Source organism: Campylobacter sp. CNRCH_2007_0968H (assembly GCF_025773245.1).
GTDB lineage: Bacteria > Campylobacterota > Campylobacteria > Campylobacterales > Campylobacteraceae > Campylobacter_D > Campylobacter_D lari_D.
Map to the genome: position 1 here is coordinate 112,999 of NZ_JAKMTQ010000003.1, position 47,694 is coordinate 160,692.

Annotated in this window: 47 protein-coding genes and 1 tRNA gene (1 of these 48 only partly in view); 19 read left to right on the forward strand and 29 right to left on the reverse strand. The window is 28.1% G+C overall.

The features are described from left to right. From L8Y18_RS02765 to L8Y18_RS02775, 3 genes are all read right to left on the reverse strand, one after another. Positions 1–221: the start of a lytic transglycosylase domain-containing protein gene (locus tag L8Y18_RS02765; protein ID WP_220566962.1), read on the reverse strand. The gene continues 358 nt to the left of window position 1, outside the view; 221 of the gene's 579 nt are visible here — the first part of the coding sequence; it begins with the start codon at positions 219–221; its stop codon lies off the left edge, out of view. Positions 222–289: 68 nt separating this feature from the next. Then, the gene (gene recJ, locus L8Y18_RS02770; protein WP_263659219.1) at positions 290–1,861 is read right to left on the reverse strand and encodes a single-stranded-DNA-specific exonuclease RecJ; all 1,572 of its coding nucleotides are present in this window, start codon (positions 1,859–1,861) and stop codon (positions 290–292) included. Next, positions 1,851–3,488: a CTP synthase gene (locus L8Y18_RS02775; protein ID WP_263662721.1), complete on the reverse strand. Its 1,638-nt coding sequence runs from the start codon at positions 3,486–3,488 to the stop codon at positions 1,851–1,853. Before L8Y18_RS02775 ends, recJ begins: the two co-directional genes overlap by 11 nt. 100 nt (positions 3,489–3,588) lie before the next feature. Between L8Y18_RS02775 and thyX the strand changes: the two genes are divergently transcribed. Beyond that, positions 3,589–4,221, forward strand: a complete 633-nt coding sequence (gene thyX / locus L8Y18_RS02780) for an FAD-dependent thymidylate synthase (protein ID WP_039617054.1) — start codon at positions 3,589–3,591, stop codon at positions 4,219–4,221. 14 nt (positions 4,222–4,235) lie between these two features. On the opposite strand, the gene L8Y18_RS02785 is transcribed toward thyX, so the two are convergent. The 12 genes from L8Y18_RS02785 to dnaA all read right to left on the reverse strand — a co-directional run bounded on the left by L8Y18_RS02785 (position 4,236) and on the right by dnaA (position 15,829). Then, entirely contained in the window at positions 4,236–4,445 is a 210-nt protein-coding gene (locus L8Y18_RS02785) for an alkylphosphonate utilization protein (protein ID WP_039617052.1), read from the reverse strand. Positions 4,446–4,454: 9 nt separating this feature from the next. After that, positions 4,455–5,099 carry a porin family protein gene (locus tag L8Y18_RS02790; RefSeq protein ID WP_263661396.1) on the reverse strand — a complete coding sequence of 215 codons (645 nt, stop codon included), beginning with the start codon at positions 5,097–5,099 and terminating at the stop codon, positions 4,455–4,457. Positions 5,100–5,151: 52 nt separating this feature from the next. Continuing rightward, positions 5,152–5,538 (reverse strand): preQ(1) synthase, encoded by a 387-nt coding sequence (gene queF / locus L8Y18_RS02795; RefSeq protein ID WP_039617048.1) that lies wholly within the window; start codon positions 5,536–5,538, stop codon positions 5,152–5,154. 46 nt (positions 5,539–5,584) lie between these two features. Then, the gene (locus tag L8Y18_RS02800) at positions 5,585–6,337 is read right to left on the reverse strand and encodes an urease accessory protein UreD (protein ID WP_220566958.1); all 753 of its coding nucleotides are present in this window, start codon (positions 6,335–6,337) and stop codon (positions 5,585–5,587) included. 1 nt (position 6,338) lies between these two features. Next, positions 6,339–6,938 (reverse strand): urease accessory protein UreG, encoded by a 600-nt coding sequence (gene ureG, locus L8Y18_RS02805; protein WP_039617044.1) that lies wholly within the window; start codon positions 6,936–6,938, stop codon positions 6,339–6,341. Between the two features lie 10 nt (positions 6,939–6,948). Next, a complete protein-coding gene (locus L8Y18_RS02810) occupies positions 6,949–7,617 on the reverse strand; it encodes an urease accessory protein UreF (protein ID WP_263662723.1) in 669 nt (222 codons plus the stop codon). A gap of 2 nt (positions 7,618–7,619) precedes the next feature. Further along, a complete protein-coding gene (locus tag L8Y18_RS02815; RefSeq protein WP_263662724.1) occupies positions 7,620–8,087 on the reverse strand; it encodes an urease accessory protein UreE in 468 nt (155 codons plus the stop codon). Continuing rightward, a complete protein-coding gene (gene ureC / locus L8Y18_RS02820; RefSeq protein ID WP_263662725.1) occupies positions 8,087–9,784 on the reverse strand; it encodes an urease subunit alpha in 1,698 nt (565 codons plus the stop codon). Before ureC ends, L8Y18_RS02815 begins: the two co-directional genes overlap by 1 nt. Further along, the gene (ureB, locus tag L8Y18_RS02825; protein ID WP_263662726.1) at positions 9,781–10,452 is read right to left on the reverse strand and encodes an urease subunit beta; all 672 of its coding nucleotides are present in this window, start codon (positions 10,450–10,452) and stop codon (positions 9,781–9,783) included. The genes ureC and ureB overlap by 4 nt, the downstream gene beginning before the upstream one ends. Before the next feature lie 520 nt (positions 10,453–10,972). Further along, positions 10,973–13,291, reverse strand: a complete 2,319-nt coding sequence (gene gyrB, locus L8Y18_RS02830; protein ID WP_263664526.1) for a DNA topoisomerase (ATP-hydrolyzing) subunit B — start codon at positions 13,289–13,291, stop codon at positions 10,973–10,975. A 9-nt stretch (positions 13,292–13,300) separates the two neighbouring features. After that, positions 13,301–14,368 (reverse strand): DNA polymerase III subunit beta, encoded by a 1,068-nt coding sequence (gene dnaN / locus L8Y18_RS02835; RefSeq protein WP_263664527.1) that lies wholly within the window; start codon positions 14,366–14,368, stop codon positions 13,301–13,303. A 132-nt stretch (positions 14,369–14,500) separates the two neighbouring features. Beyond that, positions 14,501–15,829 carry a chromosomal replication initiator protein DnaA gene (gene dnaA, locus L8Y18_RS02840; protein WP_220566951.1) on the reverse strand — a complete coding sequence of 443 codons (1,329 nt, stop codon included), beginning with the start codon at positions 15,827–15,829 and terminating at the stop codon, positions 14,501–14,503. 122 nt (positions 15,830–15,951) lie between these two features. On the opposite strand from dnaA, the gene ruvC reads away from it, so the two are divergent. Further along, positions 15,952–16,428 (forward strand): crossover junction endodeoxyribonuclease RuvC, encoded by a 477-nt coding sequence (gene ruvC / locus L8Y18_RS02845; RefSeq protein ID WP_263660419.1) that lies wholly within the window; start codon positions 15,952–15,954, stop codon positions 16,426–16,428. Positions 16,429–16,430: 2 nt separating this feature from the next. On the opposite strand, the gene L8Y18_RS02850 is transcribed toward ruvC, so the two are convergent. After that, positions 16,431–17,063 (reverse strand): hypothetical protein, encoded by a 633-nt coding sequence (locus tag L8Y18_RS02850; protein WP_133319079.1) that lies wholly within the window; start codon positions 17,061–17,063, stop codon positions 16,431–16,433. Positions 17,064–17,185: 122 nt separating this feature from the next. Between L8Y18_RS02850 and L8Y18_RS02855 the strand changes: the two genes are divergently transcribed. Further along, positions 17,186–17,806, forward strand: a complete 621-nt coding sequence (locus L8Y18_RS02855; RefSeq protein ID WP_263664528.1) for a DUF305 domain-containing protein — start codon at positions 17,186–17,188, stop codon at positions 17,804–17,806. A gap of 504 nt (positions 17,807–18,310) precedes the next feature. On the opposite strand, the gene L8Y18_RS02860 is transcribed toward L8Y18_RS02855, so the two are convergent. Continuing rightward, positions 18,311–18,772, reverse strand: a complete 462-nt coding sequence (locus tag L8Y18_RS02860; RefSeq protein WP_039668992.1) for a hypothetical protein — start codon at positions 18,770–18,772, stop codon at positions 18,311–18,313. A gap of 343 nt (positions 18,773–19,115) precedes the next feature. Here L8Y18_RS02860 and L8Y18_RS02865 point away from each other — a divergent pair, with 343 nt between their 5' ends. Together L8Y18_RS02865 and L8Y18_RS02870 are read left to right on the forward strand one after the other, a co-directional pair. Beyond that, positions 19,116–20,675 (forward strand): site-specific DNA-methyltransferase, encoded by a 1,560-nt coding sequence (locus tag L8Y18_RS02865; protein ID WP_412175788.1) that lies wholly within the window; start codon positions 19,116–19,118, stop codon positions 20,673–20,675. Beyond that, complete coding sequence (locus L8Y18_RS02870; RefSeq protein WP_263676201.1) at positions 20,675–22,708, forward strand: DEAD/DEAH box helicase; 2,034 nt, start codon at positions 20,675–20,677, stop codon at positions 22,706–22,708. Before L8Y18_RS02865 ends, L8Y18_RS02870 begins: the two co-directional genes overlap by 1 nt. Positions 22,709–22,781: 73 nt before the next feature. On the opposite strand, the gene L8Y18_RS02875 is transcribed toward L8Y18_RS02870, so the two are convergent. Next, positions 22,782–23,765 (reverse strand): helicase RepA family protein, encoded by a 984-nt coding sequence (locus L8Y18_RS02875; RefSeq protein ID WP_263676202.1) that lies wholly within the window; start codon positions 23,763–23,765, stop codon positions 22,782–22,784. Continuing rightward, on the reverse strand, positions 23,762–23,980 hold the full coding sequence (locus L8Y18_RS02880) for a helix-turn-helix domain-containing protein (RefSeq protein ID WP_002871904.1): 219 nt from the start codon (positions 23,978–23,980) through the stop codon (positions 23,762–23,764). The genes L8Y18_RS02875 and L8Y18_RS02880 overlap by 4 nt, the downstream gene beginning before the upstream one ends. Positions 23,981–24,092: 112 nt before the next feature. Between L8Y18_RS02880 and L8Y18_RS02885 the strand changes: the two genes are divergently transcribed. Beyond that, the gene (locus tag L8Y18_RS02885) at positions 24,093–24,752 is read left to right on the forward strand and encodes a helix-turn-helix domain-containing protein (protein WP_002871903.1); all 660 of its coding nucleotides are present in this window, start codon (positions 24,093–24,095) and stop codon (positions 24,750–24,752) included. A 268-nt stretch (positions 24,753–25,020) separates the two neighbouring features. Here the strand turns inward: L8Y18_RS02885 and L8Y18_RS02890 are convergent, their stop codons facing one another. The 4 genes from L8Y18_RS02890 to L8Y18_RS02905 all read right to left on the reverse strand — a co-directional run bounded on the left by L8Y18_RS02890 (position 25,021) and on the right by L8Y18_RS02905 (position 28,947). Beyond that, positions 25,021–26,286: a tyrosine-type recombinase/integrase gene (locus tag L8Y18_RS02890; RefSeq protein WP_039668989.1), complete on the reverse strand. Its 1,266-nt coding sequence runs from the start codon at positions 26,284–26,286 to the stop codon at positions 25,021–25,023. A gap of 175 nt (positions 26,287–26,461) precedes the next feature. Next, positions 26,462–26,537: transfer RNA gene (locus L8Y18_RS02895), tRNA-Val, on the reverse strand. A 47-nt stretch (positions 26,538–26,584) separates the two neighbouring features. After that, positions 26,585–27,775: a replication-associated recombination protein A gene (locus tag L8Y18_RS02900; protein WP_263676203.1), complete on the reverse strand. Its 1,191-nt coding sequence runs from the start codon at positions 27,773–27,775 to the stop codon at positions 26,585–26,587. Beyond that, on the reverse strand, positions 27,772–28,947 hold the full coding sequence (locus L8Y18_RS02905) for a DUF945 family protein (RefSeq protein ID WP_133319072.1): 1,176 nt from the start codon (positions 28,945–28,947) through the stop codon (positions 27,772–27,774). Before L8Y18_RS02905 ends, L8Y18_RS02900 begins: the two co-directional genes overlap by 4 nt. Positions 28,948–29,079: 132 nt before the next feature. Between L8Y18_RS02905 and glmM the strand changes: the two genes are divergently transcribed. Genes glmM through hemJ form a run of 3 tightly spaced genes read left to right on the forward strand, consistent with a single transcriptional unit; the run spans position 29,080 to position 31,308 of the window. Continuing rightward, a complete protein-coding gene (gene glmM, locus L8Y18_RS02910) occupies positions 29,080–30,417 on the forward strand; it encodes a phosphoglucosamine mutase (RefSeq protein ID WP_039629248.1) in 1,338 nt (445 codons plus the stop codon). Next, complete coding sequence (gene lspA, locus L8Y18_RS02915) at positions 30,410–30,865, forward strand: signal peptidase II (RefSeq protein WP_220555579.1); 456 nt, start codon at positions 30,410–30,412, stop codon at positions 30,863–30,865. Before glmM ends, lspA begins: the two co-directional genes overlap by 8 nt. Continuing rightward, positions 30,859–31,308, forward strand: a complete 450-nt coding sequence (gene hemJ / locus L8Y18_RS02920; RefSeq protein WP_039629243.1) for a protoporphyrinogen oxidase HemJ — start codon at positions 30,859–30,861, stop codon at positions 31,306–31,308. Before lspA ends, hemJ begins: the two co-directional genes overlap by 7 nt. Before the next feature lie 21 nt (positions 31,309–31,329). On the opposite strand, the gene L8Y18_RS02925 is transcribed toward hemJ, so the two are convergent. After that, on the reverse strand, positions 31,330–32,667 hold the full coding sequence (locus L8Y18_RS02925) for a coproporphyrinogen III oxidase family protein (RefSeq protein WP_263664530.1): 1,338 nt from the start codon (positions 32,665–32,667) through the stop codon (positions 31,330–31,332). 75 nt (positions 32,668–32,742) lie between these two features. Between L8Y18_RS02925 and L8Y18_RS02930 the strand changes: the two genes are divergently transcribed. Beyond that, positions 32,743–32,934, forward strand: a complete 192-nt coding sequence (locus L8Y18_RS02930; protein WP_263659238.1) for a mini-MOMP protein — start codon at positions 32,743–32,745, stop codon at positions 32,932–32,934. Positions 32,935–32,951: 17 nt separating this feature from the next. Here L8Y18_RS02930 and L8Y18_RS02935 read toward each other — a convergent pair whose 3' ends face one another. From L8Y18_RS02935 to ccoG, 5 genes are all read right to left on the reverse strand, one after another. Next, the gene (locus L8Y18_RS02935; protein WP_263664531.1) at positions 32,952–34,394 is read right to left on the reverse strand and encodes an efflux transporter outer membrane subunit; all 1,443 of its coding nucleotides are present in this window, start codon (positions 34,392–34,394) and stop codon (positions 32,952–32,954) included. After that, positions 34,387–37,509 (reverse strand): efflux RND transporter permease subunit, encoded by a 3,123-nt coding sequence (locus tag L8Y18_RS02940; protein ID WP_263676205.1) that lies wholly within the window; start codon positions 37,507–37,509, stop codon positions 34,387–34,389. Before L8Y18_RS02940 ends, L8Y18_RS02935 begins: the two co-directional genes overlap by 8 nt. Next, positions 37,509–38,606: an efflux RND transporter periplasmic adaptor subunit gene (locus tag L8Y18_RS02945; protein ID WP_263676206.1), complete on the reverse strand. Its 1,098-nt coding sequence runs from the start codon at positions 38,604–38,606 to the stop codon at positions 37,509–37,511. The genes L8Y18_RS02940 and L8Y18_RS02945 overlap by 1 nt, the downstream gene beginning before the upstream one ends. Positions 38,607–38,689: 83 nt before the next feature. After that, positions 38,690–39,313: a TetR/AcrR family transcriptional regulator gene (locus L8Y18_RS02950; RefSeq protein ID WP_133319065.1), complete on the reverse strand. Its 624-nt coding sequence runs from the start codon at positions 39,311–39,313 to the stop codon at positions 38,690–38,692. A gap of 1 nt (position 39,314) precedes the next feature. After that, positions 39,315–40,688, reverse strand: coding sequence for a cytochrome c oxidase accessory protein CcoG (gene ccoG, locus L8Y18_RS02955; protein WP_263676207.1), 1,374 nt, complete (start codon positions 40,686–40,688; stop codon positions 39,315–39,317). 185 nt (positions 40,689–40,873) lie between these two features. Here ccoG and rpsU point away from each other — a divergent pair, with 185 nt between their 5' ends. The 9 genes from rpsU to L8Y18_RS03000 form a co-directional block, all read left to right on the forward strand. Next, complete coding sequence (rpsU, locus tag L8Y18_RS02960) at positions 40,874–41,086, forward strand: 30S ribosomal protein S21 (RefSeq protein ID WP_002780697.1); 213 nt, start codon at positions 40,874–40,876, stop codon at positions 41,084–41,086. 43 nt (positions 41,087–41,129) lie between these two features. Then, the gene (locus L8Y18_RS02965; RefSeq protein WP_133319063.1) at positions 41,130–41,735 is read left to right on the forward strand and encodes a LysE family transporter; all 606 of its coding nucleotides are present in this window, start codon (positions 41,130–41,132) and stop codon (positions 41,733–41,735) included. Between the two features lie 76 nt (positions 41,736–41,811). Further along, complete coding sequence (locus L8Y18_RS02970; RefSeq protein WP_263676208.1) at positions 41,812–42,432, forward strand: UPF0323 family lipoprotein; 621 nt, start codon at positions 41,812–41,814, stop codon at positions 42,430–42,432. A gap of 11 nt (positions 42,433–42,443) precedes the next feature. After that, complete coding sequence (locus L8Y18_RS02975; protein WP_258107722.1) at positions 42,444–43,616, forward strand: glutathionylspermidine synthase family protein; 1,173 nt, start codon at positions 42,444–42,446, stop codon at positions 43,614–43,616. 3 nt (positions 43,617–43,619) lie between these two features. Beyond that, the gene (locus L8Y18_RS02980) at positions 43,620–44,552 is read left to right on the forward strand and encodes a D-2-hydroxyacid dehydrogenase (protein WP_263676209.1); all 933 of its coding nucleotides are present in this window, start codon (positions 43,620–43,622) and stop codon (positions 44,550–44,552) included. Further along, positions 44,542–45,033, forward strand: coding sequence for a YajQ family cyclic di-GMP-binding protein (locus L8Y18_RS02985; protein WP_133319059.1), 492 nt, complete (start codon positions 44,542–44,544; stop codon positions 45,031–45,033). The genes L8Y18_RS02980 and L8Y18_RS02985 overlap by 11 nt, the downstream gene beginning before the upstream one ends. Then, positions 45,030–45,509 (forward strand): hypothetical protein, encoded by a 480-nt coding sequence (locus tag L8Y18_RS02990; protein WP_263676210.1) that lies wholly within the window; start codon positions 45,030–45,032, stop codon positions 45,507–45,509. The genes L8Y18_RS02985 and L8Y18_RS02990 overlap by 4 nt, the downstream gene beginning before the upstream one ends. Positions 45,510–45,517: 8 nt before the next feature. Next, positions 45,518–47,230, forward strand: a complete 1,713-nt coding sequence (locus tag L8Y18_RS02995; RefSeq protein WP_263676211.1) for an ATP-binding protein — start codon at positions 45,518–45,520, stop codon at positions 47,228–47,230. 60 nt (positions 47,231–47,290) lie between these two features. Then, positions 47,291–47,694: PepSY-like domain-containing protein (locus L8Y18_RS03000; protein WP_263666513.1), on the forward strand; the 404-nt coding region annotated here is incomplete at its 3' end.

The window sequence follows — 47,694 nt, forward strand, 5'->3', positions numbered from 1 at the left end:
TTATTTCTACCAATGATATTATGTTCATAAGCTGCATTCTCTGTCAAAGCTATGGCTTTAAGTAATGCCATGGGTATGTTATACTTTCTAGCTGCGATTTTAAAATCTTTATCATATTTATAAAAATTTTCAGGTATATAAGTATCACCTATAAAAATTTTTGTATCAAAAGCAAAAGTAAAATTAAAAAATATTGCTAATAATAAAATCCTTTTTAACATTTTACTCCTTTATAGTACTTATGCTATAGCAAATTTATAAATAAAAATTATGCAAATAAGTTAATAAATTATCTAAGAATTTCTTTTATAGTAAGTTGAGGGGTGATTAATCCTCTAAAATTATTTTTAGAAATACTAGCTATAAAATCAATATTTTCACCAATTTCTGGCTCATAATCAAAGTTAAAAAATAAAGCTTCTAAAGTCTTATTTCCTTGTGTTAAAATAAGTTTTATATGATTTTCATCTTTACCAAGTCTTTTTTTGTTTTTTACAAAAAGCTTATCAAATTTAAAATATGGTCTTGGGTTTTTATGCCCAAAAGGTTCAAAAAATTCCAATATCTCTAAAAGTTCAAAATCAACTTCATTTGGATCAATACTACCTAAAACCTCATCAGTATTGTAAAAATCATCTTTAGGGATATTTTGACAAATTTCATAAAGCTTATTTTTAAAAATACCAAATTTTTCAAGCTCGACTAAAACTCCAGCTGCACCTTTATGTCCACCATAGCTTAAAACAAATTCTTTAGCTTGTTCTATAACATTTAAAATATCTATCCTACCCACGCTTCTAACGCTAGCTTTAGCCTTTTGCTCACATTCTGAAAAAACAAAGGCAGGCTTGTTAAAATGCTTTGCTAAACGACTTGCAACTATACCCAAAACACCCTCATGCCAATTTTGGCCATTGACAATAATCACAGGATCATTTTCATCAACTTGTTCTAAACATTGTTTAAAAAGCTCGCGCTCTTCATCTTTACGGCTATTATTATAAGTAATGATTTGTTCTAAATAACCCATAACCTCATTAATATTTTTAGAATGCAAAAATTTATAAGAAATAATCGCATCATCCATTCTACCTGCACTATTAATCAAAGGTGCAATTAAAAAACTAATATTATCAAGTTCAAATTTATCCTTACCAAAATACTGTTTGATAGCTTTAAATGCAACTCGTTTTGAATCATTAATACACTCTATGCCTTTTCTAACTAAGGCTCTATTTAAATCTCTAAGCTCCATCATATCTGCGATAATTGCGATAGATAAAAGCTCTATAAATTTACACATATTATAATTAATCTTACATACTTCTTTTATAGCAGCAACTAAATACCAAGCCACTTGAGCACCACAAATTTCAATATCAGGAAATTCACAATCTTGTTGTTTAGGATTAATGATCGCATAAGCTTTTGGTAAAGTAGCTGGAGGCATATGATGATCGGTAATAATTAAATCAATTCCTTTTTGCAAACAAAGCTCTGCTGCATCAAAAGCTGCTATACCATTATCTACAGTGATGATTAAATCTACCCCATTAAGTTCATTGATGATTTCTTCATTTAGACCATATCCATCTTTAAAACGATTTGGAATTTTTACCACATAGTCATATCCGATATCATCAAAAAATTCAGATAAAATCACACAAGAAATCACCCCATCTACATCATAATCTCCAACAATAGCAAGCTTTTGATTTTTTTCAATCGCTTCTTTAATACGTAAAGCACCCTTATAGACATCTTTTAAACAAGATGGCATAGGTAAATCACAAAGCTTTACATGTGTATCATTGATAAAACGCTGGTGTAAAATTTCTTTTATTTTGGCTTTATTTAGCATGATTTGTTAAAGATGCCTTGATAAAAGAAAAAATAGCCGGATTAACCCTAACTAAGCGTGAAGTAAATTCAGGGTGAAACTGCACTGCTAAGAAAAATGGATGATCTTTAAGCTCTACAGCCTCAACTAAACCTTCATTTTCCCCACTTATAATAAGCCCATTTTTTTCAAACATTTCTTTATATTTTGGATTAGCTTCATAGCGGTGGCGGTGACGTTCTTTTACGCTTTTTTGATTATCATAAACCTTACTTAAAAGTGTATTTGGCTTGATATGACACTCATAAGCTCCAAGACGCATAGTTCCACCAAGTGGAGTTTTACTTGTTCTAATTTGCTTTTCTCCACTTGCGTCAATAAATTCATCAATCAAAAAGATGATAGGATTTTTACAATTTGGATTGAATTCATGAGAATTTGGATCTTCTAGTTTTAAAACATTGCGTGCAAATTCCACTAAAGAAAGCTGCATACCCAAACAAATTCCTAAAAATGGAATTTTATTTTCTCTTGCATATTGTATGGCTTTGATTTTTCCTTCTACTCCACGGTAACCAAAACCACCTGCTACTAAAATCCCATTTACATCTTTAAAGCTTTCTTCGACATTTACATTTTCTAATTTTTCACTATCGATCCATTTTAAATTTACTCTTGCATCAAGTGCTGCGCCTGCATGGATAATGGCTTCTGTTAAGCTTTTATAGCTTTCTTTTAAATCTACATATTTTCCTACAAAAGCAATACTAAGTTCATTACTTGGAGCGATGACTCTTTTTACTAAAGAATCCCATTCGTTCATACTTGGCTTTAAATTTTGAAGATCTAATAAACTTGCAATAGAATTTAAAATATCTTGTTTTAAAAAATTTAGTGGAATTTGATAAATACTAGCTGCATCCACACTTTCTATAACGCAGTTTTTTTCAACTCCGCATGAAATTGCGATTTTGTCTTTTAACTCTCTATCTAAAGATTTTTCACTTCTGCAAATGATCATATCAGGGCTTATACCTATACGGCGTAATTCTCCCACACTATGTTGAGTTGGTTTTGTTTTAAGTTCTCCTGCTGCTTTGATAAATGGCACTAAAGTCAAGTGAATATTAATAGCATTGTATTTACCCACTTCAAGTTTTAAAGCTCTAATAGCTTCTAAAAATGGTAAGCCTTCTATATCTCCTACCGTGCCACCTATTTCAACAATTAAAATATCTTTATCAACTCCAGCCTTTTTAATACGATCTTTTATCTCATCAACTATATGAGGGATTACTTGTATAGTTTTTCCTAAGTAATCTCCTCTTCTTTCTTTTTCTATAACACTTTGATAAACTCTTCCTGTGGTAAAGTTATTATCCTGAGTTAAATTCTCATTTAAAAATCTCTCATAATGTCCTAAGTCTAAATCTGTCTCAGCTCCATCTTCAGTTACAAAAACTTCCCCATGCTCCAAAGGACTCATCGTGCCAGGATCTACATTAATATAAGGATCTGCTTTTAAAATACTTACTTTTAAACCTGAATTTTTTAAAATCGTAGCTATAGAAGCTGCTGCTATACCTTTTCCTAATGAGCTTAAAACACCACCGGTTACAAAAATATACTTAGTTTGTTTTAATTTCATAAAATAACCTTAATTTCTTTTTTTGAAATTATAACGAATAAAAAATTTTATTTTTATAAACATTTGTGTAAAATTCAATTATTTTTGAAGGAAATTTTCGATGAAAATCACATTATTAAATCATACTCCACTTTCTGTATGCTCTCATGCAACAAGAACATGTTGGCAAAGTTTTGACAAAGGTGATTGTGGTGGTGAGAAAGACAAAGAATTAATCGATCGAGTGGGAAATAAATTCAAACATGCTTCAACCTTAGAGCATTTAAACTATACTTTTTATATACAAGGTATTTCAAGAGCATGCTTACAAGAAGTTGCAAGACACCGCCACACTAGTCCTAGTGTAAAAAGCACAAGATATACTTTAAAAGAACTAAGAAATGAAAGCGAATTTAAAGAAAATGACTTTGAAAATGCTAAAAGATACTTAGTATTAACCGGAAATGAAGTAGTGGATAATGCAAGCATCAAAGCTTTAGAAAATCTGCGTTTGATTTTGCAAAATAGCATTAGTTTAGACATAGCAAAATACTGCTTACCAGAAAGCTATAAAACAGAATTAACTTTAACAATTAATGCAAGAAGTTTGCAAAATTTTATCACTCTAAGAAGCTCAAAATCAGCCCTTTGGGAGATAAGACAACTCGCAAATGCCTTATTTGAAAACTTGCCTGAGGAACATCAATTTATTTTTAAACATTGTGTTTATCAAGAAGAAAATTCCCAAGATTAATTGGGAATTTTTACTTATATTTTTTTAAGAAATTCAGTTTTTAAAACAATCACACCAAATTTATCTACCTTAGCTTCAATTTCAGTGTCTTTGTTTGTAAGCTTAATATTTTTTATAGTCGTGCCACGCTTTAAAGTAGTGCTTGCACCTTTTACTTTCAAATCTTTCACAACACTTACACTATCACCTGCATTAAGCTCAGTTCCATTTGCATCTTTTGGCATATATTCTCCTTAGAATTTATAAGTATATCCTAGATATAAACCATAATTTGTTTGTTTAGGATCGTAAAAGTTTGAACCTACCTTGCTTTGGTAGAAATTTCTTGTATTATAATGAGTTTGCTCGGCTTTAAAACCAAACTCAATTTCATTTGCTTGATTTAACTCATATAAAGCACCGATTTTTGCTCCATAAGTATAACCATCAAAATCTTGAGATAATGATAAAAAGCTTGTTTTTAAAGTAATATCCGTTCTTGCATAGCCACCATATACACCTAAAACAGCTCTTGTTTTTTCAAAGATTTTTGGAGTAAAATCATAACCAAGCAAAAACTTATGTGTAGTAAATTCTCCATCAATTTTTAATCTTGTGGTATTGATTACATCACTAAATTCGCTTGAATAATTATAAGCACCATAAATTCTATGATTTTCACTAAAACGATAACCAACTCTTAAACCAAAAACAGGAACATTTCCTTCTAAATCACCATTAAATTTTTTATTATTTTTAGTATGATCAAGATCAGATTTTACCTTAGTATGAAACCAACCAGCATCAATACCTAATAATATTCCTGAATTTTCATCAGCTAAAGCTAAATTTGAAACCAAAGCAACACTTGCAACTAAACTAAATAATTTTAATTTCATATTTTCCTCCTTTAAATAAGATATAATATATCCTTTTATTTTTAATAAAAATTTAATTTTGTGGTACCACTAAATCAGATCTACACTCAATCACGGTATGAACATTACCACGAGGGTTAAAATCACCTACTACTTTTATCCATTTTGGATCAAGTTTTTCTTTTAAAGTATTATAAATTTCATTAATACTTGCTTCATGTGAAACATTTCTATACATAAAGGTATTAATATAAAGTTTGATTGCTTTAAGTTCTACTACTAATTTATTTGGAATGTATTCTAAGTAAATTGTAGCAAAATCAGGATACCCACTACGCGGACAACAACACATAAATTCAGGTAAAGTGATTTTAATCACATAATCATTTTTGGCATCATTTGGCCAAACTTCCATATTTTCTACACTAAATTCTTTGATTTCTTTTTCACCATATCGCATTTATAATCCTTAGTTTGTTTTTAAAACTTTATAATACCACAATATTTTATATTTTATTTTGACAAAATTTAAAAAGCTTATCTTGAAGTGAAAGTAATTTTTCACTTTCATTACTAAGAATTTTTATACACAAACCCTCATAAAAAAGTTGATTTATATCGTCAAATGAAGCTTTTAATTCTTCATAAAACTCATCATATCCAAAAAGATAAATACTCAAATAATGCGTATGATTTGCAAAAAAATTTAAATCATTTTCTTTCATATAAGAAGGATTGATTTTAATTTTATCATTTAAAATTAAAGTATCATTTCTATAAATTTGAGTTAAACTCTCATAATTTTTAAAAGCAAATTTTTCATCCATAGCCACTCTACCAAAAATGACAAAATCAACATAAACTAATCTTGAAAAAGAAGCTAGATTAATCTTTGTGTTTTGTATAAAATTTGCATTTTCTTGAAGCAAAAGTGGCTTTGGCATATAAAAAAAGCTTGCATTTTCTTCAAGAGTAAAATCAATATTTTTACTCGCAAAAGAATCTTTAGTATCATATACCTTTTCATAACTTTGTGTGAGTATAGCGGTGTTTGTACTTTTCTTACATATGATTTCAAAACTTAAATGATCCTCTTTAAAAATTCCGGCACTAGAATTTAAAACATATATACTAGTTAATTTTTTATCATAAAAATTCCTCATAAGTTTAAAAGGAGGAGTAAAAAAAGAATTTTTTATGATAGTTTTTTCATTGATAGTATCTAATGTAAGTTTAAAAACACTCTTTTGAGCAAACAAATCAATCCTTTAAAAGTGTGTATTTTTTAATCCAAGTAATGATTTCTTCTAAACCTTCTTTAGTTTGAAGATTACTCATGATAAAAGGTCTATCTCCACGCATTTTTAAAGTATCTTCTTGCATGATTTTTAAAGAAGCATTTACATAAGGAGCTAAGTCTATTTTATTGATAATCATTAAATCAGACCTACAAATAGCAGGACCACCTTTGCGTGGAATTTTTTCTCCTTGAGCAACATCTATAACAAAGATAAAAAAATCCACAAGTTCAGGTGAAAAAGTCATTGATAAATTATCTCCACCACTTTCTATAAAAATAAGATCTAAATCACTAAAACGCTCTTGTAAAAGTTCAACAGCTTCAAGATTACAAGAAGCATCTTCTCTAATGGCTGTATGAGGACAACCTCCAGTTTGCACTCCAATGATTCTTTCTTTTTCAAGAACGCCTTGTTTGATTAAAAAATTTGCATCTTCATTTGTATAAATATCATTTGTAATTACAGCCAAAGAAAGCTCATCTTTTAAAGCTTGACATAAATTTAATACTAAAGCTGTTTTACCACTACCTACAGGACCACCTATGCCTATTTTAACCATTATAACCCTTTTAAGAAATATAAATTTTAAATGCTAAATTTTGGTGTTTTATACCCAAATAATCATTTAAGACATTATGATTTTCACACCAATCTTTTAAAGTTAAATTTTGTAATTTAGAAAGAACCTTTTGAAAATCTTGCTGTAATTGAAAAAGTAAAATCTGCCCTTCATTTTGTGATAAAGGCACGATTTTCACAAGAATATTAATAAAATTACTCATTAAAGCAAATAAAAAACTTTCATACATAAAATCAAGTTCATTATCTTTACAAAATAAAGCATACACAAAAGGATAAATAGGAGTTTGATTTTCTTTAATGTATTGATTTAATAAAGGATTTGATAATCCATAAAGACTTACATTTTTTACAAAGCGTTTAGCTAGAAAAACATAAGCTTGACTTTGTTCTTTTGCAACTATACTTGATAAAAACTTTCTTTGATAAATTAGTAAATTTTTTACATCATTTGCATTTTCATAAGCTATTTTCAAAGCTAAAAGCTCAAAATATAAAATATTAGAATAAAGCTGAGTTTTTAAAACTTTTTTTGCATCTTCTATATTTTTTATATAAGCAAAATTCACATAAGATTCTAAACCAAAAGAATGTGAAAAAGCTCCTATAGGAAAAGAAGAATCACTAATTTGTAAAAGTAAAAAATTTAATTTATTCATCTTTATTCTTTAATAAGTTTAAAATTTGGATCAACTTGGATAAAACTTGGCATATCAAGCATATATTTTGGCTCTAAAATTTCTTCACATTTTTCGTATTTTATATTAAATTTTTCTAAAAACCTTATGATAGAATTTTGCTCTAAAGTAATGAGTTTATGATCTTTATAAAATAAATTTAAATGCATATTGCCCACTTGATAACTTATTAAAGCAAGGTTGTATTCATTTTCTATGTGAATTTTTAAAACCTTTTCAGGTTTAATCTTCACTAAAATCAAAAAATCCTCATCATATAAACAATCATTATGATTTAAACCTTTATTACCAGGCATTTTTATAGCGACATCTAGTCCTTTTAAAGTCGTTGTTCTTAATATCTTTTTAAAAGTATCAAACCAACTAAGCTCTAAAAAATCGCATTCTTTGTTTAAATCATAATGCGTTATTTTATTTTGAAGTAAAATCATTAAATCATAAAATATTTTCTAGCTAAAGCTAAAGAATCAACACTCTTAGAGCTAATAAGCTCACCATTTATTTTTACTTCATAAGTTTGTGGATTTACTTCTATATCTTGAACTTTATCATTAAATTTCAAGTCTTTTTTAGTAATATTTCTACAATTTTTTACTGCAACACATTTTCTTTTTAAGCTTAATTTTTCAGGCATATTAGCTTCTAAAGAAGCTTTAGAAACAAAATGTAAAGCATTTTCATTTAAATTTGCTCCAAACATTTTTTCATAGATAATAGGCTCAGGTGTTGGGATAGAAGCATTAGCATCGCCTATTTTTGCACCTACTATCAAGCCACCTTTTAAAATAAGCTTTGGTTTTACTCCAAAAAATTTAGGTTGCCAAAGCACTAAATCAGCAAATTTTCCTACTTCAATAGAACCAACATAACTATCAATCCCATGTGCAATAGCAGGATTTATAGTGTATTTTGCTATATAGCGTTTAATACGGAAATTATCATCTAAATCATTATCTTCCTTCAAGGCACCAAATTCTTTTTTACATTTATCAGCACTTTGCCATGTTCTTAAAATTACCTCACCTACGCGTCCCATAGCTTGAGAATCACTACTCATAATGCTAAAAACACCCATATCATGAAGTTTATCTTCTGCTGCTATAGTTTCAGGACGAATTCTACTATCTGCAAATTCAACATCTTCTTTGATTTTATTATCTAAATGATGACAAACCATAAGCATATCTAAATGCTCATCAATGGTATTTTTAGTAAAAGGCATAGTAGGATTAGTACTTGCAGGTAAAACATTTTCAAAACCTGCCATTTTAATAATATCAGGAGCATGGCCACCACCTGCACCTTCAGTGTGAAAAGTATGGATAACTCTACCATTAATAGCTTTAATCGTATCTTCTACAAAACCTGCTTCATTTAAAGTATCTGTATGGATAGCTATTTGTATATCCATTTCATCAGCTATATTTAAACTAGTATCAATCACACTAGAAGTAGCACCCCAATCTTCATGAATTTTTAAGCCGCATGCACCAGCTATGATTTGCTCTTTTAAAGCATTTTTATTACTTGAATTTCCTTTACCTAAAAAGCCAAAATTCATAGGGTAATTTTGCGTAGCTTTTAACATAGAATGTATATGATAAGCCCCACTTGTGCAAGTTGTAGCATTTGTTCCCTCACTTGGTCCTATGCCACCTCCTATCATAGTAGTAACACCACTATATAAGGCACATTCAATTTGAGTTGGGGAGATAAAATGTATATGAGTATCAATACCACCTGCAGTTACTATTAAACCTTCTGCACCGATAATATCTGTACTTGTGCCTATAACTAAGCTAGGATCAACTCCATCTTGTATATCAGGATTGCCTGCTTTTCCTATACCTACTATATAGCCATTTTTTATCCCAATATCTGCTTTATAAATACCGGTATAATCAACAATCAAAGCATTAGTTAAAACTAAATCCGGAAATTCTCCCTCACTTACACTTTGAGCCATACCATCTCTAATATTTTTACCACCACCAAATTTAACTTCTTCGCCATATAAAGTATAATCTTTTTCTACTCTTAAAATCAAATCTGTATCTGCTAATCTTACTCTATCATTAGTTGTTGGACCATACATATTCACATAGTCTTTTTTGCTAATCTTAATCAAAGAAATCCTTTCTCTTTTGCTTTTGATAAAGCTTTAGTTTTATTTTCATCATTGATAAAATCATCACAAAGATTATTAAAACCTAAAACCTTTTTTAAACCACCAAATTCTATCAAACTTACTGTTTTTTCTTCACCTGGTTCAAATCTCACACTTGTTCCTGAAGCGATATTTAACCTTTTACCATAAGCCTTTTCTCTATCAAAAGACAAAAAGCAATTAACTTCAAAGAAATGAAAATGCGAACCAACTTGTATAGGACGATCACCTTTATTGCTTACTTTAATTTCTATAGAAGTTTTATTTTCATTAAGCACAATAAATTCTGATGATAAAAATATCTCTCCAGCTTTTATTTTATCATCATTTGCTATAGGCTCATGTATAGTAACTAATTTTGTGCCATCTTCAAAAGGAAGTTCTATTTGAATTTCTTCAAGCATACTTGCAACACCATCAATCACATCTTCACTTGTAAGTAAAGTTTTCCCTATGCTCATCAATTCACTCACACTTAAATTTTTTCTTGCAAGTTCCATTAATTCATAACATATATAAGCTAAAGCTTCATTATAATTTAATTTTATTTTTTGCTCTTTTCTATCTTTAGCGATTTTCCCTGCATAATGAAGCATTAATCGTTGCAATTGCTGCTGAGTAAAATGCATTTTAATCCTTATAAATTTTTTAGATATTATATAACTATTTGCTTGCTTTTAAGCAAAAAATTCTATTACATTTTTTAATTCTATTTTATAGTCTTTTTGAATTTCTATAAAAGGAAGATTTAAATTTTCACATTGAGCTTTAAATTTTTGATGATTTAAAATAAGAGTGTTTATTTCTTCTTTTTCACTAAATAAACGCTTTTCTATGACATTTTCATTTTAATAGATTAATTCATAATTTTGCAAAATATATTTTTTTGAAAAAAGAATAAAAAGTATTTTAATATCAGAATGATTTTGAAATTTTTGTAACTTTTTTGGAGTAAGATAAAATCCTTCAATGATTAAATTTTGTTTATTTTCTATACAAATTTAAATCATACCATCTACAATAGGAAATAAAAATCAGTTATTTTTTCATCCTCATCTACTCTAAAAGGACAATTTTTCAAGAAGTCTTTGAGCAAGCAAGGTCTTTCCACTATGACCTTGCCCTCCAATTAAAAAAATCATTTAAAAATTAAACATCCAAATGTTTAACATCTTTAGCATGAGCTTGTATATACTCACGGCGTGGTTCTACATCATCACCCATGAAAAGGTTGAAAGTATCATTTGCTCTTTGAGCATCTTCTATGGTGATTTTTAACAAACGACGATTACTTGGATCCATAGTTGTTTCCCAAAGTTGTTCAGGATTCATCTCACCAAGACCTTTATAGCGTTGTATATAAGCACCTTTTTTAGCATTTTTTTCAACTTCATCTAAAATTTCTAAAATATCTTTATCAAATTTTAAATCTCTATCTTTAATTTTTTGATAAATATAATTTGCCTCTTCATATAAAGGATTAACAAATAAATCATCATTGATGATAAGTTCTTCTAAACCATTTTCAGTTTGTACATAAACACGAATTTCATTTTCATTGATATATGAATTTAAGATATTGTGATTTTGTTTTTCTAAAAATTCTTTTATGACTTTAAATAATTCTTCATTAGAAGCTTTTATCAAATCAGGATTTTCTATCAAATACCTAATCACTGAAATTACATTAAATCTTTTTTCTAATTCTTTTAAAACACTTCTATAAGCTGCAACGATTTTTAGAAAATCTTTTAAATCGTTTAATCCTATACCCTCATAAGTAGAACTTTCTATACCTGTTTCGATCAAATAATCATTTAAAGCTTTTTCATCTTTTAGATAAATTTCTTTTTTTTGACCTTTTTTATAGCGATATAAAGGTGGTTGAGCTAAATAAATATGTCCATTTGCTACAAGATCATTCATAAAGCGGAAGAAAAATGTTAAAAGTAAAGTTTGTATGTGAGAACCATCTACATCAGCATCTGTCATAATGATGATTTTATGATATCTTAGTTTTTCTATATCAAACTCATCACCGATCCCACAACCAAAAGCTGTGATCATATTTTGAATTTGTTCACTTTTTAAAATTTTATCTAGTCTTGCTTTTTCAACATTGAGTATTTTACCTCTTAAAGGTAAAATCGCTTGGAAAGTTCTTTCTCTACCTTGTTTTGCAGAACCTCCCGCACTATCACCCTCAACTAAATAAATTTCGCTTTCACTCGGATCTTTACTTTGACAATCAGCTAATTTTCCTGGTAAAGTCCCTACACTTGAACTTTCTTTTTTACGGGTTAATTCTCTAGCTTTTTTAGCTGCTTCTCTACCACGAGCTGCCATTAAAGCTTTATTCATGATAGCTTTTGCTTCGATAGGATTTTCTTCAAAGTATTTTGTCAAATACTCAAAAGAAGCCTTAGAAACTATAGGTCTAACATAGCTTGAACCTAATTTTCCTTTAGTTTGTCCTTCAAATTGTGGCTCAGGTACTTTAACACTTACAACTGCTATTAAACCTTCTCTTACATCATCACCTGTGATTTTAGAGTCTTTCTCTCTAGCACTAGCATTTGCTTCAATGTAATTGCTAATAACACGAGTTAAGCCCATTCTAAAACCTGCTTCGTGCGTTCCACCATCTGGAGTTTTTATATTATTAACAAAAGAAAGTAAATTTTCACTATAACTATCATTATAAAGCAATGCTACTTCAACATTTACATCTTCTTCATCTACATTGAAAAATATTGCCTTAGTTAGAGCTTGTTTTTTATTTAAATCTGTAACAAATTGACTTATACCACCTTCAAAATGAAAGCTTTCTGCTTTTCCTACACGATTATCTTTAAAATTTATAGTAATTTTTGGATTTAAATATGCAAGTTCACGAAATCTTTTAGCTAAAATTTCATAATCAAAATCAGTCACTTCAAAAATTTGATCATCTGGCCAAAATTCTATGATTGTTCCTGTTTTTTTACTTTTACCTATGGTTTCAAAATTACTTGTAACTTTACCTTCTGAAAATTCTTGGCGATAAATTTCTCCATCTCTATGCACTGTAGCAACTAATTTTCTTGATAAAGCATTTACAACGCTTACACCAACCCCGTGTAAACCACCTGAAACTTTATAAGTATCTTTATCAAATTTTCCACCTGCATGAAGCACGGTTAAAACTACAGTTAAAGTAGGGATATTTTCAGTAGGGTGAATTCCCACAGGAATTCCTCTACCATTATCACTTACTATACAAGAGCCTTCTGTAGTAATTTCTACATTAATCGTATCACAAAAACCTGCCATAGCTTCATCAATAGAATTATCCACTACTTCATAAATCATATGATGAAGACCGCCTATGTTAGTATCACCTATGTACATACCAGGGCGTTTTCTAACAGCTTCTAAGCCTTTTAAAACTTTAATATTTCCTGCGCCATAATTTTGATTTTCTTGCATTTATTTTCCTTATAAAATAACTGGCATAATTACAGTTTGTAATTCTTCACTTGAAACTAAGAATGCCATATGAGGTTCATTTATGCTAAGTTTGAATGTTTCACTTTCAATAGAATTTAAAAAGTCAGTGATGAATTTATTTTTAATGCAAAGATTAAATTCTTCATCTATATTAAGTTCCATTTCAAGTTCAGTTTTTGCTTCCATATTATCTAAACTAATACCTTCAAATACAAGTTTATCTTTATGAAAATTTAATTTCATTTTTTCAGTGATTACATTGATTTTTTTCAATGCATCCATAAATTCTTCTGTTTTAAAAATAAATTCTTTTGTGATATTTTTTGGAATTACTCTTTCATAATCAGGGAATTTATCATTAATAAGTTTTGTAAAAAACTCAAAATTATCATTTTTTGCAATCAATATATTTTCATCATAATAAATTTCAATTTTTTCAAAAAAGATTTTTTGCATTTCTAAAATAGCTTTTTTAGGGATACAAAGATTAAATTCTTTTTCGTTTGTTTTATTTAGTGTAAAAACCGCTAAGCGTTTAGTATCTGTTCCTACAAAGTTAATGTGGGTTGTTTTTATATCAAGTAAAGCACCATTTAAAGAATACTTTGGATTATTTGTATCAACTGCAGGTAGGATTTTTTTCAAAGATCTACTTAAATCACTTGAATCAATATCAAATTTATCTTTTCCTTCAGTGCTTGGGAAATTTGGAAAATCTTCATAATTAAACATAGGAAGTTTATATTTAGTTCCTTTTTGTCTAATAAAAAGGAAATTTTCTATAGTTTCTAAGACCACATCTTCATTATTTAAACTTTTAATGATATCTAAAATACTTTTAGCATTAGCAGTTGCAAAACCTGCACTTTCAACTTTAATTTTTTTGATTTTATAGTTAATACCTATTTCATAATCACTTGCCCTTATGATTAATTTATCTTCAACTACTTCAAAAAGTAAGTGAGAAGCGATGTTGCTTGAGTCTTTTTTATCTACATAAGAGTTAGTTAAAACTATGGCAGATTCTAAAGTGTTTTTATTAATGCTAATTTTCATTTTTACTTCCTTTGTTTTTTAAATTTATTTTATCATAATAATAAGCAATGTGAAAATGTGAAATGCTTTTTAAAAGCCTTTTTTTATAGAAATTTTACTCATAGAATAAAATTTTTTATTTTTCACTTTTATTCACAGGGTGCTTTTTATTTTTGTTAAAATTTTATTTCTTAATTCTTCTACTATGGCTTTTAGGTTTTCATTTTCGCTCATTAACTCTTGAATTTTTTTAATATTATGTGAAATGGCAGTGTGATCTTTCATATTAAAAAATCTAGCAAGTTGAGGCATAGACATAGTTGTAAGCTCTCTTGCTAAATATATCACAACCCTTCTTGCCATAACGATATTTTGTGTTTTTTTATTTGATTTTATATCATTTGATTTAAGATTATAACTTTTTGAAACATCAGCAAGTATGTCTTCAACACTAATATTTTCTTTTGTTTCTTTAATGTGATCTTTCATAAAGCTTTTAACGATTTCTAAAGTGATTTCTTGATTAAAAAGTCTTGCTTGGGCATTTAGATTTGTAATCATGCCTTCAATTTCTCGGATGTTATCTCCCATTGAAGTAGCGATGTAGCTTATGACTTCAGGTTTGAGATAAATAGCATTAAATTCGCATTTTTTCTTGATAATTGCGATTTTTGTATCAAGCTGAGGTGGAGTGATATCTGCGATGATCCCATTTGCAAAACGGCTTTTTAAGCGTTCTGTTATGCCTTTTAACATATTTGGAGGATTATCACTTGTCATGATGATTTGTCCAAATTTTTCTTTGATTTCATTAAAAGTAAAGAAAAATTCTTCTTGAATTTTATCTGTTTTACCTAAAAACTGCACATCATCGATGAGTAAAACATCGCAATTTTTGTATTTTTCATGAAATTTACTCATAGTTTTGTTATTTAAATGCATGGTAAAATCATTGATAAAATTATCACTTGTAGCATAAATAACCTTATATCCATTATCTAAGCACACATTTCCGACAGCTTGAAGCAAGTGAGTTTTTCCAAGTCCTGTAGGGCCATAGATAAAGATAGGGTTGTATAATTTTCCAAGTTTGCTTTTATCGGTAATAGCTTTGCAAGTTGCATAGGCAAATTGATTAGAATCTCCTACAACAAAGCTTTCAAAAGTAAAAGAAGGATTTAAAATAGTACTTTGAAATTTAATCTGTGAAATATCTGTAGAAAAATGTTTTTTCTCTATCTTTTGATCATTTGTAATGATTTTAACTTGAGGGTTAATCCCTGTTTTTACTTCATAAAAATAAGCTAGTTTTTGTGCGTATTTTGTTTGTATAAATTTAGCTAAAAAATGATTTGGTGCGATAAATACTAAGATATTATTTTTACTTAATTTTTCACTAAATTGTAAGTGAGAAATGTAAGTATTGTATTCGTTATTGCTAATTTCAGTTTTAAATTCAAATAAAAAATCTTTTATATTCATTATTATTCTTATAAATTATGATGTAAAACTTGAAATTCTAGCTTATTTTTTATAAAAAATGGTTAAAATTATTCACATAAAAATTTAAATTTCACATCTATGTGAATAAAAAGGTGAAAAGTTTGAAAGTTTTAGGGATAGATCCTGGTTCTAGATATTGTGGATATGCTATTGTAGAAAGAATAAATAATAAAAATCAACTCATAGAAGCAGGGCTTATCAAAATCAAACCCAATAATTTACAGTATCAAATCACAGAATTATGTGAAGGACTTGATCTAATCTTTAAAAATCATCAGTTTGATGAGGTAGCTATAGAAGATATATTTTTTGCTTATAATCCAAAAACGGTTCTAAAACTAGCACAATTTCGTGGAGCTTTGAGTTTAAAAATCTTACAAATTCATGGAGAATTTGCAGAATACACACCTTTACAAGTGAAAAAAACCGTAACAGGTAAAGCAAAAGCTACTAAAGAGCAAGTAGCTTTTATGGTAAAAAGATTACTTGGAATTTCAAAAGACATCAAGCCACTTGATATTACCGATGCTATCGCAGTAGCTTTGACGCATTTAGCAAATTTGAGAGTAAAAAAGTGATTTTACTTTCCATTTCCTATAAAATAAATTTCAACATCATGTAGAAGTTTTTCACATACAGCAGAATCAGTATTTTTTTCTACTACTAGGTTGATATGATTTTTGGTATCTCTAAAACTTCCTGCAGATTTTGAATTTTTTAATTCTAATTTTTGATTATCTTTTAAATATTTAATAGTTATTACAAATTTATGTGCCGCGGTAGCTTCGCCTAGATTTGTTTCTATCAAAACATTCATATTTGATGCTTTTGCTAGGGTTGCTTGAGTTTTGTTAATCACTTCTTTCATTCTTCTATTGAGTTCTAAAATTCTTGAGATGAATTTATTATCTATACTTTCAAATGCTATTTTTAGTTTATTCATAATTTCTTGATTAGTAGGTTTATCAGGTGCTACATAAACCATATAAAGTCCATTTTTAATATCTACTTTAGTGCTTTTAGTATCACGCCCACTACCAAAAACTTTTATATATATAGCATTATCAAGATATACTCTATCTATCATAGGACCATAGATTTCATATTCTCTTTTTCTTACGATTACTTCTCTTGCGGCTACTTGAATTTTTACTGAACAATCATGAATTATAGGTTCCATTTCTTTTTTTATTTCAAGTAGTTCTTTTAGCATATAACATCCTTATTATTTTTTTTAGTATTATAGATTATAACAAAAAAATGTTTTTTTCTTTGTTAATTTTAGTTTATATAATTTTTATAACATTCCAAAGTTATTTTAAAAAAAGGAAAAAAATGAAAATTAAAATTATAGTTTCAAGTTTAGTTTTAGCAAGTGCTTTATTTGCTGCAAATTCTCATCATGCTCATCATGGAGCTTCTGGAAGTATTTCATCACAAATCATGATGAGTATGCATGAACCTATGATGAAAAATCCTTTAGTACAAAGCAATGACATAGAAAGAGATTTTTTAGCTAATATGATTCCACATCACCAAGGTGCTATTGACTCATCTAAGCTTTTATTAGAACATACAAAAAGTGAAGAGATGAAAAAAATCGCTCAAAATATCATAAAAGCTCAAGAAAAAGAAATCCAAGAATTTCAAGAAATTCTAGATAAAAATCTTTATACAAAAACTCAAATTGATGAAGAAACTTATAAAAAATTCGTTCAAGAAGAAAAAGAGTTAATGCAAAAAATGATGATTTTAATGAGTTCGGTTAAAGAAAGCAAAAACATCAATAAAGACTTTTTAGAAGCGATGATAGCACATCATCAAGGTGCAGTAGATGCTTCAAAACAAATTTTATTTTATTCTAAAGACAAAACTATCACTGATATTGCTAAAAAAATCATCTTAGATCAAGAAAAAGAAATCCAAGAATTTACGAATTTGTTAAAGTATATGTAGTGAATTGATCGAAAGAAATAAAAAATGGTGGTCCGATTGAGTTTTAACTAATATTTATAAAGGCTTATTTTTAGATATTTACAGTTTTTATATTTTTTAAAGAACCCCAAAAAGAACCCTATTTAAAATATAAAAAGGGGAGGGTCACTCGAATACGCCACTATCCCCCTCTAATAAAATTATATCTTCTTATTTTAATAAGAAGATTAAAAAATAAGCCAAAAATTTTAAAGTAAAGCCATTTGTAGAATTTTTAATGCAGATTAATCAAAGGAGAGGGTCTCATTCCGCCACTATCCTCCTCTGATGGGATTATTATAACTTTTTATCCTGATAATTTAATAAGAAAATTTTTTATTTTTCTTTTTGGTTCTTTTTATTCTCTTTTTAATTTTTATAAAAAGAGAATAAAGCTACATTTTATAGTAGTATTATATTAATTACAATACATACTTTTTAAGTATTTATGCATTCTGTGATTTATTTATAGTTCTAAATTACTAACTAATTTAAATCTTTTATTTCATGTTGTAAATCCATGATTTGTGTTTGTAATTTCCAGTAGTCATCGTTAATATTTTTTTCTAGTTTTTGTACTTTATCTTCTTGCATGGTTTCTTGAAAAAGTGGAGAATAAAGTTGAGGATTTGTTTTTATATAATAGTTCAAATCTATTTCTGCTTCTTGTAATATTTCCATAGTAGTTAAACCATTTTCTATTTGTTTTTTTGAATTTGCACTAGATAAAATTTCAATTTCCATTTTTTCCTGTGGTAATACCAAAGTTATTAGATCTGACATTCCTAAAGTTTTGATTGTATTTGGATAATTTTCAGCCCATCTTTCTAATATTTTTAAAGCATAGTGAGAAATTTGTTTATTTATCCATAAATTATAAATTTGATGAAATGATGTTTCATTTAAAATAGATTCTAGTCTTTTTATATTTGGATAATTAAAATTCATAACATTCCTTTTTTTGATTTTTATTTAATTACAAGTATAAAATATTTTGTCTTATAAATATAAAAATTAAGATGAAAATTTTAGTAAAAGCAGGATAGCTATTTACTCCAAAAAATGACACCATTTTTTAAGTAAATAACAAAATATTCTCTGCGAGGCTCATAGAAAAAATGATTTTTTGAGATTATTTTTTTAATTTATGATTCGTAATTTTTATGTATATCTAAAAATATTTTAAATAATTATCTTATGTATTTTTATTATAATTTCACAAAATAAATATCATGATTTTGCTCAACAAATGAATAATAATTTATTAGATAATATTTAAGAAAGGCGTAAAATGGAAAGAAATGAATTGCAAAGCTTACAAGAATTAAAAGAAGAAGAAAAAATAAAAATTTTAGATCGTGCAAGCAATGGTATATTAGAAAAAGAAAATGCAGATTTTCTAATAAAACTTATCGATAATGCAGAAAATAAAACAGAAGTTTTGAAAATATCAGCTCTAGGTATGACTTATAAAAGAACAGGTTTTCATTTTGATGTGCGTTTGGAGAAAAATGAAGGACAAACAATAAGATATTTGAAAAAGAATGAGAATCTTAGTTTTGATCAAGGTGGAATTACTCATAAACTTATAATAGGCGATAATTATCCTGCACTTTTAAATCTTTTAATTAGCTATAAAAACAAAATTAAAGTAATTTATATAGATCCACCTTATGGAAAAGATGATTTAGGTGCATTTGCACAAACTAATTACAACAATGCAATCACAAGAGATAATTTGCTTTCCATGCTTTATCCAAGATTAATACTAGCAAGACAACTTTTAAAAGATGATGGTGTTATTTTTTGTAGTATTGATGATAGAAATCAAGCTTATGTTAAATGTTTGTTTGATGAAGTTTTTGGGGAAGAAAATTTTTGTGGAAATATTGTTTGGCAAAAAAAGAAAGGAGGTGGACAAGACTCTCAATATTTTGCTAAAGAGCATGAATATATTTTATGTTATAAGAAAAATACATGGATTATAAATAATAAAACCGAAAAATTTAGTGAAGAAAATTTTAATAAAATAATTAATAATAGAAAAGCTTCTTTAACTAAACTTGAAAAATGGGGTATAGGAGCATTAATGGAAGATGCACCCAGTCTTTATTATCCAATAAAAGATCCAAATAATAATGATTTTTATCCTATGGCACCAAATGGACAAAAAGGACGTTGGAGAAAAAAACCCGAAAACTTAGATGCAGATCATATATTTTGGAAGGAAAATTCAAAAGGTAGACTAACGCCATATGAAGTAGTATATTTTGATGAAGTTGATGTCAGAATAGTAAAAACGAGAACTATATTTACAGATTATGGAACAACAACAGATGCAACAAAAGAAATTCAAAAAATTTTTGGAAACAAAATTTTTGACACACCAAAGCCTGTATCTTTAATTAAACATATTATTGATATATCTACAGATTTAGATGATGATATTATCCTAGACTTCTTTGCGGGTAGTGGAACTACAGGACATGCTGTTTTGGAATTAAACAAACAAGATGGTGGTAATAGACAATTTATTTTAGTTACTAATAATGAAATAACAGATTTAAATCCAAATGGAATTGCCCTAGATGTTACTTCAAAGCGTTTAAAAAGAATCATGAGTGGAGAATGTTATGATGAAAGTAAAGATTTTAAATGGTTGGAAAAAAATACTCCTTATGGAGATAGCTTAGAAGTTAGTGAAATTGAAAATATTGCTTCAAGCGATCATTCAGTTTTTGAAAAAATAGATGAAAAACTTTATGGAAAAGATTTTGAAAATATCCATGATAAAATAGAATGGATATGTAAAGAATTTGAGCTAACTTGCAGAAAAATAGAAGGTGAATGATGAAACAAGAAATTATAGAATTACAAAATGAAACTGTAAATTCCTTGTTTAATTTAGCCATGCAAGGGAAAGAAAATATCACCTTAAAAGCACCCACTGGAAGTGGTAAAACATATATGATGGCAAGCTTGATGAATAAAATGCTAGAAATTGATGATGATTTTATTTTTATAGTTTCTACTCTTTCTAAAGGAAAATTAGCAGGACAAAATTTTGAAAGTTTTGTAAATTTATCTTTAAATACTTTTATAAAATTAAACCCTTTTTACATTAGTAGTGGTGCAGAAAATACAAAAAATACAGAATATAGTCTATATATTGATATAAATCATAATGTGTTTGTTTTGCCTACTTCACAATATACTAAAGCAAGTAGAATTAGTAAAGAAAAAAGCTTATTAGTATTTTTAGAAACTTGCAAAAATCTAGGTAAAAAAATAATTTTAATAAGAGATGAAAGCCATATAGCTACAAATCTGCTAAATGAGTTATCAAATTATTTTACTCAAGTTATTAATTTTTCAGCTACTCCTAAAAACGATCAATTTGATGTTTGTATATCAGAAAACGACGCTGTTAGTGCAAATTTGATTAAAAAAGTAGAATATATAGAAGATGAAGAAGATTTAGAAAGTGGATTAAGCAAAGCTTTAGATAAATTTAAAAGCATTAAAGAAGTTTATAATAAAGAAGGGATAGTTCCTGCTTTTATAATACAAATTTCTAATCAAAATAATGCAGAATATGAAATGGAAATCATCAAAAAAGTTTTGAAAGAAAAAGATTTAAAATGGGTATGTTTTGTAGAAAAAGAAAATGGCTATGAAAGTAATAGTAGATTAGAAAAAGTAAAAAATAAAAGCCTGTGGCAAAACTATGTTAAACAAAATGATTTTCCTATTGACGTTGTAATCTTTAAAATGGTTATAACAGAAGGCTTTGATATGCCTAGAGCTTGTATGCTTTATCAAGTTAGAAATTCACAATCTAAACAACTTGATGAGCAAGTTATTGGGCGTATAAGGCGTAATCCTTGTTTAACATATTTTGAAAAATTAGATAAAAATACTCAAGAAATTTTTAGCACAGCTTATGTTTATGGTATAAAACCTAAAGAAGATCAAAATAAACGCACAATAGTAAAATTAAAGGGTGAAATTAATAAAGGTTTATTTGAAAACGAAATAATTAAAGAATTTGCTCCATTTAAAATCACTGTTCTTAGAGAGGTTGCTTTAGATGATATAGATATATCAGATTGTATTAACAATGATATAGAATACTATAATGAGTCTATTTTTAAAGCTTATAAAAAATTTCAATCTTGTAGTGATAAAGTAAAAGAAAAGCAAAGAGATTTTGTTACAGATTTTAATAAATGGTTTGTGTTTAATGCTAATTTAGATAATATCAGCAATAAGGTAAGTTCTGTTGTTGAAGATTATGAAAAATATGGAGATGTAGTTGAAGTTCAATTAAGAGATGATATTTATAGTTTTTTTGATAGCAACGGAAGTTCAGTTATATTTACTGATTGGATATGGGAAAGTAAAGGGAGTAGATTTCAATTTGATAGTGAAGCTGAAGAGGAGTGGTTTACAATCCTTGCTAATTTAAAAGATATATGTTGCAAAAAAATAAAAATTAATAATGTAGAAGTTTCTTTATTTGGTAAGAATTTCATAGATAAATCAAATATTAAATTTGATTATTATTACACAAGAAAACACACAAGTTATCCCGACTTTATCTTTAAAGATAAGCAAAATAAAATTCATATTTTTGAAGTAAAAAGTGTAAATAAAAGTAGTTCTTCAAATATAGATGAGACTTCATATAAAGAAAAAATTGAAAAATTAAAAGAAGCTTATATTTATGCAAGTGAAAAAACAGGGTATATTTTTTACATTCCCGTGAAAATCGGTGGTGATTGGAAAATATGGAAATGTGAAAATGGAGTGGTTGAAGAAAATATAAATGAAGAAATGTTTGTTGAATATATGAGAGGTGAAAAGCAAGGTAGGTTATTTTGATTTTTGTTAGCATGTGATAGTTCTTGAGTATGAGCGAATAGTTTTACTTAAAGAACTATCAAATCAAGATTAATTATAATATCTTAAAAATTTTCTTCTTTCCACCTTTTTCTTGTGCTTCATAAAAAATACTCCAATAAATGTTTTTATATTTATCTAGCAGTTTCCATAAAGCATTTCTACCTACTATTTCTACATAATCTTGTTCAATTTTCTTTTTGATTTTACTTGCTAAATCTTGCTGACAAATACCATTTTTGTTTTCATTAAGAATTTCTTTAACGAGATTAAGGGTAATTTGTGTTTTATGATTTTCTGCAAATTCTAAATAATCCACAAATTCAAATTCTAAATTTAATGTGTTTATTTTAAATGCCTGAGATTTTGTAACAAATCTTCTTTTTTGAGGCTCTAAAAGAATGACAAACTCTTCATCTGTTTTAATATCTTTTTTATGTAAAAAATATCCTTCATCTACACTATCTAAAAAAGTTGTTGCACCTTTGTAGGCTTTATTATTTTCATCTGGTTTTTGTTTTGGTTGATGATGTAGAAAAATAATAGTAGCTCCATTATCTCTTATTTTTTGCAATTCATCAAAAACCTTAATCATTGTAAAGTCTTTATTAAAATCATCTTGAATAAAATTTCTAATGCTATCAATTACAATTAATGTGTTTTTTAAATCTTTAGCTTTTTTTAAATCTCTAAAAAGACTAAACTTATTTGTATTGTTAGAAAAAAAATAATAAAAATTTGAACTTTTTAAAAATTCACTTCCTTTTCGTTCTTTCAATATTCTTTCATTATTATCGCCATCAAAATAAAATATACGATCTACTTTGTTATTATCAAGCAGATATTTACTTAAATATAACATAAAATAACTCTTACCACTTCCTGCACTAGCATAAAACATTACTAAAGACTGTTTTACAAGAAAACCATCTATCAACCATTCAAAATCAATGTTTTCTAGTTTTTCTATATTTACTTGCTTGAAATTCTTTTCAAAAACAATATCAAGTAGTAGCTTGTTGCTCTTTATAGAATTCATAAATTCCCTTTGACCATGTTTTTATCTAGCCATATTTCAATCTCACTTCTTTTATATAGAATTGTTTTTCCTAATTTAATAAAAGGCAAGGAGTTAGCTTGATTTTGATTTTTTTGCATACGCATTTTATATTGTTTACTAAGACTAATTCCAAATTCGCATTCTAATTGCTTAGGGGTTAAAAAATTTTTGTTTTTTGGTTCTATAATTTGCATGTATTATCCTTTATATTTTCATAAAATAATAATTTATTTTCTAAAAATTGTCAATAATTATCATTAAATTTTTTTATTTTCTTTAAAATTATTTTATTGTAGAATATATTTTATGAAAACGATAGGTGAAAAATTAAGAGATTTGCGGAATGCTTACGGATTAAGCCAAAGAGAATTTGGAGAAAAAGTAGGTATTACTAAAGGTAGTATCAATTCTTATGAAAACAATGTAAATTCCATTACTCAAGGTGCAAAATGGAAAATTTTGCAAGCAACAGGGATAGGGTTTGAATACTTTGATTCTGATATGACACTAAGCGAGGCCTTTAAAAAATACAATATAGATATAAGTAAAAAACTTGAATTTAAGAAAATAGAAGAAAGTATTTGTGCTATATGTGATGGAGTTAAAAACTATATAGATGGAAAATATTTAGAAACATTTAATATAAAATCATTATTTTTAAATCATTTATTTGATGGTATGGGATATTTTGATTTGTGTTTTTTAAAAGTAAAACATAATGAATTAGAGCCTTATGCAAAAAATGGTGATATTTTAGTTGTATCAAGTAATAAAAATGCTGAAAATGGAGATAAAATCATCATTAATTACAAAGAAAATATTCTTATAGTTCAATATTTTCATGAGTTTGATAAAATAATACTTAAAACTATGAGTGGAGAAGAAATAAAATTTTATAATAGTGAATTTAGTGATTGTGTAGACATTTTAGCAATTATAAAAGGTAAATTTTATTTTGAAGTATGATTACTAAAGAGATAGAAATGAATAAAGGGCTTAGAATTCTTAAGCTTTACAATGAGTTAGGAAAGCTTTTATAAGGTAAAGAAGTATTGAATATTTAAAAAAATATGTTAAACATTCTAAAAGTTTGATTTTATGGATAATTTTCCTACAGAAAGTAAAAAGAAAATTTTATAATCTGTTTCAAGTTCTGTAATATAAGGTTTTATACTCTTTTTAACGAAATTAAAAAGAGTATAAAAATAATTATGAGAAATAAAATATAATATATTTATATTCCTAAAAATTCTAAATTATTTAAATAATCATCATACCATTGTAAAAGTTTTCTTTTTTGAATGATGGTTGCTTTTTCTCTTTCATAAGAAAATTTTATTTGATTAAGTTCTTTATGTGCTAAAACGCTTTCAATAACTTCTTCGCTAATATTTAATTTTAAGAGCTCTGCCTTATGTTGAGAGCAAATAGTTCTAAATGTAGCTCTAAAACCATGAGAGCTAGCTCGCTTGTGCCATTTATTTTTACCTCCTAAATTTTTAATGGCTTTACCTATGCTATCTCTATTAATATGTCCTTGTATGGTTTGTGCAGGAAAAACAAAATCGCTAATTTCTCCGCTAAATAAAAATTGCTCTTTTAATACCTTAATCATTGTTTTTGTAAGTGGAATTTCATGTGCAATTTTTGTTTTTGTTTCATTTGCTGGTATAGTCCAAATTTGTTTTTCAAAATCAATATTAGCCCATTTTACACTAGCAGTGTTAAAAGGTCTATTGATACTAAGAATTTGTAAATACAAAGCCCTTTTTGTTTGTTTTTCCATTCTATTATCTTGCTTTAGATCTTGAATAAATTCTTTTAAATCTTCTGATTGAATTAAGGCAGGGTATCTTGTATCTATATTATGGTTGTTTTGAAATCTTTTAGGGGAAGCAAAGTTATCTTTTAAGCCATCGCTAGGATCAAAATCAATATATCTATCTTTTAAGGCTATTCTAAAAATACCCTGAACATGATTGATTAAACGGTGTATGGTTTCTAACCTACTTGTATAAGGATTATTTGGATTATAAATAGCATTAAATATAGATAATAAATCACTATATTTTATGTTTTTTACATCTAAATTTCCTAAACTTGGCATGAGATATTTTTCTACCATTTGTATAATTTTTTTAACATAGCTATCGCTAAGACATTTTTTTTGTTTTTGATCTATATAAAGAATAAATAAGTTTTTAAACTTATATTTATCATTTCCATTTTTTAGTAATCGTATATCTTTACATTTTTCAAATTCTTTTAAAAACTGAATAGCTTCTTTTCTAGCTTCAGCTACACTATAAATTCCTTCTCTAAATTCTTTAAGTTTTGTGTATTTGTCATTAATTTTAATACTAAAAGTTTTTTGGCCACTAGGATATACAAAAACATAAAGCTCTTTTGGATTACCTACAGCTTTTTTGTATCGTTTATCACTAGGTTTTAAATTTCTAATATCTTTATCTTGTAAGCTTTGTTTTGCTATGTTTGCCATTATTTTCCTTTAAAGAACCCTATTAGGTTTTAAGAACCCTAATAATGACCTTAATTAATTGAAAATAATTATAACACAAAAGAAATTAATTGAAATCAAAGATCATTTAGTTTGTTTATATATAGCATTTTGAAGGCATTTTTTGGAAATTAAAGAAATCGAAAGAAATAAAAAATGGTGGCTCCGATTGGACTTGAACCAACGACCACCACCATGTCAAGGTGGTGCTCTACCAACTGAGCTACGGAACCTTAAAAAACAAAAATTATATAAAAATATTTTTACATTGTGCTTAAAATCACTTTTTAATTTTTTTCATATCATTTAACCATAAATCTAGCTGTGCTTCAAAACCTATACCTTTGCTATGATAAAATTTCAAATCTTTTTCTAGGTATCTTTGCTTAACCCATCCTCCAAAATCATGTGGATAAAGGTAGTTTTTTCTTTGTGGGTTATTATTATCAAGATAAGGAAGTATTTTTAATGCAGGATTATTTTGTACATAATTTAGTGCTTCATTTATAGCAAGATAGCTTGAGTTTGACTTAGGCGAACTTGCTAAAAATACCACACATTGAGCTAAGATGATCCTAGCTTCAGGATAGCCTATGTTTTTTACTGCTATGAGTGTGCTTGTGGCTAGGTTAAGTGCTTGTGGGTTTGCATTTGAGATATCTTCACTTGCAAATATCACTAATCTTCTAGCGATGAAATCCGCACTTTCGCCCCCATCGATCAGCCTCGCAAGATAATACAAACTCGCATCCACATCACTTCCTCTTAAACTTTTTATCATAGAACTAGCTAGTCTATAGTGTGTATCTTTACTTGAAGTGCCATCGCTTAAAACATTTGCTCTTAATTTTTTCAAAGTTTCAAGTGTGATATGAGTGCTATCTAAAGCCAAAGCAAACTCACATAAATTTAAAAAGTTTCTTGCATCATTTGCACTAGAAGTGATTAAAAAGTCTTTAGCATCATCATCGATTTTACATTGGAGTTTTTCTTGTACTTTTGTGGCAAGTTTTTCTAAGTCTTTATACTCTAAACCTTTAAATTCAAAAAGCATACTTCTGCTTCTTATGCCTGAAGTTAAAGTAAAGTAGGGGTTTTCAGTGCTTGCGCCTATGAAAAGGCATTTTTGATTTTCCAAAGGGATTAAAAGCATTTCTTGTTGGGTTTTTGAAAGCCTATGCACCTCATCGATAAATATCAAAGGTTTATATAAAGAATTTTCATAATTACTTAGTATTTTTCTAAGCTCTTCAAGTTTAAAATTCCCTCCATCAAACTCATAAAAGTCTAATTTATACTCATACGCTATTGCTCTTGCAAAAGAAGTCTTCCCGCAACCTGCTGGGCCAAAAAATACACTATGAGGGAGTTTTGAAACTTGTATGAATTTTTTAAAAATTTCTACTAAATTTTCTTGTCCTAAAACCTCATCTAAAGTTTTAGGACGAAAAGTTAAGCTTAAATTTGTCATTGTGGATTTATGGTAAGTCTTTCACCATTAATGATAGTTGTAACATCACTTTTATTAGAATCATCATAGATAAAATCAAGCATATAAGAGCCATTATTATCTACAAAATAAGTATCAAAATTTGCAAAATCAGGCCAAATTTGACTAGGAAGAATTTCTGTGTTTGCATGAAATTGTGATTTTATATTGTTTTCAGTGAAAATAGTTTGCCCATTTGCGTCAAATTTTTTACCTTCTTTTTCAAAACTTAGATTATTTAAGATGATTTGTGGGTTTGCTTTTAAAAATTGACTTGCCAAAAGCATCATAGAAAAAATATCAGTGTTTGAATTTTGCATTAAGCTATCATAAGCTTTTTTAGAAAGATTATTAAAATTCATATCTAAATTAATATTATTTAACATAAAGTTTTCATTTGCAAGATTAAATTTAGCTAAATCTAGTTTTAAAACACTATCATAATCGTTTTGAACATTTTGAGCTGTTTTTGCAAAAATTTTTAATTTATCAAAGTCAAAAGCAATAGAACTTATAAAACTAGCACTATCAATGCTTATATTTTGTTCACTATTTCTACTAGGACTAAAGATATCATTAAAACTTAATTTTTGTATAGGAAATTCAGAAATTTTGATATTTTTTGCTTCTAATTTTTCTTTATGAGATAGCTGTTCTAATAAAACATAACCTAGATTAAGTTCCATATTTTTTACAAATTCATCAGAACCTATAATCTTAAATGATGTATTATTTAAAACTAAATTTGTATCATTGCGTGTGAAATTAATATCATTTATTTTTGCATTGATGTTAATGTCACCACCTTTGACGCTAACTAAGATTTTAAAGATTTCTTCGTTTGGAAAAATGCCTTTTAAGTCTTCATTTTCATTTAAAATAGAAACGATAGCATTATTACTTGCAAAAAAATTATTGGAAAAATCCACATTCACTTTAAAACTATAAGGTAAATCATTAAGTGTAGCTATAAAACTTCCTTTGGAATTTAAAAGTCCTTTAGTGTAATTAGTATCTTCAACATTATAATATGCTGTATCTTGACTCATTTGTGCAAAGATTTTTTCATTGATTGAGTTAATATAAGAAGCTGAGGTAAAAAACCCTATAACTAGTAAAATTACTACTACAACCCCTGCGATGATTTTTTTCATTCATTTTCCTTAAGTGAAATTTTAAAAATTATATATTTTTATTACTAACTAATGCTTATAAAATTCTCACATTTATACATTACTTAACTTTTTTACTTATAATTGCACTATTTAAAATCAAAGGTAAAAAAAATGAAACTTTTTGGAACAGATGGAGTACGCGGTAAAGCGGGGGAGTTTTTGGATTCATTTTTAGCAATGCGTTTGGCTATGGCTGCTGGAATTTATTTTAAAGACAAAGCCCTTACAAACAATATCTTAGTAGGAAAAGATACAAGAAGAAGTGGTTATATGATAGAAAATGCTATCGTTTCAGGACTTACTTCTATAGGTTATAATGTTATAGAAATAGGTCCTATGCCAACACCTGCTATTGCGTTTTTAACTGAAGATATGCGTTGTGATGCAGGGATTATGATATCAGCTTCACACAATCCTTACTATGATAATGGCATTAAATTTTTTGATGCACACGGAAATAAACTTGATGAGCAAGCAGAAGCGAAAATAGAAGAAATTTATTTTAATGATAAACTCATAGAAGAGGCAAGAACAACAAAATCACAAATTGGTCAAGCAAAAAGAATTGATGATGTGATAGGAAGATATATTGTTTCTATAAAAAATTCTTTTCCTAAAGAGCTGACTTTAAAGTCTTTACGCGTTGTGTTAGATGTGGCTCATGGAGCTTCTTATAAGGTAGCACCTACGGTTTTTAAAGAACTTGGTGCAGATGTGATTGTGATCAATGATAAGCCAAATGGTTTAAATATCAATGAAAATTGTGGGGCTTTACATCCTTTAAATTTAGCTTTAGAAGTAAAGAAATTTAGAGCAGATGTTGGTTTTGCTTTTGATGGGGATGCGGATCGTTTGGTTGTTGTGGATGAAAAAGGCGAAGTAGCTCATGGAGATAGTCTTTTGGGTGTTTTAGCTTTATTTTTGAAAAAACAAGGCAAGTTAAAATCAAGTGTAGTTAGCACTATAATGAGCAATGGTGCTTTAAAAGAGTTTTTAACTAAACATAAAATCACACATGAAACTTGCAATGTAGGCGATAAATATGTACTTGAAAAACTCAAAGAATGCGGTGGAAATTTTGGTGGTGAGCAGAGTGGGCATATTATCTTTAGTGACTATGCAAAAACTGGAGATGGTTTGGTAGCTGCTTTACAATTTAGTGCTTTAATGCTAAGTGAAGCAAAAAGTGCAAGTGAAATTTTAAATCAAGTTAAACCTTACCCACAGCTTTTGCATAATCTTAAAATTTCAGAGAAAAAAGACTTAAGCAAGCTTGCAGGCTTAGAAGAGTTGAAAAAAGATTTAGAAAAAAAAGGAATTGCTAGTTTGTTTAGGTATTCAGGTACAGAAAATTTAATACGCTTATTACTTGAAGCAAAAGATATTAAGCTTTTAGAAAAAGAAATGAAAGCTGTTGAAAGCTTTTTTATGAAAGCATTGAATGCTTAAAATTTTATCTTTAAAATTTTGGCTTGTTTTTGCTTTAGTTTTTATACTAGATCAAGTAAGTAAGTATTTGTTTTTGCAAGGGCTTGAGTATAGGGGTGAATTTTTTGATTTAGTTTTAACCTATAATACCGGTGTAGCCTTTTCAATGTTTGCATTTTTAGGAGAGTATTTAAAATACATACAACTTGTTTTTATTTTAGCTTTGTTTGTGTATTTGCTTTATCAAAAAGAATTTTTTAAAACACATTTGATCGCTTTTGCTATTATGCTATCTGCTGGGTGTTCAAATTTACTTGATCGCTTTGTGCATATAGGTGTGGTGGATTTTGTATTTTGGCATAAGTGGTTTGAATTTGCTGTGTTTAATTTAGCTGATGTGATGATAAACATTAGTGTAGCTTTGATTTTAATAAAAGAAATTTTTAATAAAAAAGGAGAAAAATGTTAGATTTTTTAACTGACTGGTATTTGTGGATTAAAATGGTGCATTATTTAGCTTTTGTTTCTTGGATGGCTGGATTGTTTTATTTACCAAGACTTTTTGTCTATCATACAGAGCATAAAGATAATAAAGGCTTTGTAGAAGTGGTAAAAATTCAAGAAAGAAAATTGTATTTTTATATCCAAACTCCTGCGATGATAGTAACTTTAATAAGTGGAAGTTTGATGTTGCATGTAAATAAAGTTTTGATGGTTGGATCAGGATTTATGCATGCTAAATTAACCTGTGCTTTGCTTTTGATTATTTATCATTTGCAAAATTATTATTATTTAAAACAACTTCAAAATGATACTTGCAAAAAGAGTGGGAAATTTTTTAGAGCTTATAATGAAATTCCAACGATATTATTTATAATTATTGCTATTATGATGGTGGTAAGACCATTTTAGTAAAAAGCCTTTAAAGGCTTTTTATCCTTTAAACTCCATACTTTTAAAATCAAGTGGATCAACATTTTCTTGCATGATATTAATGTGTTCTTTATCTTGTAAGCGTTTATTATCTCTAAATACAGCACGCACTAAATCCATACCGGTGTAAAAATCTTTCATTAATACCATAAACAAATAACGCCCAAATTCACTTGTGTATAAAGTATTATTTTCTTTTTTTATAGCTTTACTTAGCTTAAGACCTAAAAGTTCTATGAAAAGATCTTTTTCTAAATTGCAATCTAAAGTTTTGTTAAATTTATCAATCTCGATTTTACCTGCAAACATTTCAGTTAAAAAGACATATTTGATGATTTCTTTTTTACTAAAATTAGCTTTAGCAATATTTGCATTTTGCTTTTCTTTGATGAGTTTAGAATAATCATTTAAATTAAAAGCATTGATTAAAAGCTCTCCATCTAAAAAGCTAAAAGCCCCACTTCCTACACCCAAATACTCATGATGGCTACTTACATACTCATCATTAAAGCTACTTTTTTCTAAAGAAAATGACCATGCATTATTTCTTTCATAATCTTTGAAAAAATCTATAATGATTTTATAAAACTCAAATTCATTATCTTTAAAACTTACTCCTAGAGTTTTTGCGATATTATCTTTTGTGAGGTTTGATTTCATTAAAGGATAAGTTGTGATTTGTTGAGGTTTTAAATTTTTGGCTATTTCTAAATCATTGAGTAATTGCTCTTTAGTTTGAGAAGGAAAGTTAAAAATCAAATCAAGACTCATAATAGGAAGCACGCCTATAGCTTTAGAAAGCTTTTCTTGAAGCTCTTTACTTGAACCAAATTTATGATATCTTGCTACTTTTTTTAAAGTATCATCATCAAAACTTTGTATACCACAACTTAAACGATCTATAAGCCCTTTAAACATTTCTAGCTTTTTAGGTTCGATATGATTAGGATCGCTCTCACAAGAAATTTCTTTAATATTAAATAATTTTTTGCAAAGTTCTAAAGTTTTAGCAAGTTCTTCTTCATTAATTAAAGTAGTACCACCACCCACATACATAGAAGTAAAATCAAATCCTTTGTCTTTGATTTGTTTGATTTCTTCTCTTAAGCTTTCAAAATATCTTTTTGCTAAATCTTCACTATAATAATACTTATGAAAACTACAATATGGACAAAAAGTATGGCAAAATGGTATATGAGCATAGAGCATATAAGATTTTTTTGGATTAACTTTTTTTTCTTGTCCTTCTTTTAAAAGTTTCACATCAAAACCATTCTCTAAAGATTTTTGCATGGCTTTATGTGAGTAAGAAAGAGCTAAGTTTTGTAAAAAATTCATATTTTTCCTAAAAATTTCATTTTGTAGTTATTTAAAAAGACTATAATTGTATCATATTTTTACAAAGGCTTTATAATGAAAAATATTTTTATAGCATTTTTTGTATTTTTATTAGGGCTTATAAGCGTGTCAAATTCTGCACCTTTAGATGAAATTTTTCAAGATGTTAATGTTTCAGGTAATATGCGTTATCGTTTTGAGCATAATAGCCCAAAAGATAGAGGAAATAATAATTTTAATCAAAGAATTCAAATTCAAATGCATTAACAACTAAGCCTTAAGGCTCAGTTGTTATAAAAGTTTTCTTTTAAGTTTTCTTCCATAGCTTTGATATTTTCTTTTGATTCTTCTTTAGCGTTAAATCCACCACCAAAGGCTTTCATAACATCTACAATGGAATTTGCAAGCTCATAAGATGAGTTAGTATAAGAAAGTTTAGCATTTAAATAATTTCTTTGATCTTGTAAAAAATCAGCTAAATTAATCACGCCATTTTCATATCTTAAGGTAGAAATTTCATAAATTTTACTTTGAGCTAGAAATAAATTTTTATAATTTTGCTCATTTTCATAATAGCTTTGGCGGTTAAATAAAGCAAGTCTTATTTCTCCAAAGGCTGTTTTTAAGGTGTTTTCATATTGTAAAAACGCTTCATCTTTGGTAAGTTTTGCGATATTAACATTATTCATAATCTCACCCCAATGAAAAATCGGCATTGCAAAATTTCCAGCTACATTCCAAGTATTACTTCCATGTTTAACTAAAAGATCTAAATCATTACTTTGAAAACCCAAAAGTCCTGTTAAAGAAAGGTTTGGTAAAAATGCAGTTCTGGCTACTCCAACAAGATAGTTTTTTTCTTCTAAAATTTTTAAACTAGCTTGTATATCAGGTCTTTGAAGTAAAATTTCACTACCAATACCTTCAGGTATGCTAAGCTCGTATTGTCCTATTTTTTTATACTCTATGCTATTATAAAGTATATCATCAATATCATTTGAAGTTAAGATTTTTAAAGCTTTGGTATTAGCTTCTTTTTGAATTTTAGCATTTGTGAGTAAAACTCTTGAATTTTCAAGTTCAGCTTTAAATTTGTTAAGCTCATACTCACTAATTACTCCAAGTTTAAAATGCTCTAATTTTAACTCATAAGTTTTTTGATAACTTTGGGTTGTTTCTTCTAAAATTTTTACTTGCTCACTTAAGCTTGCTAGATTAAAATAAGTTTTTACTACATTAGAAATTAAGCTTAATCTTGCACTTTCATAGTCAAACTCACTAGCTTGTAATTTTGCTTTTGAAGCATTATAAGTATCTCTGTATTTACCCCATAAATCTACTTCATAACTTAAATTTAAACCCATATTAAAATCATTGCCATAGATAAATTCATTACTTTTGTTGCTTGGAGCATTGATGCTAGTTTTTGCTCTTGCTCCGCTAGCACTTCCATCTAGTTTAGGAAGCAGATCGCTTCTTGCTATACCTAAAGCCTCATAAGCTTTTTGTAAATTCATATATGCAATTTGCAAGTCGTTATTGTTTTTTAAAGCTTGATCGACTAAGGTGTTTAAATAATTATCATCAAAAGCTTTCCACCATTGTTTGTTAATGCTAATGTTTTGATCTAAGCTTTTAGTGTAATTTACATTTTTAATTTCTAAATTTGGTTTTAAACTGCAAGCTGTTATTAAAAAACAACTTGCAAAAATTATTAACTTACGCATTGATTTTACCTCTTTTTTTATCAAGCCATTTATTAAAACTTTCTAGTAAATAGAAAAATAAAGGTACAAAGAAAATGGCTATAGTAGAAGCTGCTATCATACCACCTATAATACCTGTACCTATCGCATGGCGGCTTGCACTTCCTGCTCCATATGCAAAGAAAAGCGGTAAAATACCACAAATAAATGCCAATGAAGTCATTACAATAGGTCTAAATCTCAATTTTGCTGCACTAATAGAAGCTTCAAAAATACTCTTTCCTTTTTTAAGATGCTCTTCCATAGCAAATTCAACAATCAAAATGGCATTTTTAGCAGAAAGGCCTATTAAAAGTAAAAGTCCTGTTTGAAAATATATATCATTTTCTAATCCTCTAAGCCATACAAAAAGCAAAGAACCAAATACTGCAAAAGGCACAGCCGTAATTACTGCTAAAGGCATGAGCCATCTTTCATATTGTGCTGCTAGAATTAAAAATACAAATAATAGTCCTAGCATAAATGCTATTTGTCCAGCACCGCTACTTGTAATTTCTTGATAAGCTGAACCTGACCAAGCAATAGAATAATCCTCTCCTAAAGTTTCTTTTGCCACTTGTGCAATTGCATCAATGGCTTGTCCTGAAGTATAGCCAGGAGCAGGATCACCTTGCACTAAAGCCGATGGAAACATATTAAAGCGTTTTACATCATCAGGACCAACACTTCTTTGTAATGTTAAAACGCTATCTAGAGCTATCATAGAACCATCTTTTGATCTAACAAAGATGTTTTTTAAAGCATTTTGAGTATTTCTAAAATCTCCAATTGCGCTTATATTTACACGATAATTTTTTCCAAGCATAGAAAAATCATTTACATAATAAGTTCCTATGGTGGCATTTAGAGTGCTAAATACATCAGCTAAATTTAAACCATAAAGTTTTACTTTATCGCGATCAATTTCTAGTTTTAATTGCGGAAAATTAGTATCAAGCGTTGTTCTTACATTGTGAAGTTCGGGACGCTTGTTTGCTGCTTCAACTAATTTATTTACATCAACTTGAATTTGATCATAACTTTTTCCGCTACGATTTTGTGCATACATCTCAAAACCACCAGTTAAGCTTAAACCTTGGATTGGTGGTGGATTAACAAAGAAAGTTTGAAAATTTGGATTTAAGAAGTATTGTTTGTTATAAGATCCAACTAAATCAAAACTACTAATATCTCTATCATCCCAATTTTTCAAATTAACAAACATTGCTCCAGAATTTTCTTTTAAAGAACCTGTAAAAAGATCATAGCCTATAAGTCCTACCACATTAGTTACATTCTCATTTTTGCGGATTTCTTCTGCCATAGCATCCATTGATTGAGTAGTTCTATTAAGCGAAGATGCTGCGGGTAGATTGACAATAGTTAAAAAGTTTCCTTGATCTTCATTTGGAACAAGTGAATTTGGAACAAGTTTGAAAAGTCCATATAAACCACCCAAAAAGATTACAAAAATTAACATAAAACGCACTGTTCTTTTAAGTATATAAGCCACACCAGCACCAAAAACTTCGGTAGACCAATCAAAAATATCATTAAATTTTTTCACAAAGTAAAAAGGTTCACCTTCATTTCTTCTTAAAAAAATTGCACATAAAGAAGGAGTTAGTGTTAAAGCTACAAAGCCTGATATAGTAACAGATATTGCTAAGGTTATGGCAAATTGTTTTTGGATTTCTCCCACAAAACCTGATATAAATGAAACGGGTATGAAAACCGCACAAAGTACAAGAACTATAGAAACAACAGGTGCAGCAACTTCATCCATAGCTTTAATAGCTGCTTCTTTTATGCTTATATTTGGATCTTCATGCATAATTCTATCTATATTTTCAACTACTATAATTGCATCATCAACAACAATACCAATAGCCAATACTAAGGCAAAAAGCGTAAGTAGATTGATACTAAAACCTAAGACATATAATCCTGCAAAAGTTCCCAAAATAGAAACAGGAACAGCAATCATTGGTATAATAGTTGAGCGGAAATTTTTTAAGAACAAATACATTACAATTACAACTAAAATTAATGCTTCAAAGAAAGTTTTTACCACTTCTTTAATGGAAGCTTTAATAAATATAGTTGTATCATAAGGCACTTTATAAGTTAATCCTTCAGGGAAATTTTTAGAAAGTTCTTCAAATTTTTTCTGCACTAATTCTGCTGTATTTACAGCATTTGCTCCGGTTTGTAAGAAAATCAAAATAGGAGTAGCGTCATTTCCGTTTAATCTACCTTTAAAAGTATATTCTCTTGATCCTAAAGAAACTTCGGCTACATCTTTAAGTCTTAAAAAAGAGCCATCACTATTTGCTCTTATGATAATATCTTCAAATTCTTTAGTATTTTTTAATCTTCCTTGCATAGTTACTGAATACACATAAGGAGATCTTTCCACCACAGGTTCTTGACCTATCTTACCAGTAGCATATTGAGCATTTTGCTCGCTAACTGCAGCAATAACATCAGTCGCAGTAACTTGATATTTGTTTAACAAATCAGGATTAAGCCAAATTCTCATAGAATAATTTCTTGCACCAATAGCTACGGCATTACCCACACCAGGAACCCTAGCAAGATCATCTAAAATATTTAATGCAGCATAATTATACACTTCGAGTGAATCCATAGAGCCATCAGGAGAATATAAAGTAGCAACTTCTAATATACTTGAACCGGTTTTTCTTACACTAACACCAGTTTTTTTAACATCTTCAGGTAGTTTTGCCATAGCAGCTGAAATTCTATTATTAACATCAACTGTTGCTTGGTCAGGATCTGTACCTATATTAAAATATACACTTAAGCTCATATCTCCTGAAGAGCTTGAAGTTGAATCCATATAAATCATATTTTCAACCCCATTGATTGCATCTTCAAGAGGAATAGCCACCGTTTGAGCCACCGTTTGAGCATCAGCTCCTGAGTAAGTTGCACTTACCTTAACAACGGGTGGAGTTAAGGAAGGATATTGCTCCACGGGTAAAGAATAAAGTCCTATAATACCTGCTAAAGAAATAATAATAGCTACAACAGAAGCAAATACAGGTCTTTCTATAAAGAATTTAGAAAACATTATTTATTCTCCATTACGCTAACACTTGCACCAGGACGGATTTTTTTGAAGTTATTTAAAATCACTTTATCCCCATTTTTTAAGCCCTTGTCAATAATTGCTTTATCAGAAGTTTGATAAATAACATTAACAATAGTTTTAACTACTTTTCCATCTACAAGGGTATAAACATAAGTAGCACTATCATCTTGCAAAAGCGCAACTTGAGGAATTTCAAAACCATCTTTTTGAACAAAACCACCAACATGAACATTTGCAAAAGAGCCAGGCATTAAGTTTGAATTGTTGTTATCAAAAATAGCTTTTGCTTTTACTCCACCACTATGAGTATCTATAACGCTATCTACGAAATATAATTTTCCATTGAAAAGTTCTCCACCAACATTAGCTTGCACTTGGATATTTTCTAATTTCCAATTGCCGCTTTGAATATTTTTATTCATATTGATTTTATCTACATCAGAAATATAAAAATCTGCAAAAATTGGGTTAATGTTTGTAATGCGTACAAGTTCAGTAGATGAAGCATTTACATAATCACCCACATCCATTAATGCATCACCTAAAATTCCATCAAAAGGAGCACTTACTATGGTGTATTTTAAGTCTAATCTTGCATTAGCAAGTTTTGCTCTAGCGCTTTCTAGATTAGCTTTTGTGGAGTTAAATTTAGCTAAACTTGCATCAAATTCTTTTTGTGAAATAGCATTTTTTTCTATTAAAATACTATCTCTTTTAAAATTTTTTTCAGCATCATCAAAATTAGCTCTTGCTACCAAAGCTTCTCCATAAGCCATATTTACACTTGCTTGGTATTTGTCAGGTTCTATAAGAAAAAGCTTATCGCCTTTTCTTACAGCTTGACCACTTTTGAAGTATTTTGCTTTGATTTCACCGCTTACTTTAGGTTTGACTACTACATCTAATTCAGTGCTTAATCTCGCAGGATAAGTAAACTCTAAAGGTAAATTAGCACTTTGCATAGTCATAATACTAACAGGTTGAGGAGGGAGTTGTTTAACTTGTGCATTCTTATCATCTGAACATGCTATAAAGATAAGAGAAGCGCAAGCTAGAGTTAAAAGTTTTGTTTTCATTTGTTTCCTTAAGTTATTTATTTAGCTAAATAAAAAGTAATTTATATTACAAAATTAATAAATATTATTTTATCAATCTTTAGTTAATTAAAATTAACAAGTCCTTGAGTAAAAAGCTTTACGATTTTTTTTGCATGGCTTTGTTGTTCTTTTTTATTCATTGAAACTTTATTTTCAAAAGTGCTTTGTATAAAAAATGTCCCTCTAAGCATAGCACAAAAAGTATAACTTAAAAATTCAGCATTTTGAGCTAAAATTTCATTTTCTTCTTCAAATCTTTTTCGAAGAACATATTCTACTTCTTTTCTATTGCTTCCTTTAAACCATTTTCCAAAATCAAATTTTTCATTATAAATTTCAGAATACAAAAGTCTTACTATAGCTATAGTTTTGGTGTCGTTAAAAATCCCTAAATAAGCTTTTGCAAATTGATATAAGAATTCTTCTAAATTAGCATCAGGTGAAAGTCGCATATTTTTTTTCAAAATAGCTAAAAAATGATTTTCTGCAAAATCATTTAAAACTGCTTCAAATAAACCTTCTTTACTTTTAAAATGCTCATATACGCAAGAAAAAGATCCACCAGCTTGTTTGATAATATCTTTAAGATTAGTTGCTTCGTAGCCATTTTTTAAAAATGACTCCGCAGCGATTTGTTTGATTTTTTCAAGCCTTGCTTGAGATTTTGAAGAAATTCTTTTTTTCATTTTAGTATTTTTTATGCTCTATGATAGAATTTTTAGGATATACAAAATTGCTCTCGCGTAATATGACAATATTTTTATCATCAAGCGCATAGGCTTTGATGGTTAATGGTATTACAGTGTCTTTTCTATCATTATCGGCTAGTTTTTTAGTAGCTTTTAAAACAACTATATGTTTATTTTTTTCGCCAGCTTTTAGTTTAAAAGATTTTTTAGGTCTAATGATTTCTAAGCCATCTTCAATGCCTTGTAATTTCACATCAAAATAATACTCATGAGTTTTATTATCGGTGTTTTGAAATAAAAATACATAAGCATTACTAATAATTAATTCTCCATCATGGGTTTTTCTGATTTGATAAAGCTCACTAGAACGGTTGATATTTAAAAGCATATTTTCTTTTTTACTTCCCATTAAAACTAAAGCCACAAAAACACCACACAAAACAACTAAATATCCAATAGTTCTAAATCTAAAATATTTTACTTTTTCCCTTGTTTCAATAGCTTTTGCACTAGTCCAATTAATTAAGCTAGGACGATTAAATTTGGCTTGAACTTTTGAACAAGCATCGGCACATTCAAGACAATTAATACACTCAAGTTGCATTCCTTGGCGTATATCTATATGTGTAGGACAAATTTTTACACAGGCTTCACATCCTATACATTCACCTTGCGGCGGCTTTTGATAAAGTTTGGTATGTCCATCATAAATCGCACCTCCTCTTTTATCATCATATATTACTTGAACGGTGTTATTATCAAACATTACAGATTGAATTCTTGCATAAGGACATACATAAACACAAAATTTTTCACCCAAATATACTATATCAAAAGTAAAAGCCAAAGAAGCGCAAAATAAAATCCCTAAAAGTAATAAATGATCAGCAGGATTTTGAATGTATGTAAAAAAATCTTCAGGTGGTACAAAATACCATAAAAATGCACTCATCATTAATAATGAAAAAAGATAAAAAATCACAATACTTAAAGCTTTTTTGACGAAAAATCCACTGACTTGCTTTTGTTTATTTGCTGTGCTTTTATGAATTTTAAAGATTTTTGTTTGTAAAAGATCTCTATAAATAACTCTAGCAATAGTTTGAGGACAGCTCCAAGCACACCAAATTCTTCCTGCTAAAGTAGTAACAAAAAGTATAGTTAAAAACATACCCATGATAACAAAAGGCATTAAATACAGCTCTTGAGTATCAAAAGCGATAAAAAATAAATTAAGTTTTTTATGATCAAAGCTTAATAAAAAGAAATGATTTCCATTTATTTTTATAAAAGGTAGTGCTATAAAAATAATCATAGAAATGATATAAGCTATATATCTTTTTTTAGTATAGTTTGTGATGTGAGCATTCATTTTATTTTCCTTAGAAATATTTCTTTATATTGTAGTATTAGAAAAATTAAATCAAACTTTGTCTTAATTAATAATTTATATTTAATTTTTATTTATATAATTATTACAAAAATAAGTTTTATTTTCAAGAAAATTATGATATAATCTTTATTTTAAAATTTATTTAAAGAAAGGTGGTGGGGGTCGTGCCAGGAATCAAGGTACATCCTAATGAGTCTTTTGATGAAGCGTATAGAAAATTCAAAAAGCAAGTAGATAGAAATCTAGTTGTTACTGAAGTTCGCGCTAGAAGATTTTTTGAGCCTATGACTGAAATTCGCAAAAAACAAAAAATTTCAGCACGCAAAAAAATGCTTAAAAGACTTTATATGCTTAGACGCTACGAGTCAAGACTCTAATACCAAAAAAGCCGAGAAATCGGCTTTCTTCGTTAAAATATTTATGTTTTTTTGGATTATAATTATTCATTTTTTCGGACTTATTTTACCAGGACCTGATTTTTTCTTAGTAAGTTCATATGCATTAAGAGAAGGGGTTAAAAGTGCTTTAAAGGCAAGCTTGGGAGTAAGTTTAGCTGTTAGTATATGGATTATACTTTCTATACTCGGATTAAATGTCGTTTTTCATAAATTCCCATTTTTACAAATTATACTATCAAGTTTTGGAGCATTTTATCTTTTGTATTTATCTTTTAAGATTTACAAGAATACAAAAAATGACAAAATTAAAGTTCAAAAAACTTATATATCTGCATTTTTAAGTGGAATGATTACAAATTTATCTAATCCTAAAGCAATTTTTTATTTCGCCAGTGTTTTTGCAAGTTTTGATTTTACACAAATGCGATGGATGTTGATAGTCTTGATATTTGTTTTGATTTTAGAAACTATAATTTATTTTTCTTTGATTTCTTTATTATTTTCTAAACCATTTATGGTAAGAATTTATCAAAAGAATTTAAAACTTATTGATTATCTAAGTGCTTTTATATTTTTTGTTTTTGCTGTGTTTATTTTAAGTAGTAATTTAATGACTATGATAAACTAAAACAATTAATTTTTATTAATACTTTTTTTGTTAAAATCTTATTAAGTTAAATTTATAAATTTTTATAGGAAAGATTATGAAACACATTAAAACTATACTCAAACTTAGTATGATAAGCGGTATTGCTGCAATTAGTGCAGGTGCTTTAAGTGCATGTAGTAATAATACAAATGATTCTAGCAATAACGCTTTAAGTCAAGCGGCAAATACTCAAGGGGCCTTTGTTATTATTGAAGAAACCGCTCCAAATCAATACAAAATCAAAGATCAATTTCCAAGTGATGAAACTAGGGTAGTCTTAAAACAACTTGATGGAACTGAAAGGGTTTTAAGCAAAGAAGAAATGGATAAATTAATCCAAGAAGAAGCTGCTAAAATAGACAATGGTACTTCAAATTTAACAAATCCAAACAATGCTCAAATGAGTAGCGGGGGGCTTTCTTTAGGCGAGACATTGCTTGCGAGTGCAGCTGGAGCTATTTTGGGAAGTTGGATAGGTTCAAAGCTTTTTAACAATCAAAATTTTGCAAATCAACAAAGAGGAGCATTTTCAAATCAAAGTGCTTATCAAAGAAGTGTAAATAGCTTTAATAAAGCAAGTACAAGTGCTACTTCAGGATCAAATGCAAAAAAATCAGGCTTTTTTGGTGGTGGCTCTAAAGCTACTTCAAGTTCTGCAAATTCTTTTGGCTCTTAAAAGGTGAAAAAATGAATTTTTTAAAAGTAAATCCTTTAGAAAAATCTTATTTAGAGCAAATAGGTTTTTCATGGCATACGGATAATGATGGAAGTGATTATTTAGATTCTAATTTAGTTTGCGTAAGGGAAGATGAAGCAAATGCATACTACGAAGCAGTTAATGAGCTTTATGATATGTTTGTAGCTGCTGCGCAAGAAGTGATTGATAATGATCGTTTTGACGAGCTTGGAATTCCTTTTAATTTGGTTGATGCGATTAAGATGAGTTGGGAAAATGATGTGCATTGGCATTTATATGGTAGGTTTGACTTAGCAGGTGGGCTTGATGGTAAGCCTATAAAACTAATAGAATTTAATGCTGATACTCCAACATCTTTATTTGAAAGTGCTATTTTGCAATGGGCTATTTTAAAGCAAAACAACCTAGATGAAAGCTCGCAATTTAATAATATATATGAAGCTTTAAGAGATAATTTTAAAAGACTTATAACCTTAGAAGAAGATGTAAGTGAATTTGAAAAATATTATGAAGGTTGGAAAATATTGTTTTCTTCAATTGCAGGTAGTGATGAGGATATGATTACAACAAAACTTTTAGCACACATTGCTAGTGAAGCTGGTTTTGAGAGTGAATTTTCTTATATTGATGAGGTAGAATTTTCACCCGAAGGAATTTTTAAAAATGATGTAAATTTTGAGTATTTTTTCAAACTCATTCCTTGGGAAAGTATAGCTATAGAAGAGGGTGAACTTGCTATGCTCTTAACTCAAATTATGCAAAATCAAAAAGCAATTATTTTAAATCCTGCTTATACTTTACTTTTTCAAAGCAAGGGTATAATGAAAATTTTATGGGAGCTTTATCCAAATCATCCTTTATTGCTTGAAACAAGTGATGAGCCTTTAGTGGGTAAAAAATGTGTTAAAAAGCCTGTTTTTGGTAGAGAAGGAGCAAATGTTTCTATTATAGAAGCTAATGGAGATATAAGTTTTGAAACAAGTGGAGATTATCAAAACAATCGTTTTGTGTATCAAGAATTTGCTGAGTTTAATCAAAATGAAAATGATTATTATCAAGCAGGAGTTTTCTTTGCTTATGAGGGTTGTGGTTTAGGTTTTAGAAAAGGTGGTTTGGTGCTTGATAATTATTCTAAATTTGTAGGGCACATTGTTAAAGGATAAAAAATGAAAATAGTATGTTTAGATGCTGCTACTTTAGGTGGAGCTGATTTAACAGCTTTTGAAAGTATTGGGGAATTTATAAGTTATGAACTTACATCTAAAGATGAGGTTATCTCAAGAATATCTGATGCGCAAGTTGTGATGATAAATAAAGTCATCATTGATCAAGAAGTTATAGATAACACCAATTTAAAGCTCATTTTGCAGCTTGGCACAGGGGTAAATAATATAGATGTAGCTTATGCAAATTCTAAAGGTATAATAGTAAAAAATGCAGCTGGGTATTCTACCAAAAGTGTTTTAAGTCATACATTTGCTTTGCTTTTTGCTTTTTTAAATCAAATCCCATATTATGATGGATGGACCAAACAAGGGCTTTGGGTAAAAAGCCCAATATTCACTGATTTTAGTAGAACTTTACATACTCTAACAGGAAAAAAACATGGTATTATAGGGCTTGGGGTTATAGGTAAAGAGGTAGCTAAGGCTTCGCAAATATTTGGAGCAAATATTTGTTATTATTCTACCTCAGGGGTTAATAATGATGATACATATGAGAAAGTAAGCCTTGAAGAGCTTTTACAAACTTCTGATGTGATAAGTATCCATGCACCTTTAAATGAAAAAACAAAAAATTTATTAAACAAGAAAGAATTAATGCTTTTAAAAGATGAGGCCATTTTAATTAATGTAGGTCGTGGTGGGATTATTAATGAAGTAGATTTAGCTCAAATTATGGATGAAAAAAATATTAGAGTGGGGCTTGATGTACTTGAAGTAGAACCTATGGTTGAAAATCATCCTTTGCTTAATATAAAAAATAAAGAAAATTTAATTATCACTCCACATGTTGCATGGGCTAGTGAAGAATCCATACAAAATTTAGTCCAAATCGTATTTAATAATCTTAAGGAGTTTATAGAAAATGGCAAATGAACATAGTTTTGACATTAGTGGGGAAATTGACAAACAAGAGCTAAAAAATGCTTTAGAGCAAGCTAAAAAAGAGCTTGATAGCAGATATGATTTAAAGGGTATTAAAAGTGAAATAGAGCTAAATGAAAAAGAAAGTATTTATAAGCTTACTTGTTCAAGTGAAGCAAAAATTGAAGTGCTAAAAGATATTGTTATTTCAAAACTTATCAAAAGAGGGATTAACCCTAATGGTATTAAAGAGTTAAACAGGGAGAGTGGAGCAAATTTTAGATTGAATTTAAAAGTTAATGATGCCATTGATGCTGATAGTGCTAAGAAGATTAATAAAGCTATAAAAGATAGTAAGTTAAAGGTAACTTCAAGTATTAGAGGCAATGAAATTCGCGTAGTTGGTAAGCAAATTGATGATTTACAAAGCGTGATGAAAATAGTAAAAGAGTTAAATTTAGAACTTAATCTTAGTTTTAAAAACCTTAAATGATAAAGTTACTTCAAATAATTTTTTTGTGTTTTGTGTGCGTTTTTTTAAGCTCTTGTGTTTTAAAAAGCAAAACGCAATCACAAAGTGCTTATATTGTTTTAAAAACCCCTCAATTTAGATTTGCTGATTATGGCTTTTTATATGAGGGAAAAAATTTTACAAGTTTAGAACTTTATAGTGCCTCTAAGGCTTTACTTGAGTTAAAAATCACGGATAAAATTTGCATTAATGGTGTATGTTATGCAAAAACTTTTTTTAATAAAAGATTTTTTAATTATGAATATTATGATGATTTTTTGCAAGATTTAATTTACAAAAAACCTATTTTTTATGGGAAAAATAAGCAAATTACCTCTTGTGGTTTTACTCAAAATATTATAAGCAAAAATTATGATATTTTTTATGAGGTTTGTGATAAAAATATGAGTTTTAGTGACAAAAAATCTAAAATTAAATTTAGCATAAAATCAATATAAAGGAAAATATGAAAGATTTAAAACTTTTTCTTAATGATACTTTTAAAAGCAATATTTATAAAAACTTACAATGCAGTGAAGATGAAATTTTAATTTTAAAGCATTTGTGTAAAAATTATTTACAAGCAAATGTAAGTATTAATGCCTATAATCTTCTTAGTGAAGTTTTTAAAAATGATGAATATGAGTATTTAGATCATTTAAAAGATCTTAAAAATCTTATAGAAAAAGGTTTTATTATTCAAATTTTTTCTGATTTTAAATCGAGTAAAAACTCAAGTTTATTTTTAAATTTGTTACAATGCGAGTTAAGTTTAAGTGAGGTTTTTTTACAAATTTTAGAAAATAAAACTATACAAGATTTTATGCAAGATCAAATTTATGAAGATCATATTGCATATTTAAAAGATGAATTTTTTAAAATCGAGCTATATCAAAGATTGCGTTTTTTTGCTAAAAGCTCTCAAAGTAAGAATATTAAAAAAGATATAGCTATATTTGAAGCATATATTAAAGAGCGTTTAAAAAAGAGTAAAATTTCTAATGTTTTGGTAGATATTTTTAAAGAGTATGCTTTAAACGATAAAGAATGTTTGATATTTATTAGTTTATTAAAAGAAGAGTATTTGCTAAATACTGAAAATTCTTATAGTAGAGATTTTAATTTTTTACTTCATTTAATTAGCGAAGATGATGTTCAAAAACAAGAAAACAAAGTCTTACTAGAAGAATATTCTAAGCTACTTAGTTCAAATCTTTTAGAATATGATGAATTTGTTAATTCTTTGGGTGATATAACTAAGATTTTTTATTTAAGTGATGATATTTTACAAAGAATTATTAATTTTAAAGAACCAAAGAAGAATAAAAAAATTAAACTTCAAAATTTAGTTAAAGAACAAGATATTTTTGAGCTAATTGAGCCAAATATTAATATAGATGATGTTATTATGCCCCAAAGCACTAAAGATCTATTGGAAAGTATATTAAAACAACAAGATAAAAAGGTTTTAGAAAGATTAAATAAATGGGGTATAAAAACAAATAAAAACATAGAAGCCAAGATAATTTTCTATGGTCCTGCTGGCACGGGTAAGACTATGAGTGCGCTAAGTATGGCAAAAGCTATGAAAAAATCTATTTTGAGTTTTGATTGTTCTAAAATTTTAAGCAAATATGTGGGCGAGAGTGAGCAAAATGTAAGAAAAATTTTTGATACTTATAAAGAGCTTTGTCAAACAAGCAAACAAAGTCCTATTTTGCTTTTAAATGAAGCTGATCAATTTTTAAGTACTAGGGTAGAAAGTAGTGGCGGTGCTGATAAAATGCACAATCAAATGCAAAATATTTTTCTAGAACAAATTGAGCGTTTTAGTGGAGTTATTATAGCTACGACTAATTTTTTAGAAAGTTTAGATGTGGCTTTTTCAAGAAGATTTGAATATAAAATAGAATTTAAAAAGCCAAATTACGAACAACGCTTGATGATATGGCAAAAAGCTTTACCTAAAAATGCTAAATTTGATGATAATTTTGATTTAAAAAATCTTGCTTTGTATGAGCTAAGTGGAGCTCAAATTGCTATGGTAGTTAAAAATACAGCTTTGAAAGCAGCTATTTCTAAGGACGGTGTTTTTAAAATGAGTGATTTTTTACATACAATAGAAAAAGAAATAGAATCTTCATTTGATAAAAATAAAATAGTTGGTTTTAAAAATTAAATTCACATAAATTTCACAAGCAGTTAATATCATTTTTTACTTTTATTTAAAGGAGAAAAAATGAAAATAAAATTAATGTTAGCTAGTTTAGTTTGTGCAAGTTCTATGTTTGCAGATATGGTTGTAAGTCCAAATGCTCTACCTCAAAAAGCTCAAGAGTTTTTAAACACTCATTTTAAAGGTGTAAATGTAGGTTATGTAAAACAAGATGTAGATTCTTATGAAGTAAATTTAGTCGATGGGACTGAAATTGACTTTATCATCAATGGAGACTGGAAAGAAGTTGATGGTAAATACAAAAGCATTCCAACAGGATTTATCCCAAAAGAAATTATTGCAAAAGTACAAGCAGTACAACCAAATGCAGCTATTGTAGAAGTAGATAAAAAAATCAATGGCTATAAATTTAGAACAAACAATATGATGGAAATTTATACAGATTTTAAAGGTAATATTTTAGGCCA

Coding starts and splice junctions, on each gene's coding strand:
- recJ (WP_263659219.1), bottom strand. CDS start 1,861: ATGCTAAATAAAGCCAAAATAAAAGAAATTTTACACCAGCGTTTTATC.
- L8Y18_RS02775 (WP_263662721.1), bottom strand. CDS start 3,488: ATGAAATTAAAACAAACTAAGTATATTTTTGTAACCGGTGGTGTTTTA.
- thyX (WP_039617054.1), top strand. CDS start 3,589: ATGAAAATCACATTATTAAATCATACTCCACTTTCTGTATGCTCTCAT.
- L8Y18_RS02785 (WP_039617052.1), bottom strand. CDS start 4,445: ATGCCAAAAGATGCAAATGGAACTGAGCTTAATGCAGGTGATAGTGTA.
- L8Y18_RS02790 (WP_263661396.1), bottom strand. CDS start 5,099: ATGAAATTAAAATTATTTAGTTTAGTTGCAAGTGTTGCTTTGGTTTCA.
- queF (WP_039617048.1), bottom strand. CDS start 5,538: ATGCGATATGGTGAAAAAGAAATCAAAGAATTTAGTGTAGAAAATATG.
- ureG (WP_039617044.1), bottom strand. CDS start 6,938: ATGGTTAAAATAGGCATAGGTGGTCCTGTAGGTAGTGGTAAAACAGCT.
- L8Y18_RS02810 (WP_263662723.1), bottom strand. CDS start 7,617: ATGAATAAATTAAATTTTTTACTTTTACAAATTAGTGATTCTTCTTTT.
- L8Y18_RS02815 (WP_263662724.1), bottom strand. CDS start 8,087: ATGATTTTACTTCAAAATAAAATAACGCATTATGATTTAAACAAAGAA.
- ureB (WP_263662726.1), bottom strand. CDS start 10,452: ATGCATTTTACTCAGCAGCAATTGCAACGATTAATGCTTCATTATGCA.
- gyrB (WP_263664526.1), bottom strand. CDS start 13,291: ATGCAAGAAAATCAAAATTATGGCGCAGGAAATATTAAAGTTTTAAAA.
- dnaN (WP_263664527.1), bottom strand. CDS start 14,368: ATGAAAATTAGCATTAATAAAAACACTTTAGAATCTGCCATAGTTTTA.
- dnaA (WP_220566951.1), bottom strand. CDS start 15,829: ATGAATATAAAAGATTTTTTATTTGAATTTAAAACTGAAATTAGCAAT.
- L8Y18_RS02850 (WP_133319079.1), bottom strand. CDS start 17,063: ATGCTAAAAGAACTACTTGAAATAAAAAAAGAAATGGAACCTATAATT.
- L8Y18_RS02855 (WP_263664528.1), top strand. CDS start 17,186: ATGAAAATTAAAATTATAGTTTCAAGTTTAGTTTTAGCAAGTGCTTTA.
- L8Y18_RS02860 (WP_039668992.1), bottom strand. CDS start 18,772: ATGAATTTTAATTATCCAAATATAAAAAGACTAGAATCTATTTTAAAT.
- L8Y18_RS02865 (WP_412175788.1), top strand. CDS start 19,116: ATGGAAAGAAATGAATTGCAAAGCTTACAAGAATTAAAAGAAGAAGAA.
- L8Y18_RS02870 (WP_263676201.1), top strand. CDS start 20,675: ATGAAACAAGAAATTATAGAATTACAAAATGAAACTGTAAATTCCTTG.
- L8Y18_RS02875 (WP_263676202.1), bottom strand. CDS start 23,765: ATGAATTCTATAAAGAGCAACAAGCTACTACTTGATATTGTTTTTGAA.
- L8Y18_RS02880 (WP_002871904.1), bottom strand. CDS start 23,980: ATGCAAATTATAGAACCAAAAAACAAAAATTTTTTAACCCCTAAGCAA.
- L8Y18_RS02885 (WP_002871903.1), top strand. CDS start 24,093: ATGAAAACGATAGGTGAAAAATTAAGAGATTTGCGGAATGCTTACGGA.
- L8Y18_RS02890 (WP_039668989.1), bottom strand. CDS start 26,286: ATGGCAAACATAGCAAAACAAAGCTTACAAGATAAAGATATTAGAAAT.
- L8Y18_RS02900 (WP_263676203.1), bottom strand. CDS start 27,775: ATGACAAATTTAAGCTTAACTTTTCGTCCTAAAACTTTAGATGAGGTT.
- L8Y18_RS02905 (WP_133319072.1), bottom strand. CDS start 28,947: ATGAAAAAAATCATCGCAGGGGTTGTAGTAGTAATTTTACTAGTTATA.
- glmM (WP_039629248.1), top strand. CDS start 29,080: ATGAAACTTTTTGGAACAGATGGAGTACGCGGTAAAGCGGGGGAGTTT.
- lspA (WP_220555579.1), top strand. CDS start 30,410: ATGCTTAAAATTTTATCTTTAAAATTTTGGCTTGTTTTTGCTTTAGTT.
- hemJ (WP_039629243.1), top strand. CDS start 30,859: ATGTTAGATTTTTTAACTGACTGGTATTTGTGGATTAAAATGGTGCAT.
- L8Y18_RS02925 (WP_263664530.1), bottom strand. CDS start 32,667: ATGAATTTTTTACAAAACTTAGCTCTTTCTTACTCACATAAAGCCATG.
- L8Y18_RS02930 (WP_263659238.1), top strand. CDS start 32,743: ATGAAAAATATTTTTATAGCATTTTTTGTATTTTTATTAGGGCTTATA.
- L8Y18_RS02935 (WP_263664531.1), bottom strand. CDS start 34,394: ATGCGTAAGTTAATAATTTTTGCAAGTTGTTTTTTAATAACAGCTTGC.
- L8Y18_RS02940 (WP_263676205.1), bottom strand. CDS start 37,509: ATGTTTTCTAAATTCTTTATAGAAAGACCTGTATTTGCTTCTGTTGTA.
- L8Y18_RS02945 (WP_263676206.1), bottom strand. CDS start 38,606: ATGAAAACAAAACTTTTAACTCTAGCTTGCGCTTCTCTTATCTTTATA.
- L8Y18_RS02950 (WP_133319065.1), bottom strand. CDS start 39,313: ATGAAAAAAAGAATTTCTTCAAAATCTCAAGCAAGGCTTGAAAAAATC.
- ccoG (WP_263676207.1), bottom strand. CDS start 40,688: ATGAATGCTCACATCACAAACTATACTAAAAAAAGATATATAGCTTAT.
- L8Y18_RS02965 (WP_133319063.1), top strand. CDS start 41,130: ATGTTTTTTTGGATTATAATTATTCATTTTTTCGGACTTATTTTACCA.
- L8Y18_RS02970 (WP_263676208.1), top strand. CDS start 41,812: ATGAAACACATTAAAACTATACTCAAACTTAGTATGATAAGCGGTATT.
- L8Y18_RS02975 (WP_258107722.1), top strand. CDS start 42,444: ATGAATTTTTTAAAAGTAAATCCTTTAGAAAAATCTTATTTAGAGCAA.
- L8Y18_RS02980 (WP_263676209.1), top strand. CDS start 43,620: ATGAAAATAGTATGTTTAGATGCTGCTACTTTAGGTGGAGCTGATTTA.
- L8Y18_RS02985 (WP_133319059.1), top strand. CDS start 44,542: ATGGCAAATGAACATAGTTTTGACATTAGTGGGGAAATTGACAAACAA.
- L8Y18_RS02990 (WP_263676210.1), top strand. CDS start 45,030: ATGATAAAGTTACTTCAAATAATTTTTTTGTGTTTTGTGTGCGTTTTT.
- L8Y18_RS02995 (WP_263676211.1), top strand. CDS start 45,518: ATGAAAGATTTAAAACTTTTTCTTAATGATACTTTTAAAAGCAATATT.